A 45,774-nucleotide genomic window follows, 5' to 3' on the forward strand; every position below is an offset into this window, starting at 1 on the left:
TCGTCACTTTCCCATAATTTAAAAAACTTGGATTTATATTGTTAATCATCGTATTCATCTCCTTATTTAAACCTTCTCTTCTCAATGATAATATCCTCTATCTATATACTTAAAACATGCTGTTACAACAGCTCCTTGAAACAGAAAAAAAAACAGTAGGAAATAATTATTCTTTTCCTACTGGTTGAAATGAAATTAAACGGTAAATCTTAGCTTCTTAAAAAATATAACGATAGTGTTTTTTACAGTTTCAAAATTATAAGCAAACGTATTGTCTCCACTTAATGATGAAATACATGTTAAACCTGCAGCTTTAATAAAAGCTTTTACATCTACAAGCATAGAATTAGCCTCCATGAATTTAATTACAATCATTATAACAGGTGTTTTACGATGCTAACATGAAAGTAATAAATACATTTCTATTATTAATTTATCCCGCTATTTGCCGGGCAGTAAGATCCCCACCTCAAAATTCAGCGGAAACAAAGAAGTTAGGTGGGGGCCCTGTTGTCCGTAAAAGCCCGATTGGTGAGGGCTGATAATCAGTGGGGATGAACAAAACCCCCACTGATTAAAGTTTCACTTATTTAGCTCACAGTACACCATTCCAATGTCATATAAAAAAGCTGCCCAAAAAGGGCAGCTTCAAATATGTATATTACACTTCCACCGTTTTACCATCTTCAACAATATGATAAAGTAAATGCGCTAAATGATGAATTGGACCGTATTCTTCCTCTTCCTCATCTGTTTCACCTTGGAACTCAAGATCGTTTAAGTACAGTGCTAAAAATTGATAGTATAGTTTTAAATCAAATCCGTAGCACGCAGTTGGCTCTTCATGATCACCTTCGTATTGTAACATTAAGTATTGATCGTTTCCTTCTGCATCTTCTGCGTCAAAGAATACGAAGAATCCAACGTTTGTATCTAAATCAAATAGATGACGAGTGCCTTTTTCTGTTGCTTTGTTAAAGTCCTCTTCACTTAATTTATGTACTGTTGTCGCTTTAGCATTATCTTCTTGATGGAAATTTACTGTAAATGTTTTCAATGCTGACACCTCCTGATTGTATAATACTAGCATAACATATAAAAAGGACTGCTTACAAATGTAAACAGTCCTTACATTCATTTTCGCATTGCTCGTAATAAGAAGCTTACGATGAAAATTAAAATGATCGCACCGATTAAAGCTGGAATAATTGCATATCCGCCAATGACTGGACCAAAACTACCAAGTAATTTCGAACCAACCCAAGAACCGATAATACCAGCAATAATATTACCAATTACACCACCAGGTACGTCCTTTCCAGTAATTAAGCTCGCAAGCCATCCTAATATACCACCGACGATTAAAGACCAAATCATATAATAACCTCCTTTACATTTCACCAATCAAAATATAATTAGAAACAATTGCTTACCATTAGTTATGTGACATTTTTCATAAGTTATTCATGTTGTTCAACTTTAAGATTTTTGAGAATAATACACACAGATTAAACCTTTTTTTGAACTAACAATTTATCCGACTTGTTATTACACACATTAAGGACAATCTGGCTTCAATATTGTTCGCATAAACTCTTCTTTAAAAGCTGCATAGTTAAAACCAACAGCAATTCTTTGAATCGGCCGATCATCAAACCTTGTTGGCTCAGCTATTTTTCTAAAGTCTGCTACACTTTGGCCCCTAGTCACATCATTTGTCGTACTAATCCACACTGCCGATTTTTTATATTCGAAAATACTGTCATTTATAAACGAGATAAACGGTAGTAAATCGTGTATAGGACTTCCACCAATACCCGGATATTCTTTTTTATAGAAATTCTCATAATAAAAATCAATCATTGGTTTAATGAGTTTCGCCTGTCCAGTTCCTTGTTTATCTATTATATTGGCCATTTCAGGCGTAATAAGCGCGCCCTGTGTTACATTTAACGGGTATATACTAGCATTTTTCGCATATTTCATAACAATATTTGCTGCAATTGGATCACCATAAAAATTCGCTTCAGATACTGGTGTAACATTACCTGGAAATAGGAAAGCGCCGCCCATTATATAATACGAACAAATACGATCCATTATATTTGGATACAATAAAAATAACGTAGCAAGCGTCGTTAGCCTCCCTGTCGCCACAATTATAATATCTTCTGGACAAGGTTCGATTAATTTGATTAATTCACAAAAATTTTCTCGTTTACAAATTCTCATCTCAGGTGGAATAATAGGACCTAAACCGTGATCCCCATGGATTTCAGGGAAAAACAAAGGCTCTTCGGCTGTCATCGGTCTACTCGCACCTTCAATAATTTTCACTTGTGTAGCATAATACCTTTCTAAAAAATAAACATTTTCCGTAACGATATCTCGTGATACATTCCCGTACTCAGCAACAATACCTAGAATATCTAATTTACATGTTTTATTTGCATAAATTAACGCTACGGCGTCATCAATACCAAAGTCTCCAAAAAAGATAATTTTCTTATTAACTATTCTCACCCCTCTTGAGCATAATCTACTATTATTATTATGTGAAAAAGACAAGGCGGTGAAACAGCGCAAACTAAAAAAGCCGCCTATTTATTGGCGACTTCAATCTTTTTATAAGACAAATATGCAAGTACATTTTTACTTGAATCGTATTTCGGGTTATTTCCTTTTCTCGGCTCTCTCATATGTGTCTTTTCAAATCCAGGAATGTCTGGCATTTTCCCCATAAATTCAAGCATTTCTTCCTCAGTACCTTCAATGCGTACACGAATCATTATAACTATTCCTCAATTCTCAGTTTCTCTGTACTAAGTATATCGTACTTCAGAAAGACTGCAACACATTTATCTTTTTAACGTTGTACTTTTTTTACATATAAACATAGCCATTTCAGTATAGAACGATTCTACTTTATTATTTTTAAATTGAATATTAAAATATCCCTTCATTTCGTTTGGTGCTTTCATCATACATTCTGTTAACTTTTCACGCTTTTGTACAGGGACATCCATCATATTACACCACCAGTCAAAATCAAACTTCTTATCAAAAGTCAGACATGACTGCATTTGCAAACCGTTTTTTTCTAATAAAGTAAGCCATTCTGTCTTTTTTAGAGCTCGTTCATGACTTGGGTCACGCTTTTTTTCTATAAAATTATAAAATGTATCATATTCATTATTTTCTGGCGAAACATTATCTATTAAGATGAATAATCCATTATCCTCCAACGTACGATTTACTTCATAAATAAATTGAGCCGGACTCGTAAAATGATGGGCTGCAATCCGGCATGTAATTGTATCAAAAAAATGGTCTGAAAATGGTAAATTCTCTGCATTTCCTGCTACAAATGATACATTTTCATGACCATTCTGCTTTATAAAAACTTTTGCTTTTTCTAACATCTGTTCTGTTAAATCAAGTGCAACTACTTCTTCAAACATAGGTGCTAACATATTTGCCACATGCCCGCCACCAGTAGCAACATCAAGAAGACGATTATTATGACGAGACTCAACTTGTTGAACTACATATTGTAAATCTAGTCCTTTAGCATGTATTTTACTATTTACATATTTATCTGCATTACTGCCAAACTGTTTTTTCACAAGCTCTTCTTTACTCATATTATCATCTTCTTTCTATTGTTATTTACATATACGACTCATATAATTATTACAATTCTCTTCATGTATTTTCAAATCCTCTTTTCATCTCACTTCTCATCATGTTCCCTTATAATCAAAATAATATGATTACACGTTCTTCCATTAAACAAAAAAAGGCTACGGGAACTTGCCCCCTAACCTGACTAAATATTTACTACATTTTTATTTCTTCGTATATATCTATATAATATAAATCCTCTTTCAACTTCATAATAACATCTACTTCGTTATAAGTAGCCTCACGAGCATGTAAACCGAATTGATCCATACCAATCCATATCCACCCAGGTGTAAGATATAAAACATCTATATTAAAATAATCTAACTTAGTAAGCTCCGATGTAATAAATTTATCTTTATTAGCGATTTGTTTATCTATTAAACCGTATTCTTTTCCATTTTCAAATAGCGAAATAAATTTCCCTACAATCGGATGTTCACGAACAATAAAATGATATTCTTTTTCCTCTATATTTACCACAATCAAACGAGAAACAGATAAATCAGGCCCTGAATTCGACATATTTGTTTATTCACCTCCTTATATAGGCTTCTTAAATATGATAACAAATGAATATTCAAATTAAGTTAATATAATGTAAAAAATAAAAAGCTGAATTCCCTTTAGAAATCAGCCTTTATAATTTGATTAACTTTATTCTTTTACAAATTATTATAATGTTTCTTTTTCCTCATCATTTCCGGAAACTAAACTTCCTATAGCATCTGCTGTTACTTCCACTACAAATTCACAAATACCAGCTACAACTTCTCCAATTATTTCATCCATCTTTTTACCCCCTTATTTTATGTAACCTATTTGCATTATAGAAGAAATTGGTAAATGCAAACTATCGAAAAAGGTGACATAAACCTTACAGAATTGTAAGCTCTTTTATCCCTTTACTTATCCCCTTTGAAACTCCAAGTATTTTTAGCAGACATATAGGCCATCATAATATGAAGCAAGTAATAATCTAGTGTCAGGAGGCGTTTAATATGTATTACGTAAAATTAATTAAAGGTCAATCTTTCTACGCTTTTGATCATCGTTTCTTAGTGTCTGAAGAAGAAGAGGTTTCAGAGAAAATTTATAATTACTTACGACGTAATGAATTTTTTGAAGTACGTAAAGAAGAATATTCTGCTTAATTACAAAAAGCATTAAGAAAAATATCATTTAGTTGGGATATATTCTTGATGCTTTTATGTGAATTGCTTCTTTCCAACACTTGTTTTCGACTTTATTAAAATATTCTAGTATTTGTCCAAACTACTCATCCTGTAAGTAAAACTGATGAAACAACTTTTGCAGTCCCATTTTCTCCAAATAAAGCAATTGTACGTACAAACATTTCAAGCTATAGATCAAAACGTTGGCAGTGGAACACACGAATATTCATTAACTGTAGAAAACCTTACTAGTGGTGCAAGCGCAGAAGTTGTTGGCCCACTAGCTTTTAGCGCTTTAGCTATTGGACAAGAGCGTAAATGTTGCTAAGTGAATCTAATATTTAATTTTGTACTTGAGAAAAGCGAGGCGTAGTTATACGTTCTTGCTTTTTTATATGTACCTTTACTTTCTATTAGCTTTAATCATAAATTTTTTACGTTTTGATTCACTTATTTCAGCAATTAACACATCAAATTTTTGACAAATCAAAAAGATTGAAATCCAATTATGAAACACGTAATATAGACTCTGACTCTAAAAAAGTTCGTATGAAAATAATACATAAATAAGGAGGTTTTATATACGAGTTTTTCATTTTAAAAGACGGAGAGGTTTTATGTTATGTGGCGTAATAAAAACGTTTGGATTGTTCTAATTGGGGAGTTTATTGCAGGTCTAGGATTATGGCTTGGTATTCTTGGCAACCTTGAATTTATGCAAAAATATGTCCCTTCTGATTTCATGAAATCAGTTATATTATTTATCGGACTATTAGCCGGTGTTCTAGTTGGACCTATGGCTGGCCGTGTCATCGATCAGTATGAAAAGAAAAAAGTTCTTCTTTACGCTGGATTTGGTCGAGTTTTAAGTGTTATTTTCATGTTTTTTGCTATTCAATTTGAAAGTATCGCATTTATGATTGCATTTATGGTTGCTCTTCAAATTTCAGCAGCATTTTATTTCCCTGCATTACAATCTGTAATTCCACTCATCGTACGTGAGCATGAGTTATTACAAATGAACGGTGTACATATGAATGTTGGTACAATTGCTCGTATTGCAGGTACTTCACTAGGTGGAATTCTTTTAGTTGTGATGAGTTTACAGTACATGTATGCCTTCTCAATGGCAGCATACGCCTTATTATTCCTCTCGACTTTCTTCCTACAATTCGAAGACAAGAAATCAACAACACCAAGTAAACAAGCTGCAAAAGATAATAGCTTTATGGAAGTATTTCGTATTTTAAAAGGAATTCCTATTGCTTTTACAGCACTTATATTAAGTATCATCCCTCTATTATTTATAGCTGGGTTTAATTTAATGGTTATTAACATTAGCGAAATGCAACATGATCCTACGATTAAAGGGTTCATATATACAATTGAAGGTGTCGCATTTATGTTAGGTGCCTTCGTAATTAAACGTCTATCTGATCATTTCAAACCTGAAAAATTACTATATTTCTTCGCAGTTTGTACTGCTTTTGCACATCTGTCATTGTTCTTTAGCGATATAAAATGGATGGCTCTTACATCATTTGGTTTATTTGGGTTTAGTGTTGGCTGCTTCTTCCCTATTATGTCGACGATTTTCCAAACGAAAGTGGAAAAAAGTTATCACGGTCGCCTCTTCTCATTCCGTAATATGTTTGAGAGGGTTATGTTCCAAATCGTCTTACTTGGCACAGGCTTCTTCTTAGATACAATTGGGTTACAATATATGGTTCTCATCTTCGGAGTCGTTTCATTATTGATTATTTCTATTTCCCTTTCTAAGCAGAAACATTATGAAAAACAGCATTCGCAATCTGCGAATTTATAAAATAAACAAAGAAGTATGGATCTAATATTGAATCCATACTTCTTTGTTTTATAATACGCCTATTTATTACGTTTATTGAAATTACCTAAAGGAGTATCCCCCTTTTATTTCGAATAGATTATAAAAAGTACTCTTTATAAAAGGAGTGGTAAAATGTCTGATGGCATCGAAGTATTTATTATCCTGCTCTTTGCAATTGTTCTGTTTAGCATCCTAAACTTTTTAGCCATTTCCTTATCTGGACATAGTTTAAAAAAAAGAATCGTGGCAGGTTTCATATTTTTACTACTGACTCCCATTATCTTTTTGACTATCGCAACATTTGCTTCTATATTCGATAAAGCAGGATTTGGCGCAGGTACGTTAGCCTTTATGATCGCAAGCATATATATATTAAATGGAATAGTAATTCTGCTTTCCTCTTTATTTATCCTCAAAAAAGACATAACATAGGCTATAGTACTAGCATGAATCTGACTTTACACTAGATTCATGCTTATTTAATTTCTCCTAAATTTTTATATGAAATTAAATAATTCTTTAAAAAAATTTAAACTTTATTTATTATAATATCCCTATCGCATTCGCACGTTTATTCAAATTTAAAAGAAAGGAGCACAAAATGAAAAAGGTTCTACTTACAATTCCTATACTAATTATCCTACTTAGTGGATGCAGCAATAACGATATATACGGTTCTTGGGAAGTCGTTGACAATAAAAAAGGTGAATGTCCTGTATATTATAAATTTGAAACAGCTGTCAAAAAAGAAAATAAAGAGAAAATTGTGCAAAATTTAGTAGAAATGCAAACAACAAAGAATAAAGACGATTTATATAAAGGCTCATTTGTAAAAAATTCTAATGTATATCACATTGATTATGGTAATTCATTTACATCGGACCAAACTTTAAAAGTTGCCGACGGTACATTAAATGTATACTTTTTGACAGCCGAAAAATTATGCACATATAAAAAGAAATGATTACATTTCAGAGGAGACGCAGAAAATATTTTCTGCGTTATTTCACTTTAGAAATCGTCCACAAAAATAGCCCTTGTTTTCGTATTCTTTTTCATTCAAAACATGAGAAATATGCTTAATAAAAACTAGAAAATACCTTAAGTTATATAAAATGAATCATATAATACACATTTCAATTAACACATCTACGCTATTTACATCGATACTTTTCAAAATAGGCTGATCCTTCCTCTAAATTTGTCAATCGTTTTAATTTTCATAAAAAAATGATAAAATATAAACATGTGTTTTCAGAATAATTAAAAATGCAGAATGAAAGCACTGTTTTAGGAGGGGTTTTGATGACTTACACGTTAGCAACTAGAATGAAAGCATTCCAATCTTCTATATTTAGTGAATTAGGAGCCTATAAAAAAGAAAAAATTGCAGCAGGTCATAACATGATTGATTTGAGCATTGGAAATCCTGATATGCCGCCCGCTGATTTTGTAAGAGAAACAATGGTACATACAGCGAGTGAAAAAGAGAGCTACGGGTATACATTATCCGGTATTCAAGAATTTCACGAAGCTGTAACTGAATATTACAACAACACTCATAACGTTTTATTAAATGCGGATAAAGAAGTTTTATTATTAATGGGTTCACAAGACGGGCTCGTTCATTTACCTATGGTTTATGCAAATCCAGGTGATATTATATTAGTTCCTGATCCAGGATATACAGCTTATGAAACAGGTATTCAAATGGCTGGTGCAACATCTTACTACATGCCTTTAACGAAAGAGAATGATTTCTTACCAGACTTAGAAGTTATCCCTGAAGAAATTGCCGATCAAGCGAAGATGATGATTTTAAACTTCCCAGGGAATCCCGTTCCAGCAATAGCTCATGAAGATTTCTTTAAAGAAGTAATCGCATTCGCGAAAAAGCATAATATTATCGTTGTCCATGATTTTGCTTATGCTGAATTTTATTTCGATGGTAATAAGCCAATTAGCTTCCTCTCTGTACCTGGTGCTAAAGAAGTTGGTGTAGAAATCAATTCTTTGTCAAAAAGTTATAGTTTAGCAGGTAGCCGTATTGGATATATGATTGGAAACGAAGAAATTGTTCGTGCACTTACTCAATTTAAATCTAATACCGATTACGGTGTATTTTTACCAATTCAAAAAGCGGCATGTGCTGCACTAAGAAACGGTGCTACGTTTTGTGAGAAAAACCGTGAAATTTATCAAGAACGTAGAGATACACTAATCGATGGATTCCGAACATTTGGCTGGAATGTCGATAAGCCAGCTGGTAGTATGTTTGTCTGGGCTGAAATTCCACAAGGATGGACTTCTCTAGACTTCGCTTATGCATTAATGGATCGTGCGAATGTCGTTGTTACACCTGGTCATGCATTTGGACCTCACGGAGAAGGCTTCGTACGTATTGCACTCGTTCAAAATAAAGAAGTGTTGCAACAAGTTGTTGAAAACATTAGAAATAGCGGCATTTTCGTCCTTGAAAAAGTAAATGAATTAGTTAAAAATTAGTTCCCACTCCCCTGCTTAACTTTAGCAGGGGTATTATTAATTGGAGGTACTTTCATATGCATATTAAAGACACACTTCCCCATCGTTATCCATTTTTAATGATTGATAAAGTAACAAATGCAAAACAAGATGAATTCGTTACAGGATATAAACTCATTACAAATAACGAATGGTTTATAAATGATAGTCAAAAACATATGCCTCATATGTTAATTGTAGAAGCACTTGCTCAGCTTAGTGCATTTGTACATACAAGTGATTCTGAAGGACTAGGATTCCTCTCCTCTTTAGATGGAGTTGAATTCCACGGAAAAGCATATCCCGGTGATAAACTTGATTTACATTATGAGCTAACGCGCAATCGCCGAGGTTTTGTTCTTGGTAAAGGTATTGCAACTGTCAACGACCAGCCTATTGTAACTATAGAAAAACTATTAATATATCAAGCAGATTAAAGTGTTCCTTATATCAGTTGGAAATATCTATTCTCAACCAATTAAGTAAATAGGAAAACATATTACGTAGTTAGGAGCAGGAAAATGGAACGTACTATTGGTATCGATGCTGGAGGCACATTAACGAAAATAGCTTATTTTAACGAAAAAAAGCTATTAACTTTTAAAAAATTTTATTCTCATGAACAACATAAAATAATAGATTGGATTAAAAACAACAATGGCATAAAACAAATATGTATTACGGGTGGTAAATCGAAATTATTACAGCAACTGCTTACAGGTTCATATAAAATAATAGAGCTAAACGAATTTGAATCTACTCTTGCAGGTGTCCAATACATATTAAAAGAAGAAAAACACACTATAAACAATTTTATTTTAACCAATATCGGTACAGGTACTTCTATCCATTATGTTTATAATGAACAATATATTCGCGCTGGTGGAACCGGAGTTGGCGGTGGGACTATTATGGGACTTTCAAAATTGTTAACAAATATAGATCATTTTGAAGATATAATACCTCTAACAAAAGTAGGATCTAGAAAAGAACTAGATATTACGGTTGGAGATATTTATGGTGGTATTCTTTCCCCTATCGATAATAACTTAACTGCTAGCAACTTCGGAAAAGCAGCCATTACAGAATCAAATAATAGTAGCTCCGATATACTAGCTACTGTGCAAGGACTTGTCGGTGAAGTCGTTACTGCATTAAGCCTTCAATTCGCTGAAACAAAAAACATTGAACATATTATTTATATTGGTTCGACTTTATGTAATAACGTACAACTTCAACATATTATTAGTAGCTACACCGAATATCAAAATAAAACACCAATCTTTTTACAAGATGGTGGTAATAGCGGTGCAATTGGTGCATTACTTCATGCTACGAAATAAAAAGCTGACTTTTGTCAGCTTTTTAGAAATGGCACTTCAAATTCAATAATTGATTCCCCGTTCTCTCCAATTCGCTCCACGCTTATTCTATCAATCACACAATTTAACTTCCCATGAAAACTAGGAATCTCCTTCACTACTTCAGCAGCTAATTCGGCACTTTCTTTTCTTCCGACTGTTACATGCGGGATGTACGGAATGTCTTCTTTCAAAAATTGTAATAAAGGTCCTGTATACAGCCTATCATGTAGTTCTTCTATTTGTTTTCTTCCTCCATCAACTTCTAAAAACAAATAGTTTCCTACACTAGTGATACGATTTGCAAACTCAATTTCAATTTTGCCTCCCCCTATTGATACATTAAAAATATGAGATTTTAATTCATCATTTGAAATATTACTCTTAAATGGGAATACGATTGTTATATGCGGTAGAATTAATCCAAATAAAGGATCATGTTTATGTCTAATGTTCTCTATTTTATCGATGGACATGTTGTTTAGAAAAAGTAAAATTGTACGCATTTTTATACTTCCCACTTTCTCGCGAAGTTTTTATATTTATCATATTGAATAGTAGCTTGCACTTCAACAAATTATTTCGCTTACACATAAAAACAAAAAACTTCTCAAATGAGAAGTTTTCATATAGCATGATTATTATTTTCCCGCCAAACTTTCCTAAACTTTATATAACAAGCAATTCTCCATGGAATAATATACGAGACAGCAACAACGTAAAATAATAAACCAATCGTTTGTTGATCTAAATCAACGATAAATTGTCTTGAACCATATCTTAAAACGACAAGTGCAATAAAAGTAATTAAAAAAGCTGCACTTTTTTTCGTATAAATATTCCCATCATCTCTTCGCTCATAATTTGTTAGTGCTATAAGTGGTACAGAGAAAAGAATCCCAATAAATGCTGCTATAGCCACTTGTAGTACAGCTGGATGTACGGGACCTAAAAACCATACAATACCTGGTGTTAAAAATAGTAATGGCCATAAAATACGTTTTCCCGATCCCTTTATTGGCTTATACATGGAGCGATAACGACGCCAAAATATTAGTAGTGCAATGCATAAAAAAACGGTTATTAATGAAGAAGTATCTCCCATTTACTCTTCCTTCTCCCCTAAAATAATTGTATTTAAATTGTATCTTCAAACGAAACCTTACGAATAAATAGAGCGCTAATTACAATATATATGCAAATAAGAACTATCGAAACTAATATGAAATTAGGTATTTCTAGTAACATTTTACTATTAATAAACACCAACTCTTTTATACCTATCCCTGCATACATTGTACTCGCCAATCCGAATAAAACTATTATACTAAAGGCCAATCCGAACCAATTAAATCTTTTCTGAACAATAGTTGTTGATTGGAATAAACAAGCTAATGTACTATAAAATATGAATTGTACAAAGAATTGTTCAATTGCAGATGCTCCTAAATTTACATGTTCTGTTTTATAAAATGTATCCTGTAAAAACAAAGCTTGAAGACATGAAAACAATGCTGATTGCAATAAATTAAAACATATTGAACCAATCAAAAATTGCAACCTAGTGACACCAAACGAGACGACTGTAGGAAAAATATCAAGTTGAATAAGAAACACGCTTATCACAATAAACATTACGATTACAATTGATGAATTATTGAAAATATCATGTAAAAATGCTACCTTTATTCCCTTTAAATCAGTTGCAGTCATTGTCCCTTTTATAAGTAATGCCACAGTCCAAAAGATAAGAATGACTTTATACTGATATTTTATATGTAACTTCAACTGCTTCATTAACATCGTCATTTTATTTCACCACCAGTTATATGAATAAATAGTTTTTGTAATGTAATTCTATCAATTGATAACCCTTCTTTTTCAAGAGAGTAATAATCTTCATTAGAAAGTTCTTCCCATATAACAGAAATCCCCTTATTTCCATAAACTTCTCGATTTATAACTTTTTTATTAATTGAAAACTTACCTACTTTATCTTTTTTCCCTGAAATAATATGACCTTGTCGTAATAAATCTTCCAATGATGATTGAACAACAAGTGCACCTTCTTTTATGATGATTACATCTTCGATAACATGGGTTACTTCTTCTACTAAATGAGTTGATAATATAATTGTTCTTGGATGCTCACCATAATCTTCTAATAGTAAACTATAAAACAACTCTCGATGTGCTGCGTCTAAACCGGTAGTCGGTTCATCAAAAATTGTAATCGGCGCCCTACTTGCTAATCCTTGAATAATTCCTACTACAGTTTGCATTCCATGTGATAATTTATGGTATTTGTCTTTCAAATTAAGTTGAAATCTCCTAGCAAGTTCTTCAGCAAACTCTTGATCCCAGTTTTTATAAAACATGTTACATAAATTAAAAATATTTTTTACTTTATCATTTAAATATGCAGCTTCTTTAACTCTAACAAAACAAATATTTTGCATTGCTTTACTATTTTCAAATACATTTTCACCAAATATTGATACACTTCCACTACTTGAAGTAATTTGACCTGCAAGTAAATTTAATAGTGTCGTTTTCCCTGCTCCGTTCCTTCCAAGCAAACCATATATTTTATGCTCTTCCAATGAAATCGTTACTTCATTTACAGCTATTTTCTTTTTATATTTTTTCGTTACATCTTTCGTTTCAAGTGCAATCATCCCTCTTTCCCCTCCTTCGTAATCTTTTGAATCATATCCATCAATTCATTTTTTGATATTTCTAGTACTTTCGCTTCTTCCCACACTTTAGGTAAATATTCAGTCATAAAAGTATTTTGTCTTTTTTTTAGTACGACTTCTTTCGCTCCCTTTGCAACAAACATTCCGATCCCTCTCTTTTTATATAAAATCCCCTCATCCACTAATACATTCACCCCTTTAGCTGCAGTAGCTGGATTTATTTGTAACATCTTCGCAAATTGATTTGTTGATGGTACTTGTTCTTCTTCAAGTAATATGTCTTTTAAAATATCAGATTCAATCGTTTCTGCAATTTGCAAGTATATTAATTTATTTTGCTCCAGAGTAGGTTTCACAATTTCACCACCTTAGGTTCATAGGTTCATTACTTATGTAATTAACCATACCACATAAAAATGTATATTTCCATAAATTTCTTTTACAAAAAAAAGAGAGTCGTTCGTTTAAGAATGACTCTCTTTCTAAAATTTCGAAGTTTCAACTCTCGTTCTCAAATTCATTTCATTTATACCATTTTGACAAAAATTAAATTGTTGTCCCTTTATAAACTTTGTACGATCTACTACTTGCCCTAAATGATAACTTGTATGCTCCACTAAATGTAATAAACTATGAAGCTCCATATACTTTTTTTTCTTCCCATGCTTGTATATATGCTTTTACCCATTCATCAAATACTTCTTCAACGTACTGTAGCAAAAATTCAGTACTATGTCGCTTTACTGGAAAATACTCCTCAATTCCATTTTCAAATACTATATTTGGATTCTTATAACGCTTTGTATTTCTCTGTAAATGTTCACAAATATGCAGTACGATTCCACCAATTGAATTAATAGAGTCCCTTTGTTTCCACAAATCTTCTTCACTAACGAGGCTAATTGCCTGTAATAACTTAGGTAAATAATGATCTTGCATTCGATGATAAGTAATTTTGTATACTAACCCCACCTTTTTTCCTCCCATCATTTCAACTGCTGCACTGGATATTTAGTAAATAAAGATTTCCGAAATTTTTTATCATTTATGAGCATTGTAATTTTTTCGTTATTATCGTTAAGGAACCTTACTACTTTCTTTTTATCCCATATATCATTTTCTTTTGGGGAATCATCAAATTTTTCATATAAGATTGATAATATATCTTCTCTTTTTATCGTGAAATTTTTATTTTCTACTTGAAACTCGTAACTTTTCGCATTTGGTACTAAAATCGCTAGATAAATAACGTTAAAGAGAAAATTCTTCTCCATTGTGTCCTTGCCATCAAACCAATACGTCTCAACCATGTCTTCTGTCAGAGTTCCATTTCCTTTTGTACCATAGTTTACCTTTATACTTTCATTCTCCAAACGAATACTTTGAACTGTTCCACCACCGGGTAAATGATTAACAATTGCAACCACATCTGAATTATTACCAACGTATGTCCCAGTATATTTCTTAAAATCATCTGACCTAACATCATATATATCTTTTATTCTTTCTCCGTCAGAACAAGCCGCAATGAATAAAAAAATTGTTAGCATAACGATCATGTTATGATGCATATATTTCATTTAGCATCCCCCATTTTTATCGATATTCGTTAATTACAATATTTACTTTCAAATCCCTTTTTAAATATACGCATTTTAATCAAAATTAAAAATTTTCATTTTTTATGTTTACAATTATCCATTAATTGTATATACTTACTAACGTAAGAAAAAAATTCTAAAAGGAGGTCGAAGGAAATGATGAAATTACAATTACATGCATTAACTTTAGCGTTAACTGCACCTGTGTTTTCTGGACAATTAAATATGAATTCGACCACCCTAATGGAGAATTGAAAATCGTACTTTATTTCATTTAATTCATAAATTCGCCACAGGAGGTCGTATACTTTCCTGTGGCTTTTTCACGCCCAGCCATAGGAGAACTGTATCTTCCTGTGGTTTTTTTGCGCGATTTTTTTAGTCTCTTACATTATTTTTCTAAGAAAGGAGCAACATTCAATGACTATTAGCGTATTGTTTTTAAGTATTACGATTCAAAGAAATACAATTTCCAAAGATGAAATTCTTCATAATCAGCAAATTGAAAAAGCTATGAATGATGTTAAGGAGCGCCAAGCACTTTACTGTGATCACCTGTAATTCCTTTTCGAAAGGAGGAATTCATTTATGACTTTTCATATTTTCTTTTTTACGACTGTGCTTCAAAAAAATACTTTATCTGAAACTGAAATCAATCGTAAACAACAGTTAAAACGACTGACTGATAAAATAACTGACATTAAAAGTTCGCACTACACTCAAATGTATTAAAAATATATTTTAAAGGGGTAATATATTCATGAAATTTAAAGCATTCTTTTTAACAATCACCATTCAAAAACGTAAGCTCTCACAGAAAGAGATTTTACGCGAGCAACACATCCAAAACATTATGGACGAAGTAAAAGAGCGCCAATCTTCTTATTACACTCGCCTTTTCTAAATCACTTATAAAGGGGTAATTATCTAATGAAATTTAAAGTATTCTTTTTAACCATTACCATTCAAAAAAATAAATTTTCCGAGTCTGAAATGCTTCATGAGCGACAAATTAATCAGGCTATGATTCTGTAAAAGAAAGACAAAGTCATTACTGTAGTCATCTTTAATTTCTTATTACACTCGTTTTTTCTAAATCACTTATAAAGGGGCAATTATTTTATGAAATTTAAAGTATTCTTTTTAACCATTACCATTCAAAAAAATAAATTTTCTGAGTCTGAAATGCTTCATGAACGACAAATTAATCAGGCTATGGATTCTGTAAAAGAAAGACAAAGTCATTACTGTAGTCATCTGTAATTCCAATTCGAAAGGAGGAATTCACATATGAAGTTTCACCTTTTCTTTTTAACGATTACGATTCAAAAAGAAACAATATCTCAAAATGAATTAAAACAAGAAAGACAATATAAACAAGTTATTAATGAAATTCGAGATCGTAGAAGCAAATACTACACTCATCTTTAATCGTTTAACTATATAGAATTGAAAGGAGTAGATTATGATGTTAATAGCACGCTGTAAAGAAATGATTTGGATAGTTCAGAGGGATTCCACATAGTTTTATAGAGCTTATATCACACAAGTTCATCACTGAATTTGATATATAAAAAATATATAATAAAATCAAATCAACCCGCTTTTAATTATTTTTTTATAAACAAAAGATACACCACTTAAAAAGAGGTGTATCTTTCTCAGGTTTTACTATTTCCGATTACTTCTCTTCGTCTTAAACAATCTCACTAAGTTCGAAACAACTGTTTTTGTTACTGCATAAACTGGTACTGCTAAAATCATTCCGATGATTCCAGCAAAGTTACCTACCCCTAAAATTAGGATAATAATTGTTAATGGGTGGATGTTTAATTTTGAGCTCATAATACGTGGTGAAATAATATTACTTTCAAACTGTTGTACAATTGTTACGATAATAATTACGTATAAGGCTTGCATCGGAGATACGAACAGTCCTACAATAACAGCTGGTGCTGCTCCGATAAATGGACCTAAGTTAGGAATGATGTTTGTAAATGCTGCTATAATTCCTAAAACAAAAGCGTACGGTAAATCGATAATTAAATAACCGATAAAAGTAAAAGCACCTACAAATATACAAACGAGCGCTTGCCCTTGAATATATGCAGATAATGTTTCGTTCGTTTCCTTAATGATACGAAGTCCCTCTTCACGGTAAGACTCTGGTAATAAACTTACCGCTTTTCCTGGAAAGGCATGTCCATCTTTAAACATGTAAAATAAAATGAACGGTACAGTAAATACAACTAACGCAACGTTCGTGATAATACCAAATAAAGCCGTTGCACTCGACGTAATTGTATTTGGTATATCTTTTAAGTATTCAATCGCATTTTTTTCAATTGTTTCAATGGAAACGTAGTTTTGTGTAGATAACCATTCAAACAACCTATGATGTGATAATTCTTGTATGTATACTTTTCCCTCTTTTATGTAGCCTGGCATATTTTTTACTAAGTCCATTAGCTGTTGTGAAATCGTAGGAACAACTACTCCAACGCCAACCGCAGTTAATGTTATGATAAAAAGATATAACAGCAATATCGCTAAATTTCTAGGTACTTTTTTATTCTCCAAAAAGATTAATACAGGATTAAATATGAAGTATAAAAAAAGCGCGATTAAGATTGGGAAAAATAATGTTGATATGAAGATACCAATCGGTTGAAATAAAAATGATATTTTTGTGCAAATAAATATGATTCCTACAACCATTAGCACTTCTAATGTCCAAAAGTGCACTTTTGATTTCAAAAAAATGGCCTCCTTTAAACTAGCACTTCTCTTCATTGTACCAAAATAAGTATGAATTTCACATAATATTTTCCTTTACAATATTCCAAAATACCGATAAATACACTACAATGAGATTACATACAAATTTGCAGGTAAAGGTGATAAAAATGACACAATGCATCATTTGCAGAAAAGATACGAAAGAACTTAGTGAACAATATGTCATTCCAGAAATATTATGTGGATATTATTTCACAAACTCAATTTGTGATACTTGCCATGAACAAATGACAACAAATATTGATCGTCCTTTAATTAGGCATAAATTGAGTCAATTTAAGATTGAACAAATGAAAAGACAAATTGATTCCCCACTCTATACGAATGAGCACGGCGAAGAACTTGCGGCTGCTGAGACTGATGTTGTCGAAGTAAGCGACGAAATTCTTTATTCTAATGCATTAATTATGAAACTATGTAAAAAGCACGATATTTCCTTACATAATGAAATTTGGAAAGAGGAACGTGTAACGAAAGTAGCGAGTTCTATTCAACGTGAATTGCTATTAGATAACCGTAAATATAAAATGAGTATATTAAAAATGGCTTATACATTCGCTGTACAAACAGTTGATGGCTACTTTGAAAATCAAGATGCAATTGATATCTCTACCATTCTCTCAAATGCAGATTTCGTGGAACTAAAAGAAAAAAGCATTGTACGTGATTTAAGCAAAAGTTCTTTATGGAATACGCTAAATACAAGTAGTGAAAATCATTACTTTATTTTACTTAGCGATAAAGACGGTCTGTTTTGCTTCATTCGTTTGTTTGACATCTTTGATGTTGTCGTTCATTTATCAGAAAAAAGATTTGACCTTCCATCACCCATTGTCGGTGTAAATAATGTGAATACACAGAAATTTCATGTCCAAAGTTTAAAACAGTATATGGATGGGCTGTTTAAAGAAAAAGCACCTACTATATAACAAGGACCAGAACATACGGTCTCCTTTCTTGATGAAAAGACACTGTGTTATAATGAGTATGAAAAGAACAATACAATCACATAAACCAATTATAAATTGTATATAAATAAAAAAGACTAGTGTGCGGCTACACACTAGTCCACGTAACTTAGCAGATTGGATTGTTCATTTATCCTATTTGTTTCTTACAAACAAAACAACCCACATTCTATAGGCATAGGTGGGTTGTTATTTTTTGAGCTTGTCTATTAAAACGACGACGAACGTTAACAATGCAACGAGAAACAGTCCACCCTGCAGTAGCAACGCTATTTCACTCACGTATTATCACCCCCCTCCTACTCGGAGAAGTGATAATTGAACAACCAACCGCACCTTAAGTTACCCTTTAATTTTACCATATTTTCTAATAATTTACGATGAAAACCCGCAAGCGAATAACTTGCGGATTTTTTATCCCGTATTAACAGGCAATAAACAAAATGAAGCAATAAATAGATGAAACTTTATTTCTGACTATTTTTTTAATGCATATGCATCAGCAATCATTTCACCAACAATTTTATTTGCTTCTTTCTTCTCGTCTTTCAATAATGGGAATAACAATTCTGCCACTTCATATGCTTCTTCTAAATGTGGATATCCTGATAAAACAAACGTATCAATTCCTAACGATTCATATTCTTTTATTCTTTCTGCTACTGTATGCGGATCGCCTACAAGTGCAGTACCTGCCCCACCTCTTACAAGTCCGATTCCAGCCCATAAATTAGGGCTTATCTCTAACGACTCTCTCGTACCTTTATTTAAATGTGTCATCCGTTTTTGACCAACCGAATCATATCTTGCAAATGTCTTTTGAGCAAGCTCAATTGTTTCATTATCCACATATTGAATTAAACGTTCGGCCTCTTCCCATGCTTCTTCTTCTGTCTCTCTTACAATTACGTGTAATCTAATGCCAAATCGTACTGTACGCCCCTTCTCTTCTGCAAGTTTTCTTACTTCTTCTATTTTCTCTTTCACTTGCTCTGGCGGCTCTCCCCACGTTAAGTATACATCACTATGTTGAGCTGCTACTTCTTTTCCAGCAGTTGACGATCCTCCGAAATATATAGGAGGATAGGGCGTTTGAACTGGTGGGAAGACAACTTTACTATCTGTAACTTTAATATGTTTTCCTTCTAAAGAGATCGTTTCACCCTGCAATGTCGATTTCCAAACTTTTAAAAATTCATCCGCTGCTTCATATCTTTCATCATGCTCAAGATATAATCCATCTCCTTGTAGTTCAACTGGATCTCCTCCAGCTACTACATTGATAAGTAGTCTCCCATCTGAAATTCTATCAAATGTAGATGCCATCCTCGCTGCAACTGTAGGTGACATTAGTCCTGGTCTCACTGCTACTAAAAATTTTAGTTTTTCTGTTTCAGCAGCAAGAGCTGAAGCTAACACCCAAGGGTCTTCACATCCTTGACCAGTTGGAAGTAAAACACCCGTATATCCTAAATAATCAGCTGCCGCAGCAACTTGCTTATAATAACCATATTCAGCTGCTCTTCCTCGTTTTGTCGTTCCTAAATATCGACCATCTCCATAAGCCGGAATAAACCATAATAATTCCATACCTTTACACACCCCTTATTTATTTTGAATCGTATACTAACACATTCTATATAAATTACCCCTAATAATTTATATGTTAATCCCCTGTCTCACCTTTAAAGTTATCTCGCCATCTTAAAAACTTCACTTCTAGTAAACGTACTAGAGAGTCAGAAAACTTCCCAACAAATGCAAATATAATTATGCCGACAAATACGATATCTGTATTTGAAAATTGCCTTGCATCCATAATCATATAGCCAATACCTTCTGTAGACCCCATAAGTTCTGCTACTACTAAACTCACCCATGCAACACCTAACGATAACCTTGCTCCTAGTAAAAGGTTAGGCAATGCAGCTGGTAAAATTAGTTTCGTGATTAATTTTCTTTTACTAAACTCTAACACTCTCGCAACATCAAATAACTTTGAATCCACACCTCTAATACCTAAAAATGCGTTTACGTATAAAGGAAAAAATGCACCATCTGCAATTAATAACACTTTCGATGTTTCACCAAAACCGAACCATAATACGAAAAGCGGTGCAACAGCTAAATGAGGTACAGTTCTTAACATTTGCACAGATGGATCTAAATATTGCTCACTTCTCGTTGAAAATCCAACAATCGTTCCTAAAATGATTCCTAAGCCTCCGCCAATAAAGAAACCAGCCGCAACCCTAAATACACTAATACTTAAATGGCCGAATAACTCTCCTGTTTTAATAAGATCTTGGAAAGCTAGAAAAATATCTAATGGTGTTGGTAAGACTGTTTTAGAAACAAGACCGAATACGCCAGCCAACTGCCAAATTATTAATATAATAACCGGTATAGTAATCGCCCTTACTAAAATTTTTACATTTAACTTTCGCACCTTCTTGACGCTGTTTTTCTCAATGGTTATACTCGCTGGTTTAATAACAGCTTTCGTATTTTCCACTTTACAAAACCTCTTTTCACTTCGCTTTCAATGCTTTTTCTACGAAAGAATTATCTACAACTTTTTCCGTCTTAAGTTCTTTCTTTATAGAACCGAGCTTATATTGAAAATCCGCTGTCTTTTGTTGTTCTGCTATTATTTCCTTCGTTACCGGAACTAAAATTGGTTTGTCGTGATTAAACACTTCTTTTACGATCTCCGCATCTATCTTTTTTACAGAAGTATATACTTTTATTGCTTCATCTAAGTTAGCATCTTGCCATACACGTGCTTTCTCATAAACTTTGAGGAATTTCTCAACTAATTCTGGATGTTCTTTCGCAAATTTTGTTCTCGTAATTAAAAATTCTGGTGAAGAGACATTTAATGTTTCACCGTCTGCAATCACTTTCGCACCTTTATTTAATGTATGTAATGATATGAAAGGGTCCCAAATCGCCCATGCATCTACTGATCCTGATTCAAATGCAGGCTGCGCTTCATCTGGTTGTAATTGAATGACATTTACATCTTTTGCATCGATACCTTCTTTATCGAGTGCTCGATATAATAAATTAAAGGCACTACTTCCTTTTGCTACTGCAATTTTTTTACCTTTTAACTCTTTTACACTCGCAATCTTGCTATCTTTTTGAACGAGAATTCCAGTTCCTTTTCTCGCATAACTTGTATTGGCGATTTCGGTAAATCCAATACCTGCTGCTTGCGCTGAAATGACTGGAGAATTCCCTACTTCACCAAAGTCTAATCGGTTTGATGCAATTGCTTCAAAATAAGGAGGTCCACTTTGGAACTCTGTCCATTTCACTTTAACTCCTTCTTTTTTAAACTCCTCTTCAAACCACCCCTTTTTCTTTGCTAGTAATAGCGGGCTTAATCCTTGCTGTATACCAATTTGTATTGTTACATCTTCTTTCTTACTACTTACTGTACTTTTTTCACATCCTAATAAACATACTGATATAGCTAAAGCAAAAGAAAGAACTTTAAATTTTTTATACATATAAAATCACCCTTTTCCTATATACTTGTTTGAATCAATCCTCCATATTCAAACTGCTGTAATACTTTCGTTCGAAGTTGTTGGAATAATTGAGAAGTTTTATTTCGCGGATAAGGCAAATTATTTTCAATTACTTTATGTATTTTTCCAGGCTTTGTACTCATAATGATGATTCGGTTTGAAAGATATATCGCTTCGTCTATATCATGTGTAACGAATATCATTGTTGTTTTCTTCTGCTCCCAAATATTTAGCAATACTTCTTGTAAATGACTTCGAGTAAAAGCATCCAGCGCTCCAAAAGGTTCATCAAGTAATAATATATTGGGATCTCTTAATAACGCTCTTGCTATCGCAACACGTTGTGACATCCCGCCTGAAATTTCTTTCGGATACGATTTTTCAAAGCCATCTAACCGAACGATTTCAACCCATTCTCTCACCTTATCTTTCACATACTTATCTTTTAACGACAAATCTGCCGCTATATTTTCTTCAACTGTTAACCATGGAAAAAGCCTATGTTCTTGAAAAATAAAACCTTGTTTCTTGCTGGTTTTTAAAATAGGCTCCCCGTCAATAACAACTTCACCTTCAAAATCATTATCTAGACCTGCAACAATTTTTAGTAATGTACTTTTTCCACACCCACTCGGACCGATTACTGTAACAAAATCCCCTTTCTCTAATTGAACATTAATATTCTCTAATACTTGAACAATACCAGTTTGTTTCAAAAAATATTTTGATACCTCATCAATTGAAACAGTCATTTCTTTCCCTCCTTAAAATGATTCATATAAATGAACAGATTCAGTATTTGTGCAATAAAAAAACCAAAGGCATTTTATCAACAGATAAAATGCCTTTGGTTTCTCCAATCAGCAATATGTTATGGAATTAAGTACATATTATACAAATATTTCCGATAAGTCAACTAGGTTTTATTAAAACATACATATGATTTGTTTGAACATTTTACTTTTTTTTATTTAAACGGTATCGTTTACTTACTATTTTTTATGATCTTTAATCCACTGTAACCAATAAGAAAACTCACACGCTAAATGCATTTGATGGGATTTAATAACTAAGCGACGAAATTTCTACAAAAAAAGAGTAATTTCAAGAAATATGCTACTAACCTTAGATTTATCAAAAAAGTTAGATCGTATAACTTAAGACTACTCATTCCTATTCAAAATATTTATGTAATTTAATTTTATTTCCTCTGCACCCTGGCTGTCTCCAAAACTATTGATGGAAGCTCTTTTTGAATGATTTCTTTTAATCCATAAAGAGCTTTCTTCACATAACCACCTTCGAAATTTCCTAATGGTTCTGGTACTTCATCCTCATCCAATATGAAGTATTCTCCATTTGGAAGTACCATAATATCGATGATTAAATCTTCAAAGGAAACCACTTCATCTTTTATTTGTGTGTTTTTTACGATATTAAAATATGAACCTAAATACTTTCCTTTTATATCTCTCCATACGTATAAATTGTACGGACGATCTTTCCAGTAATATGCGATTGTATAACTCCCTTTTGGGATTGTTAACTTAGTATCATTTGCAGTCATTGTAAATGAATACTGCACCTCGTGAAACAAAACGATACTTTGTGATTGTTTTTCAAGTAATAAGCAATTGTGATCTACTATTGTTGAGTTATACCGGATTTTTCTTTCTATAATTTCAATTTTCGATGTAAGTAACTTATTCATTATTTTGTTTCCCCTTATGCTAGTTCTATCCTCAATTATATCCATTTATGTAGTGATAAAGAAGTATATAGTTTTTTATATAATGGTTTATACAAGTACATAATAAAAACTCCTTCTTATTTAGAAAGAGTTTTTCACTATCCATGTTTCATATTTTTTCACTTCTAACGGAAGCTCATTTGTTTTTATGCAACTAACAGCACTATTACTCATGTTTTAACTTTTCCTTAACCGCATCATAAAATTTTCGTTCTTCATCAATATTTAAGTAAACACGACTTACTGTTTTAGAAAAGCCGTATAACAACTGTGAAGTGACCCCCGAAAGTTAGACAGGTCGTTTCATTAGGCAGCCTCTAGGGTATGAGCCCGGTATTGTACTGGGCTCATACCCTTTAATTTTGCCTTAATTCTTTTATGATTATAGTATTCTATATACTTTGCTAACTCTTGTTTGAAATGTGTTATACTTTCAAATTCTTTTCGATACAGAAATTCCGATTTCATGATACCGAAGAAATTTTCAATAACGGCATTGTCATAACAGTTTCCTTTGCGAGACATACTTTGAGTTATGCCACAATTCTTAAGAGAATGACGGTATTGTTTCATTTGATAGTGCCAACCTTGATCAGAGTGAATGAGGAGTTTATCCGGATCGGTTACACAATAAAGGGCTTGGTCCAACATCGTTGAAACAAGAGAGAAGAATGAGCAGTTTTAGGGTTGTTTATTTGATAAAATATAAAAAAAACAAAAGTGCCAAAACCCTTATACCACAAGGGTTTCGGCACTTTTTAATATCTAGAACAAATTTTATTAAAATAATTATTTTTATAGATTTTCATACTTTTTTATATAGTACGTGAACAAAATGTGCGCAAATATATGAATCACATTTTGCTGTTGGTGCACTGGTTATTTAAACCAATTCTCAATCCTTACATATGTAAGACTAAAATTTAAAATTTTTTAGATATATGCCTTTGTATGTATATGAAATTAGTTCTGTATCCCAAATGGGTTGGAAACCTTCATTTTCTTATGCCTATTACTGTGTAATTTACTAGTAGTGATCATTTAACTTGACGCAATTACACTACATTCTCATAGTATATTTAATCATTTTCACCAGACATAAAGTATAAAAACAATTAAAGAAAAGAGACTGTCTTCAAAAGTTAATCTGTGGATACTTTTTTGACAATCTCTTTTCTTATATCAAAATTTTCAACTACAAAACTTATAACTGATTATACGAATGTTATACCCGCACTTGCGAATCCTGTAATAGCAGTAGCTATATCAAAACCAGGTGTAGTCGATGAAACAACAAGTAATATCTTATCTTGTGGAGCGACCGCAATTGCTTGTGCGCTAATACCACTCGCGGTATTACCGATAGCAATAAGACCACTAAATGCTGGTGTTAATAGTAACGGCGTACCTACTGGAGTGAAAGTATTACTTGCTGCTGGTGCGCTGTACAACTGCATTTGAATTTGTATGCTTCCTAATGCTAAAGCAACCGCTACAGTTACACTAAAGAATCCTGCTAACGAAGTAATTGTACCTGCGCGAGGAGCTACAAATGCGAAATCAAATACTGGAGGTACAGGGCCTATAGTAATCGGGCCACCAGGTGGGACAATTACAGGGAAGAATGAACTTCCAAATCCAAGAAGTGCTCCTGTGTTTGCTAATCCACCTAAAACAGTTGCTAATGCTACTGGCCCACCTGATGCAAACGGAATAACTGCTCCAGCTCCCGTTGCTCCTGTTAGGCCTGTTGCTCCTGTTAGACCTGTTAGGCCTGTTGGACCTGTTGGACCTGTCGGACCTGTTGCTCCTGTTGGACCTGTTAGGCCTGTTGCTCCTGTTAGGCCTGTTAGACCTGTTAGACCTGTTGGACCTGTTGGACCCGTTGGACCTGTTGGACCTGTTGGACCCGTTGGACCTGTTGCTCCTGTTGCTCCTGTTGCTCCTGTTGCTCCTGTTGGACCTGCTCCGGTTCCTGCTGGGCCTGTTGGACCTGTTGGACCTGTTGGGCCTGTTGGGCCTGCTCCGGTTCCTGCTGGGCCTGTTGGACCTGTTGGGCCTGTTGCCCCTGGAGTAGCATTGATTAATTGAATTAATAAATTAAAAAGAATTTGTAAAGTTGCAGGGTCGACATTTGAGTCGCAGGATATAGGGATCAAATCTAAAGCGAAGAAGAATTGTGCAAGTGCGCTATAAAATTGTTGCAATAATGTTGACAATTGACCTAAATTAGGAGCTGGAGATTGTAATAAAACTAAAATACTTTGAGTTAATTGTTTCAAAAAATTAACTTCTGGGGAAGGTAATAAGGAATTTAAGAAAATTAAAAATTGATTAAACAAATTGAATAACGCTACTCTGTTTGCATCACTTGGATTTGCAAAAAATGCTGAAATAGCTGATACTAATGAGTTTAGTAAAGTAATTAATTGACTTAATTGTTCCCTAGTAATAGGAACTGACTGTGGATTTTTACAACAATCTGCTGAAAAAACAATCGGATTGCAGTTATTATGATCAAAACAACCATTATTTTTCATATATTTCCTCCTTATTTAATAATTTTGAGAGAATATTCTTATACTAAGAAACACTCAATTGTAATGGTGTTGAATATTTTTAAATATCCATTTTTCTTAGAATAAAAATAGTTACTAATAATTAAACTATAAAAATTCAGTTTAATTACATTCACAACTCACATAATATAAGTATACGCATCTATTTATCTAGTGCTTAGATTAATTCCCTAATGAAAAAGCGTATTTTTAAAGAAATACGTTATTACTCCTATCAACGCGTTTATTTTGTCAATAAACGAAAAGGCATATTAATTTATAAGTTCAATAATGCCATTCTAGAGTAATACCAAATGAAGTTTTTTGAAAAACTTTAATCTTCACAACCTAGTTGTTTATATCATGAGTTTCTAATAATGCATTTCATTTTCCATTAAGAGCTAATCATTTTGCTTTTGCTGACTAATTATTTCTTTGTAACAACTTATACTCATCTTACATACATTATCTTGAATCCTTACTTGTTAAACCATTTAATTGTTCATGACTCACAAACATCAACAATATATAAATGGTGTACTGATTCATAAAAGAGTACCATATAATGGTGCTCTTTTTTATTTTTTGTAACAACTTACACTCATCTTACATACATTATCTTGAATCCTTACTTGTTAAACCATTTAATTGTTCATGACTCACAAACATCAACAATATATAAATGGTGTACTGATTCATAGAAGAGTACTATATAATGGTGCTCTTCTTTATTTTTTTATAACGATTTATACTCATCTTACATACATTATCTTGAATCCTTACTTGTTAAACCATTTAATTGTTCATGACTCACAAACATTAACAATATATGAATGGTGTACTGATTCATAAAAGAGTACCCTATAATGAACTGCACCTCCAATTGTTAGACTGTGTCTAACAATTGGAGGTGCAGTTTTTCTATGGCTAAATTTACAGCTGATGAAAAAATACAAATCGTTCTACGTTATTTGAACGGAAATGAAAGTTATCGAGAAATGGGTAGATCGCTCGGTATAAGTGACACAATCATTTTGAATTGGGTAAACCAATATAAACAGAATGGTCTGGAAACTTTTCTAAAACTATGTACAAATTACACACAACAATTTAAACTAGACGTACTAAACTTTATGATTGAAAACGGTATGTCCTTATTTGAGACGGCAGCTATCTTTAATATTCCTGCCCCTTCAACGATTTCTGTTTGGAAAAAACAGCTCGAAACACAAGGAATTGATGCCTGCAGTGACCCCTGTCAAGTAGACAGGATTTAAAAAGCGCAACTAAGTAACCTGAGTTCTATATTTATATGGACTCAGATTATTTAATTTCTTTTGAAATCTTTGATGCCTAATTGATTCATCAATCTTTGTATGCGCTTATGGTTCAAATGAAGGTTATAGGTGACTTTCAGTCACACTTGCACTCCTCTATATCCATAAATCCCTCTTAGTTTTTTATGACACTTCAATATCTTTTTCTTGGTTTTAGCGTCCTCTAGTTGTTTTTCAGAAGGCACTAAGTGCCGCTTTGTCCACTTATATACCCACTTCTAGTTACACCAGCGATGGCACATAATAGGCTAACCGTATACCCCTTTTCTAACATCTCAAGTATAGCTTCAAACTTTCTCGTTTTGGATATAGCTTGCATACCTCCTTTTACATCCCTAAGAGCTTTTTTAACATTTCATTCTCGGCTTCTAATCGTTTAATCTTAGCTTCTGGATCTTTTGGTTTTGTTCTTCCTATACCTGGCCCTTTCGCTTTTCCACGTTTTTCTTCTAGTCCTTTGATACCTTCAGCTTCAAAGTATTTCACCCAACGACTACAACCGAGTGATGAATACCTAATTCTTTCGCAATGTTTTTATAGCTCATGCCTTTTTTTAAGTATAAATCTATAGCTTTTTTCTTAAATTCTACATCGTAAGTGACTCTAATTTTCCCCATAAAAAAATCCCCTCCATAGTAAACAGGTTAATGCGCTTTCTTTTTCCTGTCTACTATAAGGGGATCATATCAAGATCTCGTCCTCTTTTTGTTTTAGATATGCTCACCATGATCAATATAAGTATCGCCGTATTCGTATGCCGGCGCAGGTGGTCTACCTTGATCAGCTTGTGATGTAAAAGATTCTGTAAAACTTCCAATAGTTAAAACAGCAGCAAAACTAAAAAATCCTATTAGTACTTTTTTCATTTTAACGCACTTCCCTTCTGAAGTAATTCTTTAGCATCATAAGGTTACTTATGTAAACAAGGTTTCCGGGAAATACACCGTCATATCAACATTTATGGTACTTTCAAGAACTTCCACTTACAACATTTTTTATACATTGTTGATTTTACGCTGTTTTTACTCCAAAATCCCTCCTTTCCCTTGCATAAACTTCACTTAGTTAACTATCTCTATTTTTATCGAAATTTACGTAACAAAATATATGATGTGTTACATTAGATGGTTTTTTGAAACTTCTTTACACTATTTGGTTTGTGTTGAGTTTGTTTTGTAAAATGCAACACGTTTGGGCTGACCTTTCCTAAACCACAAACAAGACGCCAACCAGAACACGGCAGCGCCTGCTATAATTGCTATACACATGTTTGTTCTATCTATATAGTAAAATAAAACAACCATAATGGACACATCATAAGATTAGTAACCCTATTTTTCTGTTCATTGATTATTATGTTTATAGACCTAGATTGTGCACATCTATATTCAGTAAGCGCATACCCTATTACATGAATACTACTTTAGGAGTGATTATATTATGAATCCCTTCCCTTTGAGGATTGCTTTTGTAGCTCCAGCTGCGACTTGGCAACATTTACTTCAATATCATTCATATGGTCAATATGGTATGCAACCTGGGCACATTCCCTTTACTCCTACAATTCCGCCTTCTCCCGTAATATACCAATATCATTATAAATTCCCATCATTGTATTTCCAAGAGTTTCACGGTACATTTAACATCTAATATCTGTACCATTGATGTCAATTCATGTTATACCTAAAACAGTATTTAAATACGTTTAATGTGTAATTTCTATATAACAAAGAAAAAAGCAACCGTTATGGATGCTCTGATATCAATTATTTATTTGTATTTTAATTACGGTAAATGAAGTTTTACCCTTCTTCCAATCACCTAATATTGCTGCACCAATCTTTTTATGCATTATTAAGTAACTGGAAGAAGAGCAAAAGCTCTCCTTAATAACGGTATCATTCAACCACTACCATCTGCTGGTTTCGGATTTTATGTGCCGTCATTACGGAACCGTTTAGAATTTTAAAAACAACATAGTGTGAGTTGTGTTTTCCGCCACTTCCCACAATACAAATATAACACGTTAATTCCAAAATAACCGACACATTTCCTGCCAAAAAGCGGTCACGACTCTGCCAACGTTTTCATAGCTCAAATTTTTCCACTGCATCTGTTAATTCCACTGGTACTCCGAATATACTTTTTTTCATTTCTGTCATTTTCTTTTTAATAATCCAATGTGGATAATTCAATTCTTCTAGAATATTTCTAAAATAATTTGGATTTAGCTTTAACATATCAGGATTTCTTCCAGTATTCCTTTTGTATTTAATTATTACTTCTAATAGTTCTTCATTTAACATGAATCACAATTACCTCCCCCTTGCATTTTATATTTATGTATATACACCATTCGATACCTTGATACTGCCACTTACCCATATCTTATATTGTGTGTAACTGATCCTATCGCTGAATCCCTTGCTATCATTGACTTAATTAAACTTTCTCTTTCGAGTTACACAGTACGGAATTTATGAGTAACTGTAAAGATTTAAAAAGAAAAAGCAATGTTTAGATTTTAAATCTAGTCATTGCTTTATCCATTGCATCTTGGTTTATACCTATATAACGTAACGTGACCTTCTCTGACGAGTGATTGAATATCTCCATAAGTAATGCTATGTTTTTCGTTTGCATGTACATATGATACCCATACGTCTTTCTTAACGTATGGGTTCCTATTTCATCTAACCCAAACTCTGCCGCTGCTCCACTTAATATCTTATATGCCATGCTACGACCAATTGGACGATTCTTCCCTTGTCTACTTTGTAGTAAATACTCATTGTCTTCTCTTTCTTCAATAAACCTTTTAAGTTCTCTTTTCAGTGCTGCAGTAATTTGTATTCGTTTTTGTTTCCCTGTTTTCTTTTCCCTCATAGATATATGACTGCCTTTGACATCCCCTACTTTTAGTTTCAAAATATCTGAGATTCTAAGACCTGTATTAATACCCATAATGAAGAGAATGTAATTACGTAAGCTTTTTTCCTTAAAGTACTCTTTTAGCTGTTGTATTTGCTCTGGATCACGTATCGGTTGAACAAAATTCATTATTCATTCCCTCCTGTTTCTTCTGTCTCGTAAACTTCTAATCCAAGTGCAAAAGCAAGTTTATAAAACGCTTTAGACTTCCAACGTCGATAAGTACGCTCTGACATCCCTATTTCGTTATAAACCATGTAATCACATACGTCCTCTTCTTCTAAATAACGTTTATAAATAATATCTCTTTGAATGCTTCCTGCACGTCCGTTCCCTAATCGATTTAGAAACTGATCAATACGTACTGACATTCTTTCAAGCCACTCTTCTCGCTTACTTTGTTGAATATTTGCTATAGCAACATCTTCTAACGGCTTACCGACTGCATGTGTAGGACCGTGCTCACGCATTTCATAAGAAGGAGTGACTTTCATTTCTTTGCGTATCATTCCAAATTGCCTATGTATACGTACGCTTTCCAGCACACCTTCTAATTCTTCCTGTGTTGCTGTTCTATCAATTTTTGGTAAGAAAGATAATTGTTTAGTCATGTAAGACCACTCCTTTTTATTTTTAAATTACTTTTGTCTTAAAGCTCCACGTCTACGTTCATAACGTGGACCACGAATTCCCATTAAATCTTCAATGTCACGAGTGCTTAGTTTTTCTGTTCGTTTTTTCTTGTTTTTCTTCTTAGCTTGTTTTGATTGCTTTTTCCATTTGCGCAATTGATCTCTCAGCACCTTCATTTCCTCATCTCCCTTTTCAAAATAAAAAGGACACCTATTCCTAAAACAGCTCAAATTACTGCTTTAATGAATTGGTGTCCTCTAGTTTTCTAGCCGGACTATATTCTGTTTGCTTTCAATTTAAAAGAATTATTATTTTAATTGTTCTATTAAATTACTCTATTCATCGTCCCCCTCCAATTCCTCACTCTCTTCACGTATTTGTCCAATTAATGAAATTACAGAACCAACCGCTTGAACCCAACTTCCTATAATATCTATTAGCTTTCCTTCTTCATTTTCATTGGTTTCGTTTTCCACCTGAATGTCTGTATCTTTCTCCACATCATTTACACTACGTTCTTTATTAGACTGTTCCTTATTTCTGATACTTTTTAATTCCTTAATACCTCCTATTGCTTGTAATGAATTCCCAATTGATTGCAATAAGTTTCCTATAATATTTAAGGATTCATCTTTATCGGATATATCCTCAAATTCATCTGCTAATGCTGTAAGTCCACCCAAAGCCTGTGTCCAATTCCCGGCAATCACTAATTTAATTTGTGTTTCTTCTTTAAAATCGATAATCAATCCAGATATTACAGTGACATTTCCAATTGATTGGATTTCATTACCGATTTTTTCAAGAGACACTTCTTCTTGACCATCAGCCTCTAAAGCATTTCCAACAGCCTGTAATACGTTTCCATAAACATTTAAATCCTTTCTTACATTACTGCTTATAAAATCAAAAGGCGTACTTCCAATAGCGGAAGTAATTGTTCCTATTGCTGTAACCCATGCACCAAATATCTCTTTAAATTGATTCTCCATTTAAAACATATCCCAGCATTAAGTAATTAATATAATCCTATTCAATTACTCATCTCACTGTTAATAATTTTAAATGTCTCTTTGTCATCTCCTTTTTATAATAATGTCTTATAAAAGTATTTTTTTAGGAATTATACGTATTTGTTAAACGTAATTCTATATTGCTTTTATACATATTACTAAACCAACTTTATAAACCGACTACATCTTTGAACTTATTAAAATACTCAAGATTCATTATCCGCTCAACATAATGTAAAATGTTCAAAAAGCTCATATTGATCAGTGAAACATTCTAAACATCTTGAACAGATATACATTTGTATCACCACTTTCTTTTAAAATGAAATTTTTATTAAGTTTTATTCCCATATAACTCTTCCGATTCCGTTTATACTCTAACTGTGACTTTAAGTTACATACCGCTTCTTTTAAAAGGAGTAATTATGAAAATTTTGAAATACATATTACTTAGCATTGGTTGGATTGGATTATTCGGAATATGGTGGGCTACATTCTTTCATTAAATGCAGCTACCCACTGAATAAAACTCAATATCCCGTTCATACTATAGATAACCCATCTTTAATGTGCTGTAACCAGTTAGATCTTATTTAAGACTGAGCAGTTAGCTTTTGCTAGCTGCTCTTTTAGTTATTAGGAATTTATAAGTAATTCAAATTTTCATTCCCTAGAATAAAATCCTATATTCCGTTAATACTAAGTACAAGCTGCTTTTTCCCAAAAGTAGTCCATTTTTGCAGAGTTTGTGAGAGCAGTTAGCTATGATAACTGCTCGTTTTTAGTTTGCCCGAATAAAATTCTAAATTCTGTCCAATACTATAAATGGGCTGATACAGCTTGAATTAACAGTGACCTCTGTAATTTTCTTTTCCCCTTTCTCTGAGGGCTGAGCAGTTAGCTTTTGCTAGCTGCTCTTTTATATTGATTTAATAATAAAATTTAGGTCTTATTTCTTTTTTACACCAAATACTTCTAACCTGGCTCCAGCTCAAAGTGTTACCTCCTATCTTAAAGAGCACTTATGCATGGTGCTCTTTTTTATTTTCTTTCATTTCCGAATAACATTTTCAACTCTGTTCATACTATTTTTGTAACTTAAAGTTACAAACTATTTCTGTAAGCGCAGCGTTTCTTTTGTACAACAAGCAGTTAGTTTTATTAACTAGCTGCTTTGTTGTGCAAAAGAAAGATTTTGTTTTAAAATTGCACTTATCTAAAAAACATACATATAATATCTTGGGCATCCTTTTTCCATATTAGTTTTGGTCAGAGAACACTGTCAAAAGTGCTCTTTTAATGTATTGCAATGTATCACGTTTTACATACAATAAACGTAGAATGCAACGAGCATGCAAGACAAAGTTTTTAGATAATCTTGTACATTTTTTGTACGCGATTTTTTTATTAAATAAGAATTCTGTTTAAAATTCATCAACCTTATTGATTCCTTTGCATACATTATTATTACAAGGAATTTCATAGGTTTCTCTGGTCCAGTTTCCTTGAATTCCTTGCACACCTCATCGAAATAACCTATTTTAAGTAGTGGGTTATTTTATTTTTGGTCATAAAAAACTTTTGTTTAACTTTCATTCATTTTTTTGCTTATTTTGAATACATTACTATTAAGCCAAGAAATACACAGGTTTCCCTGGAGTGGTTTCCTTGTATTCCTTGAACTCCTTGTACACAGAACCTGTTATTACTAACAGGTTCTTTAATTTTTGTCATTATACAATAACTATTTTATTATGTTTCCTAACTTACAGTAATGTCCTTGAAAAACATTCATATATATTTATCGAATGCACTTTGAAATCTCTACAGTATCAAATACTTTTAAGAATTGACTGACCAATACTATTCGGCTAAATTTTACAAACTTATTAAAAATAACATAGATAAACAAAAAAGCTACGTTTTATATGAGATAAAAAATTATCTTACACAAAGGAGTTTGATTATTTGTGAATTACCAAAATGATAATAACTCAAACATTCACAAATCTTGCACTTGTCCATCCCCCACGGCTAACAGTTTAAATGTTGTTCAAACTACCCCATCAATAGTCTCTGTAAATTCTGCGATTCCACTAGATACCGTGGTAAATTCTAATGGTACGGCAATCTCATTCACACCACCAACAACTGTTTTACTTGAAGGTGGAAGAACCTATTTGGCAATCTATGAAGTGCAAGTTATCATTCAACCAGGAGGTAATTCGGCAGGTATCACTATGTATCTTAATAATAATCCAATCATTGGCTCTGGTACTTCTCTGGGATATACTGCAGGATTCACTTCTGTATCAGCACCCGCTATTTTCACTACACCTTTAGGTATAACAAGTACTCTTACTGTTAATGTAGGACCATATTCTAATACATTAAATACGTTAGGCTTAACTCTTGCTGTTGTAGCATTAACATAATAAAATCTAAAATGATTTTCTTTGTTCTTTAACTGTTTTTTGGGGCTAGCCTCTAGGAACTCCACATAACTACATATAGAAAAAGAACATTATTTGGTTCGATGATTCTAGGTGACTCGGCTAGCACAATTGCCGAGTCACCTATTTATCTATGATAAAATAACGCTTTTATGAAAATTTCATTGTCTAATTCCTCACTTGTCCCTTTCGCTTTTCTCTACCCCCGCATTTACTATTAGTAATACTAACTCTTCAGAGGTGAACATATAATGGACGAGTTTTTATCTTCTGCTGCAATAAACCCTAATTTAGTTGGACCCACTTTACCACCTGTTCCACCATTCACACTACCTACAGGACCAACTGGACCGACTGGGCCGACTGGACCCACTGGACCTACTGCACCGACTGGGCCGACTGGGCCGACTGGACCAACTGGACCTACTGCACCGACTGGGCCGACTGGACCAACTGGACCAACTGGACCTACTGGGCCGACTGGACCCACTGGACCTACTGCACCTACTGGGCCGACTGGGCCGACTGGACCCACTGGATTACTATCAGTAGCTTACGGAACTTTTTGGCAAACAGAAATCATTACAGTCCCTTTCGAATCCCCTTTTTCTTTTGATCAGGCTGACCCTATGGTAGGGGGGATTTCTCTGTTAAATCCAACCACAATTAATATCACACAAGCTGGGGATTATCGAATTACTTTCATTTCCTCGATTAACTTGACTGTAGCCCTTACATTCCCTTATTCGCCTACCATTTCTATACTATTAAATAACAGTCTGATTCCAAATTTCAAAGCTACTTTCGGCCTTTCAATACTAGATCCAGAGGATGTAGATTGTGCTCAACTCATTGGGGACACTATTTTATCAGTCCCAGCCAACTCAACACTTCAACTTATCAATAATAGCTCTGTAGGCGAAAAAGACATTCGTACATGCGATAATGGAATAAATGCTTTAGAATTAAACATTATCAAATTAAACTAGTATCAGTACTCCTTTAAAACTAGGTGCTATTATGGCATCTAGTTTTAAGTTTCCAATGAAATTTTTATACAAAGAATACACCAAAAATCAAAAATAAATTTATAGAATATTTTATATCCTTTTCTTTTTAGAATGAATAGTCTTTACAGAGCACTTTCCCGAAGTGCTCTTACATTTACATATCAAATAATGTTTTTAATTAATTACAAGAGCGGATTTTCTTATTGTGTACAAGCAATCTATTCTTTTTTTAATAAAATATATAGATATCTCAAAGAAAGGAGAGCGACATAAGTATGGCTGATTATTTTTATAAAGATGGTAAAAAGTATTATAAAAAACAATTGTACACTCACCATCAAAAAGATAACTGTTTTATCGAAACCCATACAATAACTGGTTCGAATACAGCTTTAAATTTCAACGTACCAGCTAACACTACAAGAACTGCTTTTGAAGATTCCACCAATAACCACAATAAAACATTACTTGATCTTCGCATTCCCGGTACTTCCCAACCAATTGAAGTAACTATCCGAACAAGAAGTTCTCGTCTGCCGATTAATGTAACAATAGTTGCAGGTGAAACCAGGGTATTCCAAGTAGAGGATTTCCATAGCCTCACTCTCACAAATAATACTAATATCAATAGCAATATTGGTATATTCATTCAAAAAACATTTTGTATCTGTTGCAATAATCAAAATGATTCTCGTAACAAATATTATAAAGAACAATTAAATTCTCACTATCAAAAAGATAACTGTTTCATCGAAACTCATACCGTAGCTGGTTCAGAAACTACCCCAACCGAAAATGCACCTTTAACTATTATCGTACCCCCTGACACTTCAAGAAGAGTTTTTGAAGATTTAACTAATAATCACAACAAAACATTACTTCAAATATCTGTTCCCGAAGATGTCTCCCCCATCGAAGTCACTATTCAAACAAGAAAATCTCCTACACCAATTATCGTGACTCTTGCTACAAATGAAACAAGAGTATTTCAAGTAGAAGATTTTCAAAGCCTTACTCTCACAAATAATACCGAATTCCTTAATTTCATTGAAGTATTGATTAAAAAGACATTTTGTATCTGCTGCAATGATAGAAATGATTCGTGCGATGAATATTACCGTGATTACGAATGTGAATGTTAGATTGACTCCCCTAAAAGAATCCTTATAAAGGGTTCTTTTTCTTTTACCTTAGTATCATCTAATCACTCACATTTGTTCAACATTTCATCTCTTAACAAAATTCCGATTTAATTAATGTCCTACAAAATAATACTTTCATTAAAAAATCATTCATATTTCATATTACGAATATTTTTTTATATCGTACATACTATCTGCAAGCCGATTTCCCACGGCTGTACTCTTTCCAAATGGAGCTCTCTCCTCCGTACCACTTGAGGACAGGCGGGTAACTTAATTAGTTACCTGCCGTTTTTACGTATAATCGCAAAACTTCTTGTCCATACTTTTGAGAGAAAACATCTTATGCCATTTGGAGCGACCTCCAGCACATGATATTTGTACGGCCGTTCCTATAAAAGGAGCGGTCTTATTTTATCTTTTCTTGCTCCTTTTCTATTCAAATAACGCTTTTTTTAAAATCCCATTGCCTAATTCCTCGTTTGTCCATTTCACTTTACTCTACCTTCACATTTACTATTAGTAATACGAATTTTTCAGAGGTGAAAATATAATGGATGATTTTTTATCTTTTGCTTCAATAAATCCTGATTTACTCGGACCTACTTTACCAGCTATTCCACCATTCACACTGCCTACCGGACCCACTGGGCCTACCGGGGGCACTGGGCCTACCGGGGGCACTGGACCCACCGGAGGCACTGGACCTACCGGAGGCACTGGACCTACCGGAGGCACTGGACCTACCGGAGGCACTGGACCTACCGGGGACACTGGGCCTACCGGGGACATCGGGCCTACTGGACCTACCGGGCCTACTGGACCACCCGATGGACCTACTGGAGACACTGGACCTACCGGGCCTACTGGACCACCCGATGGACCTACTGGAGACACTGGACCTACCGGAGACACTGGACCTACCGGGGACACTGGACCTACCGGGGACACTGGGCCTACCGGGGACACTGGGCCTACCGGAGACACTGGACCCACCGGGGGCACTGGGCCTACCGGAGACACTGGACCTACCGGGGACACTGGACCTGGATGCATAGAACCTCTACCAACTTTCACTCAAATCGTCTATGTAAACAAAGCTGGTGATGACGCTACTGCTGATGGTTCTGAATGCGCACCATTTTTAACAGTAACTGCAGCAATGGCATCAATAACGGATGCTATTGCGCCATTTCCGGATCCTTTAAATATAACTAAACGTTATGCTATCTCTATTGGACCTGGTAACTATATTGAACCATTAATTCATTTAAAAGCTAACGTTCAATTAGTGGGAACTAGTACTTTATTAACTAGATTACAAATTCCTTTCGATATAAATGATCCGTCTTGGTTTGATTTGAACTTTTCACAAGATCCTAGATCTGGGTTTGTCGATCTGACATTACTAAGTGGGCCTCTGGATTTTAACTTTCAAACAGCGCAAAGTGTTTCAGGTAAATTATTCTTTGTTAGCGTTAATGTAACCCCTACTCCTATATTCACAGCTTTATCGACTTCTGTGAACCAAGTGAATATCCGTGATTCAATGTTATCCGGTGGTTATACTCAAAATGGAATTAACATGGCGATGTTTGCTTCATTCGTTTCTAGTGGAAATATTACTATTAATTCACAAGCTACTACAGATACCCAAGTCAATTTAGTTGGTGGAGGAATAAATGGTAATGTCATTATTAATGTGCAATCTGGTCATATTCCAATTGACCCCTTAAATTTAACCAGCTTCGCTATTACAGAAAACATTTTCAATCCCAGCCCTAATTCAGGGAATTTAATTGTCAATGGCGTTAATGACGTTATTACAAGAGTCAGAGCAACAGTTGATTCTTTACCTATTCGTTCCCGGATAAATATTTTAGGAACAAATACATCTTTGATTAGAGTTGATGATGCTTTCGATTTAGCTTATACACCTATTAATCCAGCAAATTGGGCTCCTCTTCCTCCTACTACAGTGCAGGAAGCTCTAGATAGAATTGCTGCATTGCTGGCAGTAACTATCGGTACACCTTAAAAAGAACTTAAATCCTATTTTAATAGGAGCTAAATTGCTATGATATGTGAAAGAAAAGTCTCTTCAATTCTGATTGTAGAGACTTTTTTAGTTTCTAAGCAAATCCGATATCCGAAAGTTAATATATATATATCATAAACAAAGTGTATATTTCTTAACAAAATTCAAATTTGATTAAAGTAACTGTGTTTTTCGTTCTTCCATACGAATTACTTTTCCACTTTGATATACAAATGATTGTTCACCAAATCCACTTTGTGGTGGTTCTATTAGTTGGACCTGACCATTTTTAACAACATATATTCCGTTTATTTTCAAATCTATTTCAGCTGTCATTTCTACAAGATTTTCTTTAATAATTCCCATTAGGACCACTCCCGTATGTTATGATTATTTTGTCGAAACAAGTCGGGAGTAATCTCGACTTGTTTATTTTGTTATAGATATTCCACAACATTATCAGGAATAAATAATTGTTCTAATGATAAATAAAGTCGTATTGAAATCGGTTCTTTATTATCTCTCGCAGACTTGCAAAGCTCCTCCACTTCTTCCCAATCGAACTGCTTATCTTCCACTCGCTTAAATCTCCAAATTCCAATTGTATATTCCTCAAATAATTCATACTGATCATCTGGCGCTGTTGTTGGTTTTAATTCATCAGTAGCTCTTGCTTGTTTTGGCACTTGAACAACTACATCCGTAAAACGAACTTTAGAATTTAATCGATGAATGTTTGCTTTCTCCGTATCGAATGCTACTACAGGCTCAACATCAAATATTGTTAACTGCTTTGGCATTACAATCCTCCTAAGCCTCTTTTTTATATTTAGCTAAAACTTGTTCTAAACGTTTACGTTCACCCTCTAAATCCGTTTCATCATGCTTTACAGGCTGAGATTGCACTTCTGTATCTTGTGTATGTAACCAATCAGGAACAATTTCTTTTCGAGCATTACTTCTGCCACCACGAGACTGGTATTTCTTACGGAATTGAGTTTGTACGGCTTCAACATCATTAATGCTTTTATACCCTTTAGCATGCCAATCTCTTAAAATACCTTGTACATAAGACATATTAGGTGCATTCTTTTCTAAAGCTATTTTCATTGCTTTGATAACAAGCTGTGCATTCAAATCTTCAATCCACGCATTAATCCCTTCAGCTACAAATGGTTTAAGAACTCCAAAGTTTTGCTCATAAAATGCTATTGGATTTTCTTCTGCAACTTTTTTATCTCTTGAGCAGCTTGCTGCTTCTTCTTTTGTTTTTGTTTCTTCTTTTTCTTTTGTTTCTGTTTTTGTTTCTTCTTTTTCCTTCATAGGGTCTTCGAAGCCCCTTATAAGCCACTCAAAACGAGCTTGGAAGTATTCCTTAATACGAGGAATTTTAAAATCTTGCTGCTGTTCTAAATCTAAACATGTCTCATAAAAATCAATTAAAAAATCTTCACACTTAATATTCTGGATTTCTTTTAACACACACTTTTCAATATTCATATTTGTAATAGCATTGAATTTAAGCCAATTAATCAACATAATTTCCTTCGTCTTTTTGTTGTAATGAATTTTCCCGTAATCAGCAAACCGCTCTAGCAGCTTCTCAACCGTCTCACGGTTATACCCTGTATCCATTTCTATCACTCGTAATGGAAGCTCATAGATACCACTCTGTGAAGTTTTGCTATTAGTCATTAAGTATAAGTAGAAGTATTTCTCCTCCGGTGTAAGATCTAAAACGAAAGCATCTTGCCAATATGAAACTTGAACAGGTCTATAAACTGCCATATTATTCATCCTCCATTGTTTTACTTGGTTTGCTTTGATATACTTAATCCAATTCTATTTTTAGACAGACTCTCTATAAGAGTCTAAAATCTATCACTCTGCAAAGTGATAGATTTTTTATTTTTTACGACTAACTAATGATGCGTTAATCCCTTTTCTTGAAACCTTTTAATAACTACACGATAGCTCTTAGATATTTCATGTTCCTCTTTTGCATTACGTAGAATTTTAAACTCCTGTGTACATCGATTTAATTCCATCTCCCAACGATTTGCTTCATCCAACGATTCAGCATTGAACAGATTATGAAGACATGTAACCATGCAATTATGTAATTCATTTGCAAAGGTAAAATCACCTGGTAGAACTAAATCAAACAGACGATTACATTCTGATTTCATGACTTATTCCTCATTTCTAGTAATTTGATACTGTACGCATCGTTATGAACAGAAAGAAAAAGCAGAATCTATTAAAAGATGGGGGCTCAGCCTTTCTGATCATAACGACAAGCACAATTGCTTGTCGCATTAAATTGAAGTATGCTATAATTCATATATTAATTTTCTTGGCTATCGCCGCGGGCTATGCGGTAGTCTCTTCTTTTTTATTTTTGTTTTTCAAAACAAATGCTGCTTCTATAATTCGAATCCTTATCTCCATCAACTTCTTCTCTTGCTTTAAGTTTTTTGCTTTCCTATAGTCTCCACAAACTGATGCAATTCGAATATCACCATATAAATTTGATTCCTTACGAATTAGAGCTTTATATTGATTTAAAGTTGGACTTGCATAATCAATCGTCATATCTTAAACCTCCCCAATAAAATAATTAAGCTTTTATATACTTCCTAGCTCGTAATGATACTTTCCAGTACTTAAAGACTTCTTTCATTGAAATACCATATTGATCACATAGGACCGCTACGAGGCTCATCATCGAACCTGTAGCATCCAAGATTTCATGCATTACCTTTTTCAAATCTTCTTTCTCACTTTCGGACCAAGTTTGTGAAGGCTTAAACCAACATACTGTATCGAGTTGTTCCAAAGCTTCATTTGTCTCTTGATAAACCATGTATCTCATACTTGTAGGATGAAGGTCTATATCCTCTCCATTGAAGAACGGGATACTTGCATGCCCTGTTGCTTCACTCCACATTTTAAAAAACAACTGTGGATCATCAATTCCTTCAGTAATACATTTTCGTAAATCTTTGGTAACCGTCGTTGTTCAGTTTCATATTTTGCTAGTGACTCACGACTCACTGGGATTTCTAAGGAGAGTTGTTCTTGGATGATTCCCTTTCGTTTTCGTGCCATAGCAACTTCTTTTCCTATGGACATCGTTTACTTCCCCCATTCGTACCTAAAGCATTATTTATTTGTGACAACTTACTATGGTAATTTGTTATTAGACGGATTCTTTAAATGGATTGTAATACTCCGTATTGTTTTCTACCCATTCAGTGTGATTCTCCATCCACTTAAAAAGAAGGTGTGTAGGAATAAGAACCCCTGCTTCACGACATACTGGAAAATCAGAACGATTTAATAACTCAGATGCTTTAGTACGTTTAATATGTAACAGTTCCATTAATTCCGTAATAGTTAAAAATGGTGGTAATTCTTTCAATGGTTGAAGATGTTCGGTTGCTTTTTTTACTTCTTCACGGATGATTTGACGGAATGATTCAATGTCGAAATTGATCATAGCTCTCTCCCCTTTTTGCTATTTTAGCAAATTTCATTTTAAAAAAAGATCCTCTATTTTGCAATCTAATACTTTTGCTATGAATGGCAAATGATTTGCCTTAAACATATACTTTCCTTTTTCGTATTTCATATACGTGGAAGCATTCTTAAAACCAAGCACTTCTGCTAGATCTAACAACGTAATCTGTAGTTCCAAACGTCTATTTTGAATAAAATTCAAATTCAACTTCTTCAAACTTCCACCTCCTTTTTTTGCTAAAACAGCAAATGTATACCTATATAATATTTTGCTATTACAGCAAAGTCAAGCTTTTTTTGCTATTTCAACAAATCGCTTTTTCCATTTTGGAAAAAATGATAAAATACCTTTAGATAATCTTAAATTTGACATAATAATGTTTTTAGGAAGTTGGTGAAAAAATGTCAGAATCCACAATTGGCTATCGAATAAAGCAATTACGTGAAAAAAGAAAATGGTCACAAATAGAATTCGCAAAAAAAATGGGGATTAATAACAGTGTGCTATCCAGAATTGAAAGTGGAAAAAGACCTATTGAGGACTCCTTAATTAGCAAAGCTGCTGACATTTTTAACGTTTCTTCTGACTATCTTCTAGGAAGAGAAAGTGATTCTAATAATAGATTATTTGTGGAAAATCTTTTTGAAGATCAAAACTTAGGTCTCTGGTTTAAAGATATTAAAGACGCCTCTCCAGAGAAACAAGAAGAACTTAAACAATTTTGGGAATTTATCAAACAAAAAGAAAACAAACGTTAATTATATGAATAAGCAAAAAAACTCAATAAGTGTAGTTATTTTTGTTTATTCATTTCCTTTTTAAATTATTAAATAAGGATATAACATTTTATAGTTATATGTACTAATCTGATAGGACAAGTATTACAGCTCTAATATTACCCTCATTTTATCTGCTAATTACCTGAATTCAAGCTTATGTCTAATATATATAAAACTCTAAATGATTTAAAATTTTGAATATACCTAAAGCTACTCCTACTTTCTGTATAATTATATTCTTATTGAGGAATTATTACGGTTCGCATAACGGATGCTTCCTCTCACATATAGCTAGTTCCTTAAGTTGTTAATAGATAGTGGATTATAATTATATCGATACCCTATCTTATAAGTTTGCCTTCCAATTTTTACTTTTCCATTATAAAATAAGAACGAATGTTCTTATTTTATTTGAATGGAGTGTAAATTTTGTTTCAATCGCAACCCTATTACAATACACAACTTGAAGACTATATCCAGCACTTGTACCAATCCTTATCTATTTTTGTTCCCGAGCAAATTGATATGATGGAGATTGCGAAAAAGCTAAACATTTTGCTGTACTTTGCTCCGTTTGGAAGTCATGCAATGGAAAGAAATCAAATAGCTAACTTAGTTATTGATAATCGTATCTCTCAGCAAGAACAATGGGAGGATTTTGGCCATGAGGCCTGTCACATCCTATTTCATTCTGGTAATCAATTATTAATGCATCAAATGTTTCTAGATTATCAAGAAGCAAAGGCTAAAAACTTCGCACAACAATTTTGTGTACCTACTTTTATGTTAAGAAAGCTCCCTCCCCTACAGTTAAAAGCATATATAATCTCAGAAAAATTCAATGTAACAACACAGTTTGCTGAAAAAAGGCTTTTACATTATGAAAATCAATTATTAGCAAGTAAATTACAGAATCAAATATCAAAATACTGTAATTTTAAGAAATAACGATTCAGGAGGTGTTGAATATGAAAGGAAGTTTTCGTAAACGTGGAAATACGTGGTCTTTTACAATAGATATCGGTATAGATCCGGCCACAGGAAAACGCCAGCAAAAAAGTAAGAGTGGATTTAGAACAAAAAAAGAAGCCCAAAATGCTGCTGCAACTATGATTACGGAGATAGAGAAAGGCATATATTTTGATGACAAACAATTAACTGTTTTAGATGGATGGGAAAAACTAAAACCTCTTAGAAAAGCTGAATTAAAAATTACATCTTATGAAAAAGACATGAGCTTAATTAGACTCTATATCCTTCCCCCTTTTGGTTATAAAAAAATTAAAAGTATTAAACCTGTAATGATTCAAAGCTATTATGCTGAACTTAAAGAAAAAGGCCTGTCAAATGGTACAATCAGCAATATCCATCGCTGTTTCAGGTGCATATTCAAACATGCTGTAGAATGGGAAATCATGCATGAAAATATAATGAATAAAGTAAAAAAACCACGTGAAGAGCATGGCGAAATGAAAACATGGTCTAGTGAAGAATGTAATCGATTCCTCCAATATCTAAAAGAAAAAAATATTAAGTACCATATGCTCTTCTTACTCGCGATCTATACAGGTATGAGACGTGGAGAATTACTTGCACTAACGTGGAAAGATATTGACTTTGATAATAAACGTATCCTGGTTAATAAATCACTTGTAAAAACAGAAAAAGGACTATTTAAAGCTGCTACAAAAACTAAATCTTCAAATAGAAGCATTAGTATCTCTTCTTTTGTTATAGGAAAGTTACAATCCTACTACTCCTATAAAAAGAAAGAATTTTTCCGTTGGGGTATACACTTGAATGAAGAGGCCTTTATTTTCACGGGCAATACGATACATTCGCCCTTACATATAGATGCTCCTCATCGCTTTTTGAATGATCATTATAAAAAAGCTGGTGTTCCTCGGATTCGTATACACGACTTACGCCATACTCATGCTACACTTATGCTTCAGGCTGGAGAACATCCTAAAATCGTACAAGATCGCTTAGGACATTCATCTATTCAAATGACTTTAGACAAGTATAGCCACATCACACAGAACATGCAGCAACAAGCAGCAGAAAACTTCGAGAGCATAATAAAATCTAATGAAAACGTCTGATAAAAAATGAAAAGATTTAATGTGAGCAAAATGTGAGCATCAAGGAAAATCAACACTTATAAACCTTGATATAATAAGGTTTTTCATACTATATCGTTGAATCTTGGGAATAGGTCGGTCTTGAACCAATTGTATACGTGATAATTTCACCATTAAATAAATCCAACATTGGTGATAGGTATAACTTCTCCCCAAATAACTTAAACTCCGTAATATCTGTAACCCACTTTTCATTTGGTTTTTCAGCTTGGAAGTTGCGATTTAAAATATTTGGTGCAATTTTCCCAACTGTCCCTTTGTAAGAGCG

General features: G+C 33.4%; 55 protein-coding genes and 9 pseudogenes. 24 read left to right on the forward strand and 40 right to left on the reverse strand.

All coding sequences use genetic code 11. The features are described from left to right. Positions 1–195: 195 nt before the first annotated feature. The 7 genes from BAQ53_RS13565 to BAQ53_RS13595 all read right to left on the reverse strand — a co-directional run bounded on the left by BAQ53_RS13565 (position 196) and on the right by BAQ53_RS13595 (position 4,209). Positions 196–342: a hypothetical protein gene (locus BAQ53_RS13565; protein WP_000959549.1), complete on the reverse strand. Its 147-nt coding sequence runs from the start codon at positions 340–342 to the stop codon at positions 196–198. Between the two features lie 319 nt (positions 343–661). Further along, entirely contained in the window at positions 662–1,057 is a 396-nt protein-coding gene (locus tag BAQ53_RS13570; RefSeq protein WP_000847589.1) for a hypothetical protein, read from the reverse strand. A gap of 77 nt (positions 1,058–1,134) precedes the next feature. Beyond that, complete coding sequence (locus tag BAQ53_RS13575) at positions 1,135–1,377, reverse strand: GlsB/YeaQ/YmgE family stress response membrane protein (protein WP_000638306.1); 243 nt, start codon at positions 1,375–1,377, stop codon at positions 1,135–1,137. A gap of 180 nt (positions 1,378–1,557) precedes the next feature. Beyond that, positions 1,558–2,523, reverse strand: a complete 966-nt coding sequence (locus tag BAQ53_RS13580; protein WP_001223681.1) for a nucleoside hydrolase — start codon at positions 2,521–2,523, stop codon at positions 1,558–1,560. 77 nt (positions 2,524–2,600) lie between these two features. Then, on the reverse strand, positions 2,601–2,789 hold the full coding sequence (locus BAQ53_RS13585; RefSeq protein WP_000621885.1) for a DUF3970 family protein: 189 nt from the start codon (positions 2,787–2,789) through the stop codon (positions 2,601–2,603). A gap of 69 nt (positions 2,790–2,858) precedes the next feature. Continuing rightward, complete coding sequence (locus BAQ53_RS13590) at positions 2,859–3,644, reverse strand: class I SAM-dependent methyltransferase (protein ID WP_000031308.1); 786 nt, start codon at positions 3,642–3,644, stop codon at positions 2,859–2,861. A gap of 196 nt (positions 3,645–3,840) precedes the next feature. Continuing rightward, entirely contained in the window at positions 3,841–4,209 is a 369-nt protein-coding gene (locus tag BAQ53_RS13595; protein ID WP_000071478.1) for a hypothetical protein, read from the reverse strand. A gap of 476 nt (positions 4,210–4,685) precedes the next feature. Here BAQ53_RS13595 and BAQ53_RS13600 point away from each other — a divergent pair, with 476 nt between their 5' ends. From BAQ53_RS13600 to coaW, 8 genes and pseudogenes are all read left to right on the forward strand, one after another. After that, entirely contained in the window at positions 4,686–4,838 is a 153-nt protein-coding gene (locus BAQ53_RS13600) for a YqbF domain-containing protein (protein ID WP_000291905.1), read from the forward strand. Positions 4,839–5,019: 181 nt separating this feature from the next. Next, a pseudogene (exsC, locus tag BAQ53_RS13605) lies at positions 5,020–5,187 on the forward strand (exosporium protein ExsC); the annotation flags it as partial. Between the two features lie 294 nt (positions 5,188–5,481). Next, a complete protein-coding gene (locus BAQ53_RS13610; protein ID WP_000269261.1) occupies positions 5,482–6,684 on the forward strand; it encodes an MFS transporter in 1,203 nt (400 codons plus the stop codon). A 153-nt stretch (positions 6,685–6,837) separates the two neighbouring features. After that, a complete protein-coding gene (locus tag BAQ53_RS13615) occupies positions 6,838–7,137 on the forward strand; it encodes a hypothetical protein (protein WP_208905437.1) in 300 nt (99 codons plus the stop codon). 169 nt (positions 7,138–7,306) lie between these two features. Then, positions 7,307–7,669 carry a hypothetical protein gene (locus BAQ53_RS13620; protein ID WP_208905439.1) on the forward strand — a complete coding sequence of 121 codons (363 nt, stop codon included), beginning with the start codon at positions 7,307–7,309 and terminating at the stop codon, positions 7,667–7,669. Positions 7,670–8,010: 341 nt separating this feature from the next. After that, a complete protein-coding gene (locus BAQ53_RS13625; RefSeq protein ID WP_000222707.1) occupies positions 8,011–9,210 on the forward strand; it encodes an LL-diaminopimelate aminotransferase in 1,200 nt (399 codons plus the stop codon). Positions 9,211–9,266: 56 nt separating this feature from the next. Next, positions 9,267–9,665: a 3-hydroxyacyl-ACP dehydratase FabZ family protein gene (locus BAQ53_RS13630; protein WP_000547642.1), complete on the forward strand. Its 399-nt coding sequence runs from the start codon at positions 9,267–9,269 to the stop codon at positions 9,663–9,665. Positions 9,666–9,749: 84 nt separating this feature from the next. Continuing rightward, positions 9,750–10,571 (forward strand): type II pantothenate kinase, encoded by an 822-nt coding sequence (gene coaW / locus BAQ53_RS13635; protein WP_000442497.1) that lies wholly within the window; start codon positions 9,750–9,752, stop codon positions 10,569–10,571. A gap of 14 nt (positions 10,572–10,585) precedes the next feature. Here coaW and BAQ53_RS13640 read toward each other — a convergent pair whose 3' ends face one another. The 7 genes and pseudogenes from BAQ53_RS13640 to BAQ53_RS13670 all read right to left on the reverse strand — a co-directional run bounded on the left by BAQ53_RS13640 (position 10,586) and on the right by BAQ53_RS13670 (position 14,868). After that, complete coding sequence (locus BAQ53_RS13640; RefSeq protein ID WP_151522622.1) at positions 10,586–11,095, reverse strand: 2'-5' RNA ligase family protein; 510 nt, start codon at positions 11,093–11,095, stop codon at positions 10,586–10,588. Between the two features lie 119 nt (positions 11,096–11,214). Continuing rightward, positions 11,215–11,694, reverse strand: a complete 480-nt coding sequence (locus BAQ53_RS13645; RefSeq protein WP_000502975.1) for a CcdC family protein — start codon at positions 11,692–11,694, stop codon at positions 11,215–11,217. A 32-nt stretch (positions 11,695–11,726) separates the two neighbouring features. Beyond that, positions 11,727–12,398, reverse strand: coding sequence for a DUF4052 family protein (locus BAQ53_RS13650; protein ID WP_208905441.1), 672 nt, complete (start codon positions 12,396–12,398; stop codon positions 11,727–11,729). Then, the gene (locus tag BAQ53_RS13655; RefSeq protein WP_208905444.1) at positions 12,395–13,267 is read right to left on the reverse strand and encodes an ABC transporter ATP-binding protein; all 873 of its coding nucleotides are present in this window, start codon (positions 13,265–13,267) and stop codon (positions 12,395–12,397) included. Before BAQ53_RS13655 ends, BAQ53_RS13650 begins: the two co-directional genes overlap by 4 nt. Further along, positions 13,264–13,644 carry a GntR family transcriptional regulator gene (locus BAQ53_RS13660; RefSeq protein WP_000805199.1) on the reverse strand — a complete coding sequence of 127 codons (381 nt, stop codon included), beginning with the start codon at positions 13,642–13,644 and terminating at the stop codon, positions 13,264–13,266. The genes BAQ53_RS13655 and BAQ53_RS13660 overlap by 4 nt, the downstream gene beginning before the upstream one ends. 126 nt (positions 13,645–13,770) lie before the next feature. Continuing rightward, positions 13,771–14,260, reverse strand: a pseudogene (locus BAQ53_RS13665) (DinB family protein). Between the two features lie 14 nt (positions 14,261–14,274). Continuing rightward, positions 14,275–14,868, reverse strand: coding sequence for a DUF4825 domain-containing protein (locus BAQ53_RS13670; protein ID WP_208905445.1), 594 nt, complete (start codon positions 14,866–14,868; stop codon positions 14,275–14,277). A gap of 441 nt (positions 14,869–15,309) precedes the next feature. Between BAQ53_RS13670 and BAQ53_RS13675 the strand changes: the two genes are divergently transcribed. The 6 genes and pseudogenes from BAQ53_RS13675 (at position 15,310) to BAQ53_RS13700 (ending at position 16,320) form a co-directional block, all read left to right on the forward strand. Then, complete coding sequence (locus BAQ53_RS13675) at positions 15,310–15,450, forward strand: YrzI family small protein (protein WP_000156196.1); 141 nt, start codon at positions 15,310–15,312, stop codon at positions 15,448–15,450. A 27-nt stretch (positions 15,451–15,477) separates the two neighbouring features. Further along, positions 15,478–15,621: a YrzI family small protein gene (locus BAQ53_RS13680; protein WP_000142730.1), complete on the forward strand. Its 144-nt coding sequence runs from the start codon at positions 15,478–15,480 to the stop codon at positions 15,619–15,621. A gap of 28 nt (positions 15,622–15,649) precedes the next feature. Beyond that, on the forward strand, positions 15,650–15,793 hold the full coding sequence (locus tag BAQ53_RS13685) for a YrzI family small protein (protein ID WP_000668963.1): 144 nt from the start codon (positions 15,650–15,652) through the stop codon (positions 15,791–15,793). Between the two features lie 26 nt (positions 15,794–15,819). Next, positions 15,820–15,959: pseudogene (locus BAQ53_RS13690) on the forward strand (YrzI family small protein). Positions 15,960–16,011: 52 nt separating this feature from the next. After that, positions 16,012–16,152 carry a YrzI family small protein gene (locus tag BAQ53_RS13695; protein WP_000669805.1) on the forward strand — a complete coding sequence of 47 codons (141 nt, stop codon included), beginning with the start codon at positions 16,012–16,014 and terminating at the stop codon, positions 16,150–16,152. A 27-nt stretch (positions 16,153–16,179) separates the two neighbouring features. After that, positions 16,180–16,320, forward strand: coding sequence for a YrzI family small protein (locus BAQ53_RS13700; protein ID WP_000668498.1), 141 nt, complete (start codon positions 16,180–16,182; stop codon positions 16,318–16,320). A 240-nt stretch (positions 16,321–16,560) separates the two neighbouring features. Here the strand turns inward: BAQ53_RS13700 and BAQ53_RS13705 are convergent, their stop codons facing one another. Then, on the reverse strand, positions 16,561–17,646 hold the full coding sequence (locus tag BAQ53_RS13705; protein WP_000837892.1) for an AI-2E family transporter: 1,086 nt from the start codon (positions 17,644–17,646) through the stop codon (positions 16,561–16,563). 149 nt (positions 17,647–17,795) lie between these two features. On the opposite strand from BAQ53_RS13705, the gene BAQ53_RS13710 reads away from it, so the two are divergent. Further along, positions 17,796–18,617 (forward strand): HNH endonuclease, encoded by an 822-nt coding sequence (locus BAQ53_RS13710; protein ID WP_000189712.1) that lies wholly within the window; start codon positions 17,796–17,798, stop codon positions 18,615–18,617. Positions 18,618–18,845: 228 nt separating this feature from the next. On the opposite strand, the gene BAQ53_RS26250 is transcribed toward BAQ53_RS13710, so the two are convergent. From BAQ53_RS26250 to BAQ53_RS13745, 8 genes and pseudogenes are all read right to left on the reverse strand, one after another. Then, entirely contained in the window at positions 18,846–18,938 is a 93-nt protein-coding gene (locus BAQ53_RS26250; RefSeq protein ID WP_001289320.1) for a putative holin-like toxin, read from the reverse strand. A gap of 195 nt (positions 18,939–19,133) precedes the next feature. Next, positions 19,134–20,246, reverse strand: coding sequence for an FMNH2-dependent alkanesulfonate monooxygenase (gene ssuD, locus BAQ53_RS13715; protein ID WP_061884289.1), 1,113 nt, complete (start codon positions 20,244–20,246; stop codon positions 19,134–19,136). 76 nt (positions 20,247–20,322) lie between these two features. Continuing rightward, on the reverse strand, positions 20,323–21,171 hold the full coding sequence (locus BAQ53_RS13720) for an ABC transporter permease (protein WP_208905450.1): 849 nt from the start codon (positions 21,169–21,171) through the stop codon (positions 20,323–20,325). A 16-nt stretch (positions 21,172–21,187) separates the two neighbouring features. Next, positions 21,188–22,174 (reverse strand): aliphatic sulfonate ABC transporter substrate-binding protein, encoded by a 987-nt coding sequence (locus tag BAQ53_RS13725; RefSeq protein ID WP_208905458.1) that lies wholly within the window; start codon positions 22,172–22,174, stop codon positions 21,188–21,190. 17 nt (positions 22,175–22,191) lie between these two features. After that, the gene (locus BAQ53_RS13730; protein WP_000218572.1) at positions 22,192–22,947 is read right to left on the reverse strand and encodes an ABC transporter ATP-binding protein; all 756 of its coding nucleotides are present in this window, start codon (positions 22,945–22,947) and stop codon (positions 22,192–22,194) included. A 449-nt stretch (positions 22,948–23,396) separates the two neighbouring features. Beyond that, the gene (locus BAQ53_RS13735; protein ID WP_001037880.1) at positions 23,397–23,906 is read right to left on the reverse strand and encodes a ribonuclease FAU-1 family protein; all 510 of its coding nucleotides are present in this window, start codon (positions 23,904–23,906) and stop codon (positions 23,397–23,399) included. Between the two features lie 345 nt (positions 23,907–24,251). Continuing rightward, positions 24,252–24,614, reverse strand: a pseudogene (locus BAQ53_RS13740) (IS3 family transposase); the annotation flags it as partial. Positions 24,615–25,159: 545 nt separating this feature from the next. Continuing rightward, positions 25,160–26,485 carry an exosporium glycoprotein BclB-related protein gene (locus BAQ53_RS13745; RefSeq protein WP_208905460.1) on the reverse strand — a complete coding sequence of 442 codons (1,326 nt, stop codon included), beginning with the start codon at positions 26,483–26,485 and terminating at the stop codon, positions 25,160–25,162. Positions 26,486–27,426: 941 nt separating this feature from the next. Here BAQ53_RS13745 and BAQ53_RS13750 point away from each other — a divergent pair. Beyond that, positions 27,427–27,747, forward strand: a pseudogene (locus tag BAQ53_RS13750) (transposase); the annotation flags it as partial. 277 nt (positions 27,748–28,024) lie between these two features. Here BAQ53_RS13750 and BAQ53_RS26385 read toward each other — a convergent pair. From BAQ53_RS26385 to BAQ53_RS13760, 3 genes and pseudogenes are all read right to left on the reverse strand, one after another. Continuing rightward, the gene (locus BAQ53_RS26385) at positions 28,025–28,159 is read right to left on the reverse strand and encodes a hypothetical protein (protein ID WP_255255609.1); all 135 of its coding nucleotides are present in this window, start codon (positions 28,157–28,159) and stop codon (positions 28,025–28,027) included. Between the two features lie 8 nt (positions 28,160–28,167). Then, positions 28,168–28,457, reverse strand: a pseudogene (locus BAQ53_RS13755) (transposase). Positions 28,458–28,550: 93 nt separating this feature from the next. Then, entirely contained in the window at positions 28,551–28,706 is a 156-nt protein-coding gene (locus tag BAQ53_RS13760; RefSeq protein ID WP_208905462.1) for a hypothetical protein, read from the reverse strand. A 574-nt stretch (positions 28,707–29,280) separates the two neighbouring features. Here BAQ53_RS13760 and BAQ53_RS13765 point away from each other — a divergent pair. After that, positions 29,281–29,490, forward strand: a complete 210-nt coding sequence (locus tag BAQ53_RS13765) for a hypothetical protein (RefSeq protein ID WP_208905470.1) — start codon at positions 29,281–29,283, stop codon at positions 29,488–29,490. A 437-nt stretch (positions 29,491–29,927) separates the two neighbouring features. Here BAQ53_RS13765 and BAQ53_RS13770 read toward each other — a convergent pair whose 3' ends face one another. The 5 genes from BAQ53_RS13770 to BAQ53_RS13790 all read right to left on the reverse strand — a co-directional run bounded on the left by BAQ53_RS13770 (position 29,928) and on the right by BAQ53_RS13790 (position 32,396). Continuing rightward, the gene (locus BAQ53_RS13770) at positions 29,928–30,146 is read right to left on the reverse strand and encodes a hypothetical protein (RefSeq protein ID WP_000930969.1); all 219 of its coding nucleotides are present in this window, start codon (positions 30,144–30,146) and stop codon (positions 29,928–29,930) included. A gap of 211 nt (positions 30,147–30,357) precedes the next feature. Continuing rightward, positions 30,358–30,900, reverse strand: coding sequence for a site-specific integrase (locus tag BAQ53_RS13775; RefSeq protein WP_208905472.1), 543 nt, complete (start codon positions 30,898–30,900; stop codon positions 30,358–30,360). Then, entirely contained in the window at positions 30,900–31,382 is a 483-nt protein-coding gene (locus BAQ53_RS13780) for an ArpU family phage packaging/lysis transcriptional regulator (RefSeq protein ID WP_208905474.1), read from the reverse strand. Before BAQ53_RS13780 ends, BAQ53_RS13775 begins: the two co-directional genes overlap by 1 nt. Positions 31,383–31,409: 27 nt before the next feature. Then, the gene (locus BAQ53_RS13785; RefSeq protein ID WP_000866515.1) at positions 31,410–31,580 is read right to left on the reverse strand and encodes a hypothetical protein; all 171 of its coding nucleotides are present in this window, start codon (positions 31,578–31,580) and stop codon (positions 31,410–31,412) included. A gap of 159 nt (positions 31,581–31,739) precedes the next feature. After that, positions 31,740–32,396 carry a DUF6944 family repetitive protein gene (locus BAQ53_RS13790; protein ID WP_208905476.1) on the reverse strand — a complete coding sequence of 219 codons (657 nt, stop codon included), beginning with the start codon at positions 32,394–32,396 and terminating at the stop codon, positions 31,740–31,742. A gap of 1,991 nt (positions 32,397–34,387) precedes the next feature. Between BAQ53_RS13790 and BAQ53_RS13795 the strand changes: the two genes are divergently transcribed. From BAQ53_RS13795 to BAQ53_RS13810, 4 genes are all read left to right on the forward strand, one after another. Then, positions 34,388–34,852 carry a hypothetical protein gene (locus BAQ53_RS13795; protein ID WP_001109250.1) on the forward strand — a complete coding sequence of 155 codons (465 nt, stop codon included), beginning with the start codon at positions 34,388–34,390 and terminating at the stop codon, positions 34,850–34,852. 269 nt (positions 34,853–35,121) lie between these two features. Further along, positions 35,122–35,859: an exosporium leader peptide-containing protein gene (locus tag BAQ53_RS13800; RefSeq protein ID WP_208905479.1), complete on the forward strand. Its 738-nt coding sequence runs from the start codon at positions 35,122–35,124 to the stop codon at positions 35,857–35,859. Between the two features lie 296 nt (positions 35,860–36,155). Next, positions 36,156–37,022, forward strand: coding sequence for a hypothetical protein (locus tag BAQ53_RS13805; RefSeq protein WP_000796371.1), 867 nt, complete (start codon positions 36,156–36,158; stop codon positions 37,020–37,022). Between the two features lie 553 nt (positions 37,023–37,575). Then, on the forward strand, positions 37,576–39,060 hold the full coding sequence (locus BAQ53_RS13810) for an exosporium leader peptide-containing protein (protein WP_208905481.1): 1,485 nt from the start codon (positions 37,576–37,578) through the stop codon (positions 39,058–39,060). Positions 39,061–39,234: 174 nt separating this feature from the next. On the opposite strand, the gene BAQ53_RS13815 is transcribed toward BAQ53_RS13810, so the two are convergent. The 8 genes and pseudogenes from BAQ53_RS13815 to BAQ53_RS13850 all read right to left on the reverse strand — a co-directional run bounded on the left by BAQ53_RS13815 (position 39,235) and on the right by BAQ53_RS13850 (position 42,799). Beyond that, positions 39,235–39,426, reverse strand: a complete 192-nt coding sequence (locus BAQ53_RS13815; protein WP_098299523.1) for a DUF3954 domain-containing protein — start codon at positions 39,424–39,426, stop codon at positions 39,235–39,237. A 71-nt stretch (positions 39,427–39,497) separates the two neighbouring features. Further along, positions 39,498–39,860: a cell division protein SepF gene (locus BAQ53_RS13820; RefSeq protein WP_208905483.1), complete on the reverse strand. Its 363-nt coding sequence runs from the start codon at positions 39,858–39,860 to the stop codon at positions 39,498–39,500. 10 nt (positions 39,861–39,870) lie between these two features. Further along, complete coding sequence (locus tag BAQ53_RS13825) at positions 39,871–40,848, reverse strand: DnaD domain-containing protein (RefSeq protein ID WP_208905485.1); 978 nt, start codon at positions 40,846–40,848, stop codon at positions 39,871–39,873. Between the two features lie 117 nt (positions 40,849–40,965). Then, positions 40,966–41,249: pseudogene (locus BAQ53_RS13830) on the reverse strand (hypothetical protein). A 184-nt stretch (positions 41,250–41,433) separates the two neighbouring features. Further along, a complete protein-coding gene (locus tag BAQ53_RS13835; RefSeq protein WP_208905486.1) occupies positions 41,434–41,655 on the reverse strand; it encodes an RNA polymerase subunit sigma in 222 nt (73 codons plus the stop codon). 25 nt (positions 41,656–41,680) lie between these two features. After that, positions 41,681–42,195 (reverse strand): annotated as a pseudogene (locus BAQ53_RS13840) (helix-turn-helix domain-containing protein). Positions 42,196–42,262: 67 nt separating this feature from the next. Then, positions 42,263–42,562, reverse strand: coding sequence for a MerR family transcriptional regulator (locus BAQ53_RS13845; RefSeq protein ID WP_208905489.1), 300 nt, complete (start codon positions 42,560–42,562; stop codon positions 42,263–42,265). 33 nt (positions 42,563–42,595) lie between these two features. Then, positions 42,596–42,799, reverse strand: a complete 204-nt coding sequence (locus BAQ53_RS13850) for a helix-turn-helix domain-containing protein (RefSeq protein WP_208905491.1) — start codon at positions 42,797–42,799, stop codon at positions 42,596–42,598. A gap of 185 nt (positions 42,800–42,984) precedes the next feature. Between BAQ53_RS13850 and BAQ53_RS13855 the strand changes: the two genes are divergently transcribed. The 3 genes from BAQ53_RS13855 (at position 42,985) to BAQ53_RS13865 (ending at position 45,467) form a co-directional block, all read left to right on the forward strand. Next, the gene (locus tag BAQ53_RS13855; protein WP_000004574.1) at positions 42,985–43,341 is read left to right on the forward strand and encodes a helix-turn-helix domain-containing protein; all 357 of its coding nucleotides are present in this window, start codon (positions 42,985–42,987) and stop codon (positions 43,339–43,341) included. A gap of 450 nt (positions 43,342–43,791) precedes the next feature. Further along, entirely contained in the window at positions 43,792–44,310 is a 519-nt protein-coding gene (locus BAQ53_RS13860) for an ImmA/IrrE family metallo-endopeptidase (protein WP_088351807.1), read from the forward strand. Between the two features lie 20 nt (positions 44,311–44,330). Next, complete coding sequence (locus BAQ53_RS13865; protein WP_208905493.1) at positions 44,331–45,467, forward strand: site-specific integrase; 1,137 nt, start codon at positions 44,331–44,333, stop codon at positions 45,465–45,467. Between the two features lie 106 nt (positions 45,468–45,573). On the opposite strand, the pseudogene BAQ53_RS13870 reads toward BAQ53_RS13865, so the two are convergent. Beyond that, positions 45,574–45,774: pseudogene (locus BAQ53_RS13870) on the reverse strand (DDE-type integrase/transposase/recombinase); the annotation flags it as partial.

Origin of the sequence: Bacillus sp. B25(2016b) (genome assembly GCF_001679765.1) — a bacterium.
Taxonomy (GTDB): Bacteria; Bacillota; Bacilli; order Bacillales; family Bacillaceae_G; genus Bacillus_A; species Bacillus_A thuringiensis_K.

What these genes read in the sequence shown, in the direction of transcription:
- BAQ53_RS13565 (WP_000959549.1), bottom strand. Translation starts at nt 342, where the DNA reads ATGCTTGTAGATGTAAAAGCTTTTATTAAAGCTGCAGGTTTAACATGT.
- BAQ53_RS13575 (WP_000638306.1), bottom strand. Translation starts at nt 1,377, where the DNA reads ATGATTTGGTCTTTAATCGTCGGTGGTATATTAGGATGGCTTGCGAGC.
- BAQ53_RS13585 (WP_000621885.1), bottom strand. Translation starts at nt 2,789, where the DNA reads ATGATTCGTGTACGCATTGAAGGTACTGAGGAAGAAATGCTTGAATTT.
- BAQ53_RS13590 (WP_000031308.1), bottom strand. Translation starts at nt 3,644, where the DNA reads ATGAGTAAAGAAGAGCTTGTGAAAAAACAGTTTGGCAGTAATGCAGAT.
- BAQ53_RS13595 (WP_000071478.1), bottom strand. Translation starts at nt 4,209, where the DNA reads ATGTCGAATTCAGGGCCTGATTTATCTGTTTCTCGTTTGATTGTGGTA.
- BAQ53_RS13600 (WP_000291905.1), top strand. Translation starts at nt 4,686, where the DNA reads ATGTATTACGTAAAATTAATTAAAGGTCAATCTTTCTACGCTTTTGAT.
- BAQ53_RS13610 (WP_000269261.1), top strand. Translation starts at nt 5,482, where the DNA reads ATGTGGCGTAATAAAAACGTTTGGATTGTTCTAATTGGGGAGTTTATT.
- BAQ53_RS13615 (WP_208905437.1), top strand. Translation starts at nt 6,838, where the DNA reads ATGTCTGATGGCATCGAAGTATTTATTATCCTGCTCTTTGCAATTGTT.
- BAQ53_RS13620 (WP_208905439.1), top strand. Translation starts at nt 7,307, where the DNA reads ATGAAAAAGGTTCTACTTACAATTCCTATACTAATTATCCTACTTAGT.
- BAQ53_RS13625 (WP_000222707.1), top strand. Translation starts at nt 8,011, where the DNA reads ATGACTTACACGTTAGCAACTAGAATGAAAGCATTCCAATCTTCTATA.
- BAQ53_RS13630 (WP_000547642.1), top strand. Translation starts at nt 9,267, where the DNA reads ATGCATATTAAAGACACACTTCCCCATCGTTATCCATTTTTAATGATT.
- coaW (WP_000442497.1), top strand. Translation starts at nt 9,750, where the DNA reads ATGGAACGTACTATTGGTATCGATGCTGGAGGCACATTAACGAAAATA.
- BAQ53_RS13640 (WP_151522622.1), bottom strand. Translation starts at nt 11,095, where the DNA reads ATGCGTACAATTTTACTTTTTCTAAACAACATGTCCATCGATAAAATA.
- BAQ53_RS13645 (WP_000502975.1), bottom strand. Translation starts at nt 11,694, where the DNA reads ATGGGAGATACTTCTTCATTAATAACCGTTTTTTTATGCATTGCACTA.
- BAQ53_RS13650 (WP_208905441.1), bottom strand. Translation starts at nt 12,398, where the DNA reads ATGACGATGTTAATGAAGCAGTTGAAGTTACATATAAAATATCAGTAT.
- BAQ53_RS13655 (WP_208905444.1), bottom strand. Translation starts at nt 13,267, where the DNA reads ATGATTGCACTTGAAACGAAAGATGTAACGAAAAAATATAAAAAGAAA.
- BAQ53_RS13670 (WP_208905445.1), bottom strand. Translation starts at nt 14,868, where the DNA reads ATGAAATATATGCATCATAACATGATCGTTATGCTAACAATTTTTTTA.
- BAQ53_RS13675 (WP_000156196.1), top strand. Translation starts at nt 15,310, where the DNA reads ATGACTATTAGCGTATTGTTTTTAAGTATTACGATTCAAAGAAATACA.
- BAQ53_RS13680 (WP_000142730.1), top strand. Translation starts at nt 15,478, where the DNA reads ATGACTTTTCATATTTTCTTTTTTACGACTGTGCTTCAAAAAAATACT.
- BAQ53_RS13685 (WP_000668963.1), top strand. Translation starts at nt 15,650, where the DNA reads ATGAAATTTAAAGCATTCTTTTTAACAATCACCATTCAAAAACGTAAG.
- BAQ53_RS13695 (WP_000669805.1), top strand. Translation starts at nt 16,012, where the DNA reads ATGAAATTTAAAGTATTCTTTTTAACCATTACCATTCAAAAAAATAAA.
- BAQ53_RS13700 (WP_000668498.1), top strand. Translation starts at nt 16,180, where the DNA reads ATGAAGTTTCACCTTTTCTTTTTAACGATTACGATTCAAAAAGAAACA.
- BAQ53_RS13710 (WP_000189712.1), top strand. Translation starts at nt 17,796, where the DNA reads ATGACACAATGCATCATTTGCAGAAAAGATACGAAAGAACTTAGTGAA.
- ssuD (WP_061884289.1), bottom strand. Translation starts at nt 20,246, where the DNA reads ATGGAATTATTATGGTTTATTCCGGCTTATGGAGATGGTCGATATTTA.
- BAQ53_RS13725 (WP_208905458.1), bottom strand. Translation starts at nt 22,174, where the DNA reads ATGTATAAAAAATTTAAAGTTCTTTCTTTTGCTTTAGCTATATCAGTA.
- BAQ53_RS13730 (WP_000218572.1), bottom strand. Translation starts at nt 22,947, where the DNA reads ATGACTGTTTCAATTGATGAGGTATCAAAATATTTTTTGAAACAAACT.
- BAQ53_RS13735 (WP_001037880.1), bottom strand. Translation starts at nt 23,906, where the DNA reads ATGAATAAGTTACTTACATCGAAAATTGAAATTATAGAAAGAAAAATC.
- BAQ53_RS13745 (WP_208905460.1), bottom strand. Translation starts at nt 26,485, where the DNA reads ATGAAAAATAATGGTTGTTTTGATCATAATAACTGCAATCCGATTGTT.
- BAQ53_RS26385 (WP_255255609.1), bottom strand. Translation starts at nt 28,159, where the DNA reads ATGCAAGCTATATCCAAAACGAGAAAGTTTGAAGCTATACTTGAGATG.
- BAQ53_RS13760 (WP_208905462.1), bottom strand. Translation starts at nt 28,706, where the DNA reads ATGAAAAAAGTACTAATAGGATTTTTTAGTTTTGCTGCTGTTTTAACT.
- BAQ53_RS13765 (WP_208905470.1), top strand. Translation starts at nt 29,281, where the DNA reads ATGAATCCCTTCCCTTTGAGGATTGCTTTTGTAGCTCCAGCTGCGACT.
- BAQ53_RS13770 (WP_000930969.1), bottom strand. Translation starts at nt 30,146, where the DNA reads ATGTTAAATGAAGAACTATTAGAAGTAATAATTAAATACAAAAGGAAT.
- BAQ53_RS13775 (WP_208905472.1), bottom strand. Translation starts at nt 30,900, where the DNA reads ATGAATTTTGTTCAACCGATACGTGATCCAGAGCAAATACAACAGCTA.
- BAQ53_RS13780 (WP_208905474.1), bottom strand. Translation starts at nt 31,382, where the DNA reads ATGACTAAACAATTATCTTTCTTACCAAAAATTGATAGAACAGCAACA.
- BAQ53_RS13785 (WP_000866515.1), bottom strand. Translation starts at nt 31,580, where the DNA reads ATGAAGGTGCTGAGAGATCAATTGCGCAAATGGAAAAAGCAATCAAAA.
- BAQ53_RS13790 (WP_208905476.1), bottom strand. Translation starts at nt 32,396, where the DNA reads ATGGAGAATCAATTTAAAGAGATATTTGGTGCATGGGTTACAGCAATA.
- BAQ53_RS13800 (WP_208905479.1), top strand. Translation starts at nt 35,122, where the DNA reads ATGGACGAGTTTTTATCTTCTGCTGCAATAAACCCTAATTTAGTTGGA.
- BAQ53_RS13805 (WP_000796371.1), top strand. Translation starts at nt 36,156, where the DNA reads ATGGCTGATTATTTTTATAAAGATGGTAAAAAGTATTATAAAAAACAA.
- BAQ53_RS13810 (WP_208905481.1), top strand. Translation starts at nt 37,576, where the DNA reads ATGGATGATTTTTTATCTTTTGCTTCAATAAATCCTGATTTACTCGGA.
- BAQ53_RS13815 (WP_098299523.1), bottom strand. Translation starts at nt 39,426, where the DNA reads ATGGGAATTATTAAAGAAAATCTTGTAGAAATGACAGCTGAAATAGAT.
- BAQ53_RS13820 (WP_208905483.1), bottom strand. Translation starts at nt 39,860, where the DNA reads ATGCCAAAGCAGTTAACAATATTTGATGTTGAGCCTGTAGTAGCATTC.
- BAQ53_RS13825 (WP_208905485.1), bottom strand. Translation starts at nt 40,848, where the DNA reads ATGGCAGTTTATAGACCTGTTCAAGTTTCATATTGGCAAGATGCTTTC.
- BAQ53_RS13835 (WP_208905486.1), bottom strand. Translation starts at nt 41,655, where the DNA reads ATGACGATTGATTATGCAAGTCCAACTTTAAATCAATATAAAGCTCTA.
- BAQ53_RS13845 (WP_208905489.1), bottom strand. Translation starts at nt 42,562, where the DNA reads ATGATCAATTTCGACATTGAATCATTCCGTCAAATCATCCGTGAAGAA.
- BAQ53_RS13855 (WP_000004574.1), top strand. Translation starts at nt 42,985, where the DNA reads ATGTCAGAATCCACAATTGGCTATCGAATAAAGCAATTACGTGAAAAA.
- BAQ53_RS13865 (WP_208905493.1), top strand. Translation starts at nt 44,331, where the DNA reads ATGAAAGGAAGTTTTCGTAAACGTGGAAATACGTGGTCTTTTACAATA.